Raw genomic sequence first — 40,586 nt, 5'->3', positions numbered from 1 at the left:
GCACGATACTTGCCGCTGCCGACAACCAGCAGCTCACCCTTGCGGCGGGGAACATCCTGACCCTTGAGGACGGTGGTACCGTTGACCTGACCCCGTTCTTGGACAACACTGACAACCAGACCCTGACTACAGACAGTAACCCTGGAAATATTGGAATTACAAATGGGAACACACTTACTATCAATGTAGACGATGCGGACGCCGATCCCAACAACGAGATTCAGACCTTGGGAATCGCCGGGGACCAGTTGAGCATTACCGGCGGCAACACGGTCACCATTCCCACTGCAGACGGTAGGGAGACCGTCGTGAACCCAGGAACGAACATCAGTGTTACGGGCGACGGTTCCGCGGCAACCCCCTATGTGATTTCCAACACTTTTACCGAGGTCGATGGTAGTGTTTCCAACGAGACGATTACCAACGCTACCTTTAGTAACGGTACTTTAACAATAGCCGAAGCAGGGTCCGATACCACAGTCGACTTGTCAAGCTTAAATGACAATATCTACAATGCCGACGGCACCCTAACAGGAAACCGAACGGTAAATATGGGCGGGAACGACCTAGATTTTGATACGGTGCAGTTTTTAGACCTGTCAACCAGAAGTGTGGGTGTTGGAGCGTATGCAGATGGTAATGTAACTTCTTCCACAGCGCAAGGAGCTAGCGATCAAGCTAATAACGGTGCAGTGGAAACCCCTTGGATATACGCCCAAGCAATTGAAGCGATTGACGAGAAGGGAGCTGCCGGAACAGGTATTATCCTAGGAAACGATGGCAACTTCAATTCGGGAGGTGATGAAATTACCTTCTTTACCGATGGTCAGGCCTATATGCGTATTAGCCCGCAGACAGAGACCCAAGGTATGGTACGTTTTGATCGGTACGGAAATGGTACGCTGACCAGTGGAGCGCTCACCAACTTACTGGGTGTCGATGTTGATGGAGATATGATCGAGGTCGACCCGACCACCATAGGAACCGATGACCAATTTGACGACGAAGTGGATTTAAGAACCAATATCGATGTGGATGATGCTGGAAAAAGTGTGGCACAGGGATACGTGGAAGAAACGAATGTACAAGAGGTGATACAGGCGATTGCACCGATTACGTCCAAAGCCGCCCGAATTTTCTATCCACCTTCCATTGCAGTGGATGCATCTACCAACGGTACTGGTCGGACGTTGGATCTATACGCACAATACACTGCCCAGTTTGCCACCCCTATGGTAGCAAGTAATTTGGCACCTGCTGCGATTCCAACCTATGCCAATACAGAACTGTATTACTACGTGACCTACTATGATACTTCGGTATTTGCCAATGTATCGGTAGACGAGTTTGGAGAAATGACCTATGATGTTATCGCCCAACCTGCAGATTACAACTCTTTGATCAATGTAGTCTTCGTAGTAAAATAATCCATAGCGCAAAACTGTATTTAAGATTTGAAGCCTATCTATACATATAAAACCTTAATCCTCGGCCTTGTTTTTACATTGTTGGGGATTGTGGCGTCCAATGCGCAGTATCTGTTGCAGGCACCCAATGGCGGTGATGAAACCAATTATAGATGGTATGAAGCTTCGGACACGACTACAGTCCTAGGAACTGATTTCTTTTACGAGGTGACAACAGCCGGTGTTTATTTTGCAACCTACGACGGGACTCTATGCGGGTCGAATGCTACGGGGTATTTCATTGTGACTAGATGCAGTACGCCTAACAACGAGGTGACCTTGGATATTACGGCCAATATTGATCTTAGCTCCGGGGCAACTTTAAGTTGGAGTCCGGCCGTTACGGGGGATCAGACCCAACCAACCGTTATTGCAACCCAAACGGTGACGCGCTATACGGCTACCATTACCAAAGCGGGGAACAGCAGTAGCCTCCCTAATTTCACAGTAGTATGCATTGACGAATCAGCCATACTGATCGACGATTTGGTAACAACGGATGAAGACGTTCCGGTAGTAGTGGATATCTATGCAAACGATTCCGATTTACCGACTAATGGAACCTTAACGACGACCAATCCAACGAATGGTACGGTAACGGTTGACGACAACGGAACACCGAACGATCCTACGGATGATGTGGTCACCTATATTCCAAATACAGACTATAACGGACCTGATTCATTCGACTACACGGTCTGTAATACTTTTGGCGATTGTAGCACGGCGACGGTAACCATCGGCGTACTTCCGATCGTGGATGCCATCGACGATTCGATCGCTACAAACGAGGATACTTCAGTGGATATAGACATTTTAGCAAATGACAATGATCTGCCTACTATCGGAACGTTGACGACGACCAATCCGACAAATGGTACAGTCGTCATTAACGATAATGGAACCCCAGGAAATCCTTCCGATGATACGGTTACCTATACCCCGGCCCCCGGGTTTATCGGAACGGACACATTCGACTACACCATATGTGATAATTCAGGTAACTGCAGTACGGCAACTGTGACCGTGGTAGTGACCGATGTGACCGATTTGGATAGTGATGATGATGGCATTGTCGATAGCTTCGAAGACCTGAACCTTGATGGCGACAATGATCCATCGACCAATCCTACTGACTCCGATGGGGATGGCTATCCCGATTATTTGGATATCGATAGCGATGACGACGGTATTCCCGACAACGTGGAAGCACAGGCTACATCTACCTATGTTCCGCCTAGCGGGCAGGATGCCAATACCAACGGCCTCGATGATATTTATGAGAATGGCGGTACCCTTGGACTATTCCCGGTGGATACCGATGGCGATAGTTTGCCAGATTATTTGGATAACGACAGTGATAACGACAATGTGCCGGACAATATAGAAGCGCATGATGCCAATCAAGATGGTATTCCAGATGTGGTTTGGATAGGTTCGGATAAAGATGATGACGGACTTGACGACGGTTATGAAGGGGCGACCAGCATTGATGTCGATGTTAACGACGAAATAGATGATCCTTTCAACGACCTACCAAACACCGATGGGGATAACGAATCGGATTATAGGGATATTGATGATGATGATGATGGAATTATGACCATTGATGAGGATGTAAACAGAGATGGCAACTACGCCAATGACGATAGCGATAGTGATGGAATCCCGGAGTATTTGGAGCCAAATGCCATGGAACAGGAGATTGAAGTGTTCAATATTATTACCCCGAACGGTGATGGTGTTCACGACGTGCTGACCATTTCCGGATTGGAAAATTTCCCCGACAACACGGTCAAAATTTACAACCGATGGGGTGTGTTGGTCTATATGACGAAAGCATATAATACCCAGGGAAATATATTCGACGGTACTTCCGAAGGGCGTGCTACGGTCGATGCCGATAGAAAACTACCAGTTGGTACTTATTTCTACATTTTGGATTATGTAGATGATACCGGAAATACGAAGTCAATGTCGGGATATTTATATATAAACAGATAAAGAAAGAGAATGACCCCAAATGAGCCTACTAACCGTTACAACAATTTAGTTGTCTTTTTAGTCTTCACCATGCTGATGGCAGTTCAAGGCTTATTCGCACAACAAGATGCCCAGTACACCCAATATATGTATAATACGGTCAGCGTAAATCCGGGTTATGCCGGTTCCAGGGGTCATTTGAGCATTGCTGCGCTGCATCGTTCCCAATGGGTCGGACTCGATGGCGCTCCGGTGACCCAAACGGTGAACGTACATTCCCCGATCGGATATCGTGGTGTAGGTTTGGGACTTTCCGTGATCAACGACAAAATAGGGCCTACATCGGAGACGAATTTTGATATTGATTTTTCATATACCATCTATACCTCGACCGAGGGAAGATTAAGTTTTGGAATAAAGGCAGGTGGTAATCTTTTGGATGTTCGGTTTTCTGAATTAAACCAGTTTGCTCCCGATCAAACCTTGGCACAGGACATCGACAATCGGTTTTCCCCTAATTTTGGTGCAGGCGTCTATTATCATACACAACATTTTTATGCCGGCTTATCGGTGCCTCGGTTCTTGGAGACCTCCCATTTTGACGAGGCCTCCCTGTCGACGGCCAAGGAACGTATGAACTTCTATTTCATCACAGGCTACGTATGGGACTTGAACCCATTCCTAAAGTTCAAACCTGCGTTACTGACCAAAGCGGTTACAGGGGCACCACTCCAAGTAGATGTGTCGGCCAACTTCATGTTAAACGAAAAGTTCATTCTTGGGGCGGCGTACCGATGGGATGCTGCATTTAGTGGTATGGCCGGATTTAATATCTCTAATGGCTTTCTGATCGGCATGGCGTATGACAGGGAAACTACCGATTTGGGAAATGCCTCATTCAATGATGGATCTTTTGAAGTAATACTTCGATATGATTTCATTAAAACCAAAGGAAATCTTAAGTCACCAAGATTCTTCTGATTTAATATCATACCAAAGGGGCGATACCCAAACCGCCTTCCCGGCCTTCTTTACCTTACCATCTTGTTTTGGTCTTGCCGGCGTTAGAATTATAGATAGTTCTTATTGGATTCATTTCACAAAGCTACTATCGATTCGGTCTTTCTTCATACCAATCCCAATCCCAAATTTCGCTCTTTGCAAAAAAAAACAAGGTTTCTTCCTTCTACATTGCATGCTTCTACCCCTTGTCAATAGCTAAAAATACGCTATCGATCGACGGATACCATTGGTCGATCGGTTAGGTAATACTTTGAACGTATTGGTCGAGCTTTTCTTCAAAATTATGCCATCTAATCGAGGAAATGGATAGGAACACCGTGAAATTTTCGACCCGGTAGGTTGTCGAGGTAATTTTGTACCTGAGCATCGACCCAAATCTGTTCACAAAAGAATTTTTATAAAAATTCGAGTTTTAAACTTGGCCTATGACGAAGACCTACTCTTCAATCCGCTCTTTCTTGAAAGCTACCGTCTTTTGCATCCTATTTTTTTGTGTTGCAATAGCTGTCAATGGGCAGGCTAATTCCATTAGGACGGGAGTCACTTTTAATTGGGCCGATACGCAAAGTACCCTTAATGACCCGGCGACCTTACAGTCTATCGACATTAATGGAGTAGACTATAACACTTTTGTGGTTCCTTCTTCCTATGAGATGACCCGCTTGGGGCCCGGTGGTCATGGCGGAAACAATATTCGTCTAAATGGTACGTTGGCCTTAGCCGGAAGTGACGACCCTGATTGGGTAACCCAGGCCGAGGCCGCCTATCAATCATTGAATCTGAATCATTATTTCGAATCCCAAAATAACGGGGACAATTTCTGTAATGATTATTCGGCCGTTTCCACAACCAATGCCCAGATTCAGACCATACGATACAATCCTGCCATACCGTCAAATCCTGACGGTGTAATCGCCATCACCGAGCGGGGGGGCAATAATTGTATGTATATCGAGCTTTACGGAATCCCTGTTGGCGGGGGCCCCGAGCAGCTACTAGGCCGTACGTTTATAAGAAACCAAGGAAATTTAACCGGCGTTCGTCCCCAGGCCCCACCCTCGGCTTCCAGCGACTATTGGAGCAGTGGTCGTAACAACGAGAACAATCAGATTATCGGGATTGCGCTCTACCATCTATCTGAACTGGCCCCGGTAGGCTCGTTGATCACATCGATTCGATATATGGGGGCAAGTAACGATCATGGTGATGGGAAGTTCTTTCTAATGCAGACCTATGCCGAGGACGATAGCATCCGTATTAAGTTAGATCGCGAAGGAAACGGCAACATAGCCGTCAACGACAATGTACCTACAGGAAGTACCTATACCTTGACTTCCAATGTCTCCAACGGAACGTTGACCTTTAATCCCGACGGAACTTTCAACTATATTCCCAATCCCGGGTTTACAGGAAACGACACCTTCCAGTACGAAGTATGCCTACCGGCCCCAAACACCTCGGTATGTGATTCCGGTACTGCGGTCATCGTTATTAGGCTCGAAGCCTTTTTCGATCATCTGAATTTGGAACAAGATGCTGCCAATACTACAATCAACGTTCTTGACAATGATAATTTTGGTAGTCTCGGACCACAATCGAACGGAGCGATTACCAATTTCACCCTACCCGTGAACGGTACTATCATCTTGAACGACAACGGAACCACGGATTCCTATGACGATTATTTTGCATATACGCCCAATAGCGGCTATATAGGAACCGATTTTTTTACCTATGAAATAACCGATGCGGCCGGTAGTACCGATGTGGCTTCGGTGTATCTGACGGTGGCGCCCGACTCCGATAACGACAATATAGACGATAAAACCGATTTAGACGATGACAATGACGGTATACTGGATGCCGACGAGAGCGAGGCGTGTATTGAAGATGATTACTTTGCCTGGACATTTAACTCGCCGGTGGGTACAAGATCCAACGATTTTGTTCAAAACCCGGCAATCACGAGCTGGCTCATTAGATCTACCGACGACATAACCACCGGTAGTGGTTTAACAGGGATGTCACCGTCTACCGAACTGCAGTTGACCGATATCGATGCAACCAGCTATCAAGAGGCAATTGCCCAAAATGAATACGTTCAGGTGAGCTTTACCACAGCTACTGGTTTAGTCAACCCGATGGTTGGACAAATAGGAATCAATTGGTACCAAAACTCTGGCGGAGCGATCAGGGGCAACTCCTACATGGTTGCCATGGAAATATCCAAGGACAATTTTGCAAATTCGTTGGTGCTATATTCCGATATTCAGATTCACTATCCCGCGAATGGGATGTCGGAATTCTTTAGTCTTACGCCACCGGGAGCGCTGTTCAACCTGGAGGAAAACACCACCTATACCATCCGCATTTATGCGTACAACCAGCAAAATGATGGGAATGTTCCCTATTCGGTCTTTGACGATCTTACCGTACGGGTTTCTGCATGCCAAGAACAAAACACCGATGGAGATGGCCAACCAGATCATTTGGATTACGATAGCGATGAAGATGGCTGTAACGATGCCGATGAAGCCTACGGCGATGCCAATGCCGACGCCGACAACAATGGCATGTATGGCTCGGGAGCGCCTACGGTCAATTCCGATGGTACCGTCATCAGTGCTGCCTATACCACCCCTGTCGATTCGGACACTAGTGGTGCCTCTGACTTTTTAGAAGTAGGAGGGCTTCCGGTGATTACAACGCAACCTATCGATGCCACTATTTGTGAAGGTTCGAATGCCCAGTTTATTGTGGCGGCTACTGGCGCCGATACCTATCAATGGCAGTGGTTCGATGGTACAAATTGGACCGATCTGTCCGATGGAGGAATCCATTCGGGAACCGATACCGCTACCTTGGCTATCGTGAATGCCCAAATTGCCGACTCCAACAGCTATCGGGTCGTTCTATCGAACGCATCCTACGTTTGTGGCACTGCCATTTCCGATGAAACATTTCTTACCGTAATGTCGATTCCCGACATTGCGATAGGGGATGCCACGGTCATCGAAGGAGGCAGTATGCTTTTTCCGGTAACCTTAAGCAGCCCTAGTTGCAGCAATGAAGACATTGTATTGACATTCGGTTTTACCGATGGTACTGCCGACAGTACCGACTACTTGAATACCGATATACAGATTGCGATTCCTGCCGGGACTACTACAGCCGAGGTGAATGTACCCACGACCATCGATGCTATTGATGAGGATGACGAAAACTTTGTTATCGCCATTGCCAGCGTTGATATGGGCACTGTCGGTGACAGCAGTGATACGGCAACCGGAACTATATTGGATGACGATATCACTGATTTGGACAGTGATGATGACGGCATCGCTGACAGTGTGGAAGATGCCAATACGGATGGAGATAGCGATCCGGCTACCGACGCGACCGATACCGATGGGGATGGCTACCCCGATTATCTGGATATCGACAGCGATGACGACGGTATACCCGACAATGTGGAAGCTCAGCCTACGACCACCTATATTCCTCCCTCGCTTCAGGATAACAACATGAACGGTTTGGATGATGCCTATGAAATCAATGGAAACCTTGGTCTTACACCCGTTAATACGGATGGAACCGACCTTCCTGACTATCGGGACGAGGATAGCGATAATGATAATGTACCGGACAACATTGAGGGGCATGATCATGACCATAATGGCGTGCCCGATATAGTCTTCATAGGATCTGACAAAGACGATGATGGACTAGACGACGGGTACGAGGGTATCGAACAAATTGATGCCGACGTGAACGATGAAGTTGATAATCCCGGTACAGATTTGCCCGATACCGATGCCGATAACGAGGCCGATTACCGTGATGCCGATGACGATAACGACGAGCTTCCGACAACTGATGAAGATGCGAACGGGGATGGTAATTATGCCAACGATGATATCGACGGAGACGGCACACCGAATTATCTGGAACCCAATGATCCCGATGTGGAAGTCTTCAATGTTGTTACCCCGAATGGCGATGGTGTACATGATATCCTAACGATTACCGGGTTGGAAAATCGCCCCAACAACAGTCTGCAAGTATTCAATCGATGGGGAATCTTGGTCTATTCCACCCAGTCATATAATAGCAACGGCAACTATTTCGACGGAACTTCGCAGGCTAGAGCTACCATGGCACAAGATGACAACCTGCCTGTAGGAACCTATTTCTACATTTTGGAGTACGAAGACACCAACGGCGGGAACCAACAGCTATCGGGCTATTTATACTTGAATTGATTGATGGTATCCTGAGATTACAGCAAGGGCCCTATTGTGTGCTGCATCGGGTTTTTAATGAACGGTACCGATAAAAAATGCCACAGTAGTGTGCAATGGATGCTATGGCCCAATAGGTATATTTTATAAACTTCTACGCCCTAAACTATTTGAAAGATGTTATTTTTGTAAAGGAAGGGTTATAATAGCCCATCTTGCTATGAAAAAAATATAATTTGAACGAAGAACAGGTAATATTGGTCAACGAGCGCGATGAGGAAATCGGCACTATGGCCAAGATGGAGGCCCATGAAAAGGCCGTTTTGCATAGGGCATTTTCGGTTTTTGTAATGAATGAAAAGGGAGAGACGATGTTACAGCAACGCGCCGCACATAAGTACCATTCCCCCCTTTTATGGACGAATACCTGCTGTAGTCATCAGCGGGTAGGTGAAAACAATATAGAGGCCGGCAAAAGAAGGCTACAGGAAGAAATGGGCTTTGTGACCGAGCTCAAGGAACTCTTTTCCTTTATTTACAAGGCTCCTTTTGATAACGGACTCACTGAACATGAATTAGATCACGTGATGATGGGGAGGTATGATGGTGAACCGTTCATCAACCCCGAAGAGGTCGCCTCTTGGAAATGGATGAGCCCGGAAGCCATTAAAAATGATATAGCGGAACATCCGGAACACTATACGGCCTGGTTCAAGATTATTTTTGAAAAGTTCTACGACCACCTCATCGAAAACAATGCCATAATATGAAAGTGAAAGTCAGTAGAAAAGCCCATTTCAATGCGGCCCATCGCCTATATCGTCCGGACTGGAGTTTTGAAAAGAACGATGCCGTATTCGGCAAATGCAATAACCCCAACTTTCATGGACATAATTACGAGCTAATTGTAAGTGCCACCGGGGAAATCGATCCCGAAACAGGATTTGTTATCGATGTCAAAGTTTTGAAAGACCTTATTAAGAAAGAGGTAGAGGATGCCTTGGACCATAGGAATTTGAACGAGGAGGTACCCGAGTTCAAGGAATTGAACCCAACGGCCGAGAATATCGCGGTCGTGATATGGAACAAATTGCGTCCACACATCGATGCGGACAAAGAATTGGAAGTGGTGCTCTACGAAACACCGAGAAACTTCGTTACTTACTCCGGCTGATTATGGGACTAAAAATTGGAAGCTCCGTTCCCGAATTTTCTTTAAAAGACCAGCACGGCAATACCTTTCATAGCAAGGACTTCATAGGTAAGAAAGCGATGGTCATTTACTTTTATCCAAAAGACAATACTCCTGGATGTACCAAGGAGGCTTGTCAGTTCAGGGACAGTTATGAGGATTTCACCGATCTAGGGGCGGAAGTCGTCGGAATCAGCTCCGATTCCGAAAAATCACATCGTAGCTTTGCCAAGAAATATGAGTTGCCATTTGTGCTGTTGGCCGACCCTGACAAGAAAGTGAGAAGATTGTTCAAAGTGGAGAATAGCCTCTTGGTGTTACCCGGACGGGAGACCTATGTCGTCGACAAAACAGGAAAAATCATCATGGTTTTCAACAGTATCAATGCTTCCGAGCATATGCGAAGGGCGTTGAAGGCCCTTAAATCGCAAAGTGAATGAATCTTTACCCGTTAAAATTCAAACCAATCCTAAAGGAACGCCTCTGGGGTGGTACCAAACTTAGGGAGGTGTTGGATAAACCTATAGAAAGTGACACCACCGGCGAAAGTTGGGAGCTTTCAGCAGTAAAGGGCGATGTTTCGATAGTGGCCAACGGCCCACTTTCGGGGAGGACCCTTCAGGACTTGATCGATGAAGATGCCGAAGCGCTTTTGGGTACGAGTGTTGTGGAACGTTTTGGGAACGACTTCCCGATTTTAATCAAATTCATTGACGCCAGGCAAGACCTATCGATACAGTTGCATCCAGACGATGCGCTGGCAAAAGAACGACACGATTCGTTTGGAAAGACCGAAATGTGGTATATCATGGATGCCGATCCGGGAGCGAACTTAATTGTTGGGTTCAATAGGGATGTCACCAAAAGGGAATATACCCAAAGCCTAGCCGAAAACAAGTTGCTCGATTTAATGAATTATGAGGAGGTAGAGGAGGGAGACACCTTCTTTATCAATACAGGCAAGATTCATGCGATTGGTGCCGGGGTACTGCTGGCAGAGATACAACAGACCTCGGATATCACCTACCGGGTATTTGATTTCAATCGCAAGGACAAAAATGGCAACCTCAGGGAGTTACACACCGATTTGGCACTCGACGCGATCGACTATGAAAAGAAAGACGATTTCAAGATACCTTATGGCAGTCAAAAGGATATGGTGAATAATATGGTCGAATGTCCCTACTTCAACACCAAATATCTAGACCTCACCCACGATTTTAAGCAAGATGTTTCCAATAGGGATTCCTTCACGATTTACCTATGTGTCTCAGGGGAGGTTACCATTGAGAACGAATACGGTTCGGCCCCGGTTCACAAAGGGGAGACCGTTTTGGTGGCGGCCTGTACAGATGCTATTACCCTGAAAACGAAAGGTGCCAAGCTTCTGGAGGTCACGATATAAAATATCATTTTCACTTCGGTAAAGAATTGAATGCATCGGTTTCTATGCGAATCCATAAGAAAAATACAAATCCCTTGAAGAAGGAAATCGAAAAGACTATTTTTGCCCAAAATAAATCGAAATGGCAAGTATAAGAGACTTAAAAAAAGATGTCAATAACGTTTTGGGCGATATTATCGAGGCGGTCTATATCGTAGAGGCGGCCAATGGCAAACAAGATTCCAAAGAAGGGTCCAAGATTATCGATAGCGCCATCGAAACCTTCGACGATTTGATAGCGAAGATTAACGACAGGGAAGTGCAGAATCGAAAGAAACACCTACAGGCCGTCCGCGCTGAATTGGAGACAAAGGCAAAGGACCTGGTAGAAGAAATCAATAAGTTAGGCTAATTCATTATTGCGCTCTTTAAAAAGACCCCGATGAAAATCAGGGTCTTTTTTTATCGATTTATTGTTTCAAAAGCTCTTTCAGCTCCCGACCATATTTTGAATCGGCCACCTCCGGTGTCAGGGCATTACTGATAGAATCCAAATATTTCGGATTGGCATCCGCTACCTCATGCACCGCAATATAGGGGGCCACGTAAGAATCTTTATTGTTCAAGGCAAAGTTAATGGCATAGGCATAGCCACGTTTTGCATTTTTGTCGCTAATGCGTTGTAGGGAGTCCAATTGTAATGTATCCAATGGGCTTTCCTGGTTCATGGAACTTTGGAGAATCTCCAGGTTTCTTTTGTTGAACTGGGACATGATTTTGCGGTATTCCTCCCATTTTTTATGTGATTCGGAACCTTCCACGACGGCACCGGTATCGAAGGTATTCCATTTGGTGTTGATGGTAATGGCGCCCGGTTCACCGAAAAAGCTAATCCGATCGTTGATATCGTTATTGTCCTTTTTGCTGAGGTAGAGGTAAAAGATTTCCGGACTTTCCAATTCGGTCTGGAAGGAAAAATGACCATCGCCCTCAATCTGCAATGAATCGACCACGACCAGGCTGGAATCCGGGATATGTTGTAGGTACAGGGTCCCTTTTTTAAGCCCTTTTACCTGTCCGGAAACAATCATGGTATTTTCGGTAATGCCATCGCCACAGGCGAAAAATAATAGGGCTGTCGCGATTGAAAAAAGAATACGTTTCATTGTTGTTTTTTGGTGGGGCAAAGATGCGGAAATTATTTGTTTTGTACCAAGCTTGTTTACGGTTTTGCATAGGTTCGTTGTCAGTACCCTCCATATGTAAATCCCCATCGAAGGTATTTGCTAAAAGTAGTTAGCCTCCCAAACTATGGGATACGGAGCTAGATTTATCAAAGGAAAAAAGTGACCTAATACAAAAGAATGTACTCGATTTCGTTCACACTGGTAGCCGGGCTTTTAAAAGCGGTTTTCGTCAACCATAGGCTAAAAATTTGACGCCACCTCCATTAGATAGGCGCAGAGCAGTGCCCCGCCGGTTCCTACCACATAGCCCAATACGGCCAACAGCACTCCCACGGAGGCCAGGGAAGGGTGAAACTCCGCTGCCACTACCGGTGCGGAGGCAGCCCCACCGACATTCGCCTGGCTCCCCACCGCTAAGAAAAAGAAAGGCGCTTTGATCAATTTGGCGACCAAAATAAGCAACCCGGCATGGATGGCGATCCAGATGAGTCCCACTGCCAATAGCCCAGGATTTTCGAGAATTTTTGTCAAATCGATTTGCATGCCGATGGTTGCTACTAGCACATAGATGAACATACCCCCGATCTTGCTAGCTCCGGCCCCTTCATAATTCTTAGCCTTAGTAAACGATATCATGATACCAATGAGTGTAGCGATGACGACCATCCAAAAGAAGGCGGACCCCACAAACGACAAAAAGCTCTTCGGATTCGCCACGGCCTCAAAGGTGACCACTAGGTAGCTACTCAAATAGTTCCCAAAGAAGTGGGCGATTCCCACCGCCGTAAAGGCCAGAAAAAGCATGATCATATAGTCCTGTAAGGTGGGGACACGCGTAATCTTTTCGGCAAATCGGGTGACAGTAATCTTGAGGCTTTCAATGGCCGAAGTATCTGCCTTTAGCCAACGGTCGATCCGCTGGGTTCTTCCGACGCCCAGAAGTAAAATGGCCATCCAGATGTTGGCCCCGATTACATCGACCAACACCATCTGACCGAACTTATCGGGATTGTACTGAAAAATCTCGAACATGGCAGCCTGATTGGCCCCACCCCCGATCCAACTGCCGGCAATGGTCGAAAGTCCACGCCAAACGGCATCGAAATCATTGCCGCCAACCGTTTCCGGGGAGAAGATGGAAACTATTAAAATTGCAATGGGTCCCCCGATAATGATACCGGCCGTACCGGTCAAAAACATGACCAATGCCTTGGAACCCAAATTGATAACCGCCTTTAGGTCGATACTCAACGTCATTAACACCAGTGCCGCAGGGAGTAAATACCTACTGGCCACATAATATAGGTTTGATTTGTGCTCGATGATTTCGCCCGTGTCACTGAGTGTTTTCCATTCCGGGGCGATCAAGCCGATAGAGGTGAGAATTCCCGGTAAAAGATAACATATCAGGATTCCGGGCACGACCGAATAGAATTTCTGCCAAAATCCCTTTTTGATGGAGGAGGTGTAAAAAACAAAGCCCAAACAAAGGGCCAACAAACCAAAAACAACGGTATCATCGGTAATTAAAGGAGCGGTCAGGTTTTCTTCCATGAAAAGTGAGGTTGTGTACTTTTCAAATATAGGTAAACCTGTGGTATCCTTAGAGGTGGGTTTTGATAAAGTGGGCTACACCATCCTCGGTGTTCCTGGCGGTAAGGCGTTGTGCAACCTGTTTCACCTCCTCCCGCGCATTTTCGACGGCGACCCCACAACCGACCGCTTGAAGCATTTCGATGTCATTGTAATTGTCTCCAAAGGCAATGACCTCAGACAGCGATTCGTCGCTCCGCAGCAAGAATTCAATGGCCGAGCGTTTGGAGACCGATCGGGGAACGATTTCTATCAGGGTATCATTAGATCGGTACAAATGTAGATGGTCTCCTAACGACGCCTCCAATTGTGTAAAGATGGTGTCGGAACTGTCTTTGGTACCCATCAGCATCACTTTGTGGGCTCCTATGTCCCGTCGTGACCAATCGGACAGGGTAGCTTGGATATTTTTGAAAACTGGGGCCGATTTCGTATACCGTATCTCTTTTTGAACCCGTTCCGAATTTTTGGGTACGTACCATTCGTCTTTGTGATATAACCCCATATCAATTTTCAGGGTATAAGCCAGTTCATCAATTTTTAGGAGGTGTTCCAATCCAATTTCCACCGAGGCCAGCTCCCTGGTTTGATGGAGGATGTAGGCACCGTTGTAGCAAATCAATGGTTCCTTTGTGATGCCCAAATCCTGTTGGATGTAGCGCATTGCCTTAGGCATTCGGGCGGAAACTAGGATAATCCGCATCCGGCCCTTGATACGCCGAATCTCCGAAATGGCGAAGGCAGATACGTCGCTTTTGGTAGCAAGTAGCGTACCATCCAGATCGGAACAGAGAATTTTATATCGCAAGGGAAGAGGTATTGTTTCTTTGTATTTAGGTTTGTTCAAATATTCAACCAATAGGTAAGCTTTAAATTGATCGATCGGAATCGCGGGGCGAATTGATTCACGGAATAGTTGTCGTTGTATACGATAAAAAGATCCGACAGCGGCGCAAAACGCCATTGCAAACGCGAATTGATGCCTAAATTGTCCCGTTGGTTGCTGTATTGGAACAAAGTGGTCCAGAAAACCGATTTACTGAAGGTGAGTTCTACCCGTGGACTTATCAACCAGAGATCGGCACTTGAAAAAGGGTCGGGCAATGCTATTCTGTCGTAGTTCAATTGCATTGATATCAGTGCCTTGGGTTGAATGCGAAGCGCCATCTGTGCCTCTACCGAAAAACGGTTCCCGTTAAAAAAGCGACCAATCGTCGACTCGGCACTGTATGAGAACACCTGGGCCCGATTCGATTGGTAAGCAGCACTGACCGTGTTGTAATGATAGCCCTGAAGGTTGGGCAAGGGTGGGGCATCATCATCACCCGTAGGATTGAAATCATCGTCTTCTTCGGCCAGGTAGGTAAAGGTATTCGAAAAGCCTATCCCAAATTCCGATTGATCTTGCATTTCGATGGATGCCGATACTTGGATGTCATGGTCGGTCTTGAGATAGTCAAGGGTAGGCCGCCAGGTGATGATCGGGAAAAGCTGCAGTGCAATATTGTTGATGCGCTTACTTTTGGGCCAAATGACACCTTCTAGCGAGGTAGCGGCCTTTATGATGTCGGTACGTCGAATGAATCCCAGGTCGGATCGGTAGTCATCGTCGATATAGACCCAATCGGTAAAAAAGTTGAGATAGCGCGAATTTCGACCGATAAACGCCCCGGTAGAAAAGTTACCCTCATTGTCATCGGGCTGGATCGATTTATGGGTGTAAAACTTGCCTAACCAACGGTTATCGGCGGACGCCAAATTATAATCGACCCCCACGACCCGATTGTACTCATCTTCCCGTTCGATAAAATCGTAGTCTTTGAACGATTGCCTGTTGATGAAGAACATACTGATATTCGAACGGGCAAATACCTTTTTTTGAATGGCCAACATCGTATTGTTGTTCGAGGCGATGTCGTTATCCAGATCCTCATCGGTCTGAATGCTCAAAAACCCCAAACGCCAATTTTCATTCAATTTTCCACTCAAACGTACCCCTCCTAAAATTCGATTTTCGATGGAATTCCCTGCAGTATCCTGAGCGATACCGATACGTCTTGAGAAAAAGGGGTTCGCATCACGACTCCCCCCAAAACTTCCGAAAAGGTCACTGTTGTCGATAAAGAATTGTCTTCTTTCGGGAAGTCCGATTTCGAATCGGGTGAGGTTGGTAATAATATCATCGACTTCCACATTGGAAAAATCCGGATTGATGGTCACGTCCAAATTCATTCCGTTTCCGATGGCAACCTTGGCGTCGCCCCCTACCTTTAAATTCGTATTACCCACATCGGTCTCAAAATCGTTCTCGGTAATGGCATTGATATAGGGAATCAGTGCCAAAGGGGTCCTAGATCGGCCCAAGGGCTTTTCGAAAACCATATCGCCCATAAAGGCCAAACTGAAGATGAGTTGGTTTTGGGGCACCTTGAACCAGACACTTCGTTCATTGGTCTGCTGGTCAAAACGATAACTTTGAAAACGCCATTTGGTTTCTCCCTCCTTGAACTTGAAGGAGGTTAGGGGAATAGCCAGCTCCGCCGTATAGTAGCCATCGAAGATTTGCGCCTCTCCTTTCCATTTCACGTCCCATGAGGTGGTAAAACCCCGTAGGTCCTGTCCGCCATTTGAAATGAGTGCCTCACGCCGTACCCCGTAGGGATTGATACCGAATAAAAAGGCGTTGGTACCATCGTTGAAGGTGTCGAACAATAGACTGATGTTGTCGCTGCTGCCTGCCCTGAAATCACGTTGCAGGGAGGAGATGACCCAGTCGTTCCCTACTGATTTTACGGTGATTCCGATATAGAGGGTGGTACTGTTATAGACCATCTTGATATCCGTGGGTTGTTCTGCCAAGATAGAGTCCGAAGGAAAGTATTGTTGAAAATCCCTCGCACTGTCGGCGGTTTCCCAAGCCGGGTCGTCCAAGAGTCCGTCTACCTTAAGGATATCGGTCACGTACTTTACCTGAAAAGACTTTGTCGGGGTTTGGCTAAAAACGGCAAGGGATACGAAAATCGAAAGAACGCAAAGCGTTTTGGTCATTGGTTTGGAATTAGCTAAGCCACAAATTTAAGTTTTTTAAGCGTTAAGGAAATCCCAATTTTGGTTAATCCCCCGACTTCTTTTTAGGTGCTCGCTTGGCATCCTTCAGACTTTTCATCAACATATATTCTATTTGGCCGTTGGTGCTTCGAAATTCGTCCGCAGCCCACTTTTCAATCGCTTTCAACATATCTTCGTTCAACCGCAATGCGAATGCCTTTTTCTTGGCCATGATCAGGATTTAATAAATTCTTCAAGGGTCTCAACAAGCAAAACGGATAAAGGAAACTTTTCATCCGAATACGATTCCATATTCCCTGAAATTGTGTTGACCTTTTTCAATACGTGGTTCATTTTGGGGATGATCTGTAATCGGGAACCTGGCGCGGCCGCATGCAGCTTCTCGGCATCGGTGACCTCCACTTGCATATCGGCATCTCCATTAACGATGAGTATGGGGATGGTGACTTTGGCAATTTCCTCCGTCGGGTCGATCATCATCCAATGTTTAAGGAATTTTTGGTTCCTCGGGGCAAAAATAACCTGCAAAAACGGATTCACCTCCAAAATGGTGTCGGTTTGTCGTAATTCGTCGAAGTACCGGCGGGCCGTTTTTCCCATGTCCTCTTGTTGCCGGCCCAGCTGCTCCACGAGGATGTGGTCAATGCTTTGACCGGCTCCCGCTAGGGAAACGTATTTTGAGACGGACCCATCAATTGCCAACATGGCGACCAGGGATCCCTGGCTATGTCCAATGAGCGTGATGGACGAAAATCGGGCGTCGTTCTTAAAATGATTGATGGCGATTCTTACATCGGCCACCAAATCATCGATTGTATCGTCGGCCATTTTTTCCAAATTTGAAACGGTGGCGCTTCTTTTATCATAACGGTAGAAAGCAATGCCCCTGACGTTCAAACTGTCGGCCAAGGTTCTCAGATAGTTGGCATTTCCGGGAAAGTTGGGCGCGTTACCGTCCCGATCGATTGTTCCCGAACCGTGTACAAAGATTGCCAAGGGTTGTTTTTCCGGGGAGTCGATATAGGAGAGCGTTCCGGGAATGGCAATATCCCCATTTTTCAAATCCAGTTTCTCGGTCACCGCTTGCTGCGCCAATACGGCAATCGGTAGGAATACGAAAAGTAATAGGCGTTTGTTCAAAACATTAGTTTTTCGTACGCTCGAGGATGACTTTCATCGCAGTGCTATGCGAGGGCATGACCGCACTGGTCACCTGCCAGCCTAGTCGCGCGTAGTCGTTCAATTCTTTTTCAAAAGTGGCGTCGTTGTCCCCGAACACCTTTGTTTTTTGCTTGATGATTTTATATTCTTTCATACTGTTTATGATATCGGTTAATGACTATTTGGGCTTCTTTTTCCCTCTGGGTGCCCATCAAGAGTTTGTTCCCGTGATTCAATTCCAATTGAATGCCCTTGTTTCCCTGTACCTATAGGTAAGGTTTATTTGTTAAAAACCTAGCGGATGCCATCAATGGTTTAAGGTTCCAGCGTTTACGATTGGGGCAGCGTCTTTATCGGAACAGAGCACCACCATCAAATTACTGACCATGGCCGCCTTTCGTTCCTCATCAAGATGTACGATTTCGTTCTTGCCCAGCTCGTCCAGCGCCATCTCGACCATACTGACCGCCCCTTCGACAATTTTATGACGGGCCGCGACAATAGCCGTTGCCTGTTGTCGTTTGAGCATGGCATTGGCAATTTCCTGGGCGTATGCCAAGTATCCGATACGTGCCTCCAATACCTCGATTCCCGCCATGGCCAAACGTTCCTGGATTTCTTTTTCCAAGGCCTCGCTTACCTCATTGACACTCGAGCGTAGCGTGATGTCCTCGTCGAGCCCCTCGTCGGCAAAGTTGTCATAGGGATACATGCTGGCCAATTTTCGAACGGCGGCATCGGTCTGCACCCGAACGAAGTTTTGATAATCGTCGACATCAAAAGTCGCCTTGTAGGTGTCCGTAACGCGCCATACCAAGATGGTACTGATCATCACGGGGTTGCCCAATTTGTCGTTTACCTTGAGGCGTTCACTGTCGAAATTACTGGCCCGTAGCGATATTTTCTTTTTGGTATAAAACGGATTCACCCAAAAAAGACCATTTTTCTTGATGGTACCCACATATTTTCCGAATAGCAGCAGTACCCGGGAGCTATTCGGGTTGACCAACACGAAGCCCGGTAACATCAAGATGCCTACGAACAAGGCCAAGCCCCAAAGAAGTTCTTGGGTCCTGATAAGAAAAACGGTGCCTCCGATAAGTAGTATCAGGCAAAACAGCAACATCAAATAGCCGTTTAGCGGATGGGTAGTTTTTTCGTGTGTCATAATAGCTGGATTTAATGATATTAAAATGATATCATAAAGATATTAAAATAAATTGGGTTTGGACAAATTTTTTTTTGGAATAGGATAGGCTCCTTTATTATCGGGTGTTAAAACGCTTGCGTCTTTTTTTATTCGGATTCTTAAAGAGCCTCTTAAAAAATCCGTCGCGTTTTACCGGAGGACAGTTCAGTTCATCCAGTACTGTTTTGGAAGGTCGTTTGAATCGGGCCTTGGTGATCGAATTGAATTCCTTGGCCCTGTTCAGTTCTTTGTACCATAGTGCAAAAAGGGGTAGGGCAGCATTGGCACCCTGGCCCAGGCTGGTGCTTCGAAAACCGATTTCGTGATTGTCGAGGCCCACCCAGGTCACGTGCACCAGTTTTGGGGTCAGGGCCACGAACCATGCATCCTTGTTGTTTTGGGTAGTCCCTGTTTTCCCCGCGATATCGTTGTTGAGCCCGTAGGTGGTTCGAATGCGTTTTGCGGTACCCTTATCGACGGTGGCCTTCATCATCTGAATCATGAGTTCGCGGGTGGTGCTCGAGAAAGCGCGTTCCCGGGCCCTTTTGGGTTCAAACCGGGTGAGCACCGAGTCTTTTTGGTCGGTAATGGTCTCGATGAGGTATGGAAGCACCGCCCGCCCGTCATTGACATAGCTTGCGTACACCCCTGCCAATTCGTTCACATAGATTTCGCCCGTGCCCAATGCGAGGGAGGGCTGCTCTGGAAGGCTGGAAAATACCCCCATGTTCTTGGCCTGGATCAATACATTTTCGATACCGGTTGCTTCCAGGACTTTCACCGCTACCGTATTCACCGAGTTACTCAGCGCTTCCTCCATGGAGTAATTAAGGTAGGTTTCGTCCTTCTCGCCCGAATTGCTAGGCGACCAACCCTTCAGATTCTTGTATTCCACCTCACTGGCCGAAAAATAGGTACAGGCGGGGATACCCACCTCCAGGGCGGCGGTGTAAACGATGGGTTTAAAGGTGGAACCTACTTGCCGTTTGCTTTGGGCCACATGGTCGAACTTGAAGTTTTTGAAATCAACGCCTCCTATCCAGGTCTTCACGGCCCCTGTTTGGGCATCGATGGCCAAGGATCCCGTATTCAGGAATTTCATATAGTGTTTGATACTATCGATAGGGCTTGCTTGCACCGTTTTTTCGCCGGACCAATCGGCGAGGGTCATCGTCCGTTTTTGACGAAGGGAGTCCATCGCCTGTTGTGGATCTAGGCCGTTCTGGATGAGTTTTTTATAATGGGGGGAATTGCGGACCGCCTTTTCGATGATTTTTTTGTCCGTTTGCCAGGGGGCGTTTTTGGCGTAACTGCGTTCAAAGCTTTTTTGAAGGGAAGCCATATGGGTCTTCATCACCTTTTCGGCCAACTGCTGCATCTTATAATCGAGGGTCGTGTAGATTTTTAAACCGGAGGTGTAAATATTGTACGCGTTGCCCTTCTCCTTTTCGGTGTTGCTCCATTTCAACAATTGCTTCCGGACTTCCTCCCGAAAATAAGGGGCGAGTCCGTCGGTATAATTGAATTTGCGGTAGTTGAGTTTAATGGGTACGTTGCTCAGACTGTCTTTTTGCCCTTCCTCCAAAAACTTATTGTTGACCATGGATTGCAGCACGAGGTTGCGTCGCCTCAAACTGTTTTCGGGAAATACCCTGGGATTGTACCCGTAGGTCGCCTTGAGCATTCCTACCAACACTGCCGCTTCCTCAATGGTGAGTTCGAGCGTGCGCTTGTTGAAAAATCGCAACGAGGCACTTTCGATGCCGTAGGTGTTGTCCCCAAACGAAACCGTGTTGAGATAGTGGGTCAGGATTTCCTTTTTGGAATATAGGTCTTCCAAACGGGAGGCGATGATCATTTCCTTGATCTTGTTTATCGCCAGGTTCGCCTTGGCCCGGTCTTTTCGGGGATACAGGTTTTTGGCCAATTGCTGGGTCAGCGTACTTCCCCCTCCCGAGGACTCGTCCTGCATCAAAATGGTTTTGAAGGCTACCCGGAACAGGCTGGGGTAATCGACCCCCGAATGTTCATAAAACCGTTCGTCCTCAATGGCGATCAACGCATCCAAGAGATGGGGCGGAAAATTTTCATAGGGGATGGGCTGGCGATCGAAAAGGTAGTACTTCCCGATGAGCACGCTATCGGCCGTATAGACCTCCGAGGCCCGCTGATATTCGAAATTGGAGAGTTCCTTCTTGGAGGGCAGCTTGCCCCACGCCCCGAAATAGATACTCAGGAAAAAAAGGATTCCCACCAAAAAAAGGGATACCACCGCCAGTAGGCCGTAGCGTAGGAATGGATTTGGTATCTTGTTTAAAAGTGCCCGAAACCGGTTCATCGTTGCAATATCAATTTAAAAAATAGAATGGAACAGTTATTTAACCATTCCTTAATAGGAGTTTCTCTATTTTTGAAAGCATATACGTTCAAGAATATGAAAAAAATCGTTTTTCTTCTTTTTTTTCTTTCCCAGATCGGCTTTGCCAATGATGGGGTATGGTCCAAGACCGGTCATCGGACCATTGGTGAAATCGCACAACAACATTTAAGTCGAAAGGCGCGAAAGGCGATCGGGAAATTGTTGGAGGGACAAAGTCTAGCTTCGGTATCGAACTTTGCGGATGAAATAAAGGCCGATAGTACCTACCGCAAGTTCAGTGCCTGGCATTACGTAAATTATCCGGCGGACAAGAAATACGGGGAGGAAACCCCAAGCCCCTACGGGGATTTGATGATCGGGATAGAAAAATGCATCGCCATCGTAAAGGATGAAAATAGTTCAAAGGAAGACAAGGCCTTCTATCTCAAAATGCTGGTCCATTTGATCGGGGACCTCCATCAGCCCATGCATGTGGGACGTTTGGAGGACAAAGGCGGAAACGACATTCAGTTGCAATGGTTCGGAAACGGAAGCAATCTGCACCGGGTCTGGGACGCAAATATGATCAATGACTACGGTATGAGCTACACCGAGTTGGCCGCCTCGCTTCCCAAATGGAGCAAAAACCAACAAAAAGCGATCCAACAGGGTACCATCTACGATTGGGTCGAAGAATCGCAGGACATTGCCAACGAACTGTACGAATCGGTCGAGGTAGGGGAGAAACTCGCCTACCGTTATGCCTATGTGTGGTGGGATACGGTGGAAACCCAGCTGCAAAAGGGCGGACTGCGACTGGCGAAGGTGTTGAATGAACTTTTTCAAAAAAAGTAGGGGAACCGCCTACTATTTGGCATGAACTTTGATTTTCAAAAAATGAAGTTCGGTGCGAGGATGTTATGACGGCTTACCACCTGAGTAAGGACAGTGCTTGGCTTTTCGAAATAGGTATAAAAAAATCGACTCATCCAGTCGATTTTTTTGTTGACCTTGGTTTTGGATCAACGATTAAGGAGGATGGACCAAAGACCATAGCTGTTCGGAAGTCAAAAGACCGGAGATCGAAAATTGAGGGTAGGGGTCTGTGGTCGTCGTTCTGCTGTCAGCACTGGTAAGTGCTGGCGGCCGTAAGCATCAGCACGTTTTATTTGACGGCCATCAGCCGTTCCTTTACAAGACCGTATGTTTCCAGTAGGTCGGTTTCCTTGATGACCACATCGGTCATTGAAACGGAAAGAAATCGGGCGATTCCACGGCGGTCTTCGGCACGATCTGAAAAGTCCTTTGCCAGAAGCCCTGACATCAGTAGGTTTCCAAAATCGTTGTAGTCGTTTTGTAGCGTGTAGAGCTGATTGATCGCCTGAATGTCATCGATGGGCAACTCATTGATGATGCCCGTTTGTATGCCCGTCTCATAGGCACTATTGGCCAAGGTGAGCACCTGGGTACCCTGGAAGAAATGAGCGTTTTGTATATCGCTCTGCGGTTGGGAGTAGTAACGACTGCTGTCCTGCAGCATTTTATGGTAGTCGATGACTTTTTCGAGTTTTGATTGGTTCGAATTTATTTCCGACAGCAGGTTTTGGGCAAGGGTGTAGGCCTGGGCCCTGCGTTGATTGTCGTCCGACCAGTTGGAGACCACAAAACCGAGATATACCCCGATCATCACCGGAATAATCTGGAAGAACAGTTCGCCTATTTTTTTCTTCATATTTGCTATTGGTTCAAATTACAATGGGTACAATGAACTCCCTAAAGATAGAAAATTGGAGCGTTTCCCGAACTGAAAAAAAGGAGGCAAGGAGGTCGGTTACCCTAAGACCATCGGTTTTAGAAGTTTTTTTGGAAAATGTGCCCCCTAAACCCCGTCCCATTCGGTACACATTCATTAAATTACGGCCACCAAAGGAAACACATGGCTGTAAGGCCCTTCCAATGTAATCGCTCAAAACCGACCTTATGTATAAACACACCTTTTCGACCTTTTTAGCCCTTATCACTTTTTCTTTATTCCCGATAACAGCCCAGGCACAGGACATCGATTCCAAAGCGATGGCAGCGGCGGTCTCGGGGCTCGAATTGCGGGGTATCGGTCCGGCCATGATGGGCGGCCGTATCGCCGATATCGCCGTAAGCCCTACCGATCGCAGTATTTGGTATGTCGCCGTGGGATCGGGCGGTCTTTGGAAAACCACCAATAGGGGCATCACCTGGACACCCGTTTTCGACGGGCAACCATCCTACTCGATTGGTACCGTGGCCCTCGATCCCAACAATCCCGATATCGTTTGGGTGGGCACCGGTGAAAACGTGAGTGGGCGTCATGTCGCCTGGGGCGATGGGGTCTATCGCAGTGCCGATGGTGGCGCCACCTGGCAGCAAATGGGGCTGGCAACCTCCGAACACATCGGCAGGATTCTGATCGACCCCCGCGATAGCAATACTGTCTTTGTGGCGGCAGAAGGCCCCCTTTGGTCCTCGGGCGGGGAGCGCGGTGTTTTTAAGACCACCGATGGTGGAAAAACCTGGAAACAGGTCCTTCAGATCGATGAACATACGGGCGTGACCGATTTGGAGTTCGACCCTTCGAACCCCGATATCCTATATGCCGCGGCCTATCAACGGCGTCGGCAAACCTGGGCCTTGTTGGCGGGCGGACCAAAATCGGGGATTTACAAATCCGTTGATGGTGGCGAAAGCTGGGAGCGCAAAAAAACGGGGCTCCCCAAAGGCCATATGGGTAAAATAGGCTTGGCGGTTACTCCGGCCAACCCGGAAGTTGTCTTTGCCACCATCGAGGCCACCGAAAGCGAAAAGGGCTTTTATCGCTCGTTGGACAAGGGCGAAAGCTGGGAAAAACGCAGTAGCTATACCTCCGGGGGAACGGGACCCCATTACTATCAGGAGCTGGAGGCTTCGCCCACCGACCCCGATCTCGTGTACCAGATGGATGTATTTCTACATGTAAGCCGTGATGGGGGCAAAACCTTTGATTATTTGGGTACGGGCCGCGAGAAGCACAGCGATAACCATGCCCTTTGGATCGATCCCGACGACGGCGAACATTTGATCGCGGGTACCGATGGGGGGCTTTATGAGACCTTTGACGAGGGCAGCACATGGCGGCATTTTCCGAACCTCCCCATTTCGCAGTTCTATAAACTGGGGCTCGACAATGCCGAGCCTTTTTACAATATTGTCGGGGGCGCCCAGGACCTTGGCACCCTGATCGGGCCCTCCCGAACGAAGAATACCGAAGGGATACGCAACCAGGATTGGTATGTGCCGCTGGGAGCCGATGGCTATGAATCGGTCTTTGATCCCAAGGATCCCAACATCGCCTATATGGAAATACAACAGGGGCTCCTGTACCGACTGGATCGCCGTAGCGAGGAGGTCTTGAACATCCAGCCCCAAGCCGCACCGAACGATCCGCCCGAACGTTGGAACTGGGACAGCCCGTTGCTGATCAGTCCGCACAACTCGAACCGACTCTATTTTGGGTCGCAACGTTTATGGCGCAGCAACGACCAGGGGAATTCATGGACTCCCATCAGTGGGGACCTGACCACCAACACCAACCGCTACGAACTGGAAACGATCGGGCGGGTATGGAGTACCGATGCCCTGTACGATACGGGCGCGATGTCGAAATACGCGACGCTCACGGCCATCTCCGAATCCCCCAAAGTCGAGGGATTGCTCTACACGGGGTCCGATGACGGACTCGTACAGGTCAGCGAGGATGGGGGCCGGAATTGGCGTAAGAGTGGCGCCCTTCCCAAGGTGCCGCCCCGTTCGTTTATCAACGATGTGGAGGCTTCCGGTCACGATGCCAATACCGTTTTTGTGGTGGCCGATGCGCATAAGTTCGGGAATTATGCCCCTTATCTGTTTATGAGCACCGACCGGGGCCGTAGCTGGCGGTCGATTGCCGGGGATTTACCGATGGGAACCATCGTTTGGGTAGTAAAACAGGACCATCAGGATGAAAACCTGCTGTTTATCGGTACCGAGTACGGCCTCTATTTTTCGCCGAACAAGGGTTCGAACTGGATCAAACTGGATGCCGGCGTCCCGACCATCGCGTTCCGGGACCTGGAATTGCACCCAAGGGACAACGACCTGGTAGGGGCCACTTTTGGTCGAGGGTTTTATGTGTTCGATGATTATACGGCTTTACGGGCGCTTGCCACTGCCATTGGGGCGAAGACGAATACGCTCTTTTCGGTACGGGATGCCTGGTGGTACGTGCCCAACGAACCCTTGCAGGCCAAAGGGATGCCCAGTCAAGGGTCGACCAGTTTTGCCGCCGAAAACCCGCCTTTTGGGGCGGTGTTCACCTATTATCTCGCGGAACTGCCCCAGACCGCCAAAGCACAGCGGCAGGACACCGAAAAAGCCTTACGGAACCAAAACGCCAGTATTCCCTTTCCCGGGTGGGATGCCTTGCGTGACGAACTCACCGAGCCCGAGCCACAGGTGCTGCTCTTGGTGCGGAACGAAAACGGGGATCCGGTGCGCTGGATCAAGGGAACCGCCAAAGAAGGGCTGCACCGTTCGAATTGGGATTTGAAACTGCCGGCACCCGACCCGGTCGATTTATCGGTACCCGCCTTTCAACCGCCCTGGGCGGGGGACCCGGAGGGACCTTTGGCCGCCCTCGGTCGCTATACGGTGGAGCTCTTTATCGCCCATGACGGCCAGCTCACCTCCCAAGGTACGCCTGAATCCTTTATGGTGAAACCGGTACCCACCGCAGCGGCCGATACCGACTTTGAGGCGGTGGCCGCCTTTCAGGAAAAGACGAACACCTTGGCACGACAGATCTCGAGTGCCTCGGAAAAGCTGGGCGAGGCCAGGGACCGGATCAAACATATGAAGGCCGCCTTGTTGGAGACGCCCAAGGCAAGCCCGGAGTTGTTTGCCCGATTGAAGACCCTCGAGGATGGGCTGGCCGCTTTGCGGTTGCGCTTATCGGGGGACCCGATCCGCCAGAAATTCAATGAAGCCACGGCGCCCTCGATCAGTGGTCGAGTGGGGCAAGTAGCCTATGGTCATTGGGGCACCCGCCAACCCCCGACGGCGACTCTGGAACGGAATATCGCATTGGCCGAAACCGATTTCGAAAACTTTAAGGGAGATCTTAAAGCGTATTGGAATAGCCTGGAAGGCTATGAAGCCGCCTTGGAAACGGCCGGCGCACCCTATACACCAGGGAGGAAGTTTTAACGGTTTGCTATAAGCCTACCCACTGGAAACACCGCAGTACAAGCAGTTTTGCGGCAATGAACCCTGCTTTTGACATAGATGCCCGCGAAAATTCTAGGGGAATTTTAAATGGGTTGTCCAGTGGCGCGGGCACTCATTTTCTATGTACATTTGGGATTTATAGCTCATCAGTTGAACACATACCCCAACAACCAGTAGAGAATGATAAAAAGAATGATGCCCCCGATGCAACCGCATTTTCCACCGCCTAATTTTTTGGTGCCCCATGCGGCCAAAATGGCTCTTATAATCTTGTTCATGACAAACGGTTTGTACGTGTTAAAGGTAAAGATTCTTCATTGAGCTCCGGTCTCGATAATGATAAAAAGGACCTTGGAGAAAAGTAACTAGCAGGGTAATGGCAGGGGCGGTGGCATACAAGAGCTACCGAGAATTTAGCCAAAGAAAAGGAGATAGATAAGATAAAAGAGGATTCCGACTCCGAAAAACGAAATGGCATAGAAAAATAGTTCGTTGCGTGCATTCGTTCGGGCTTCTTTTCGAATTTCTTTTTTGAGTCGGGCCAAGTCCTTTGCATCCACTTTTTTAAATTCCAATTCGGTCTTTCCCGACTTTTCACGAAGCACATCCTTGAGTTCACGGATGCTTCTCTTTTTTAGTAACGCACGATTTTGCTTTAAACTTAATATCGCACTGGCCATACTTCCTTCGCCGCCCATGGTGCTGTAGGGTAATTTTATTTATAGGTCTTTAATGGCAACGGTTTGTTACAGGCCCCCGATTTAGGATTTTTGAATGGGTACAGGCTCCCTTACTTATGAGGGCACCAATGATATACGGGTGCTAGCCTGGGAAATTGTAAGAAGTTTTATTTGTCTTTAGCTCAGTTCTTTATTATTGCACGTTTAATTATAAATTCACTTCACGGTAGATTGCAATAGGACTAACTGAAATTTTAGGATATGTAGGTACAAAGAAGAATTTCTCAAATCCCTCAAATGATGAGAATACGCTTCTAAAAGCTTTTTCAAAAACATCAGAATCTTCCAGTTCACCATCCTCCAAGCCTAAATATTCATCACTTAAATTCACTCTAACATCTTTTTTCTGTGGACATGAGGTAACAATGCCAAAAACGGAAAGTTTTATATTAGGTCTACTGCCATATGTGTAAATTACATTTTCAAAGTCTCCATTTACCAGGTATTCACTTTTTAGATTAGATAGTAGTTGAAAATTATTGAAAACATCAAATGGAGCTAGTCGAAAATTTAAACGGTTAGGTGAAAACGTATTAAGAAATAGTTCTAGTCTTAATTTGAATGTTTCGTCTAGAAAAACTGCCCCTGACTCTTCTTCCATTATTTTATCGAAGTTTTTTTGAACTGCTCTTAGTTTGGATAATTCTTTGTGATTATTATTAGATTTAAGCCTTTTGGTTAAATCATTGACTTGTTCTTTTAATTTAATGATTTCAGGATTATTTTCTAGAACTGATGTAAAAATAAGTCTCTGAATGTCGTTAAAGTTGTGCATAATTCTTTTGAACCTCTCAAAGTCTTCAAATGCACTCCAACCAGTTGCTTTAACGTAAGTCAGATCTGGAACTTTTTCCAAAAATTTATTAAAGGTTTTTGTATTAGTGCCGAAATCTGAATTTAAATAAGTTAGAATTTTTTTTTCAAATAAAGCTTTTTCTAATTCATTCAATAGTTCATGATAGATTTCAATTTTTTCAGTCCGAATTTGTTTTTCCCTTCCAGTAGCACCAACGGAACCTTTTAAAATCTTAATGTCAAATCCAAGCTCGGATGATATTCCTCCTTCATCTTCAATCGCTCTTGTTAATTCACTAACAAGACCACCACTCAGCTGACTATTTAAAGATTTAGCTTTATCATAATCGAAGTATATGAGGTCTTTAATTGATTCCATAGACTTTATTCTCTTATGTGGTAAGGGTTTGCCTAAGCTGTTTTAGTGCAGTTTAGGCTTTGTTGTACCCAGTATTTTTTTGTCAATATTCAGGTATTCCAGGAGAATTCGGCTTCTTTCCCTTATAGAACTAGCGTCATTTGTACCTTGTAAAGACATTCTATCAAACTCAATGAGTGAGTAATCAGCCTTAGAAATGTCATCTTCTGCCATTGTTTTGTTTAATGATATATCCTCCTTAAATTTCAATAGATTTGGTCTAGATATTTTACTTTCATCATTAGTATTCAAAGCACTACGAACAGCTAAATAGTAAATCGGGATTATACTTTGAGTTCTTAGGAGAGCATCATTGTTCGCAAAAATATTGACCAACTTATCTAGAATGGTCGATACTGCTTTTTCGATATTCTTTGCGTCTAAACTCTTTTCCTTCTTGTATTTTTTTACTAACGAGTCCAAAAAGGTCTTTTTCGTGTCGTACACCTTGTTTTCTTTTGAAAGATAATGTTCAATAAATAACAGTCTTACAGCAACTTCAAGATGCTGATATCTCCTGTTAGAAAACTTTACTTTTTTCTGGAAAAAACTATGTTTACCTAATTTCTTTATTGATTGAACTAATGGTCCCCCAATGGCATTTCGCTTTTCGGCGGCGTTCAATGGAACAGCCTCATTTAGTCGAAGAAACATATCATCAATTAGTTCTAAATCATCTGTTTCAACACAAATTATCGGCATTTCGAATGACTCAAAAACCATCTTGAGTTTTGGGTAATGTTCTGCAATATCTTTATAGTACAGACCCTTTGCATCTAGCTTTGGTTCAGACAAAAAGATAAAGTCCTGACTTAATGGAAAGTCGCCATTAATAAATTTGAAAATTGTTTCAATACGCTGTCTTCCATCAATTACGGCATATTCAAATCCAGTTTTTTTCTTTTCTTCTAATGTCAGTACGTGAAAATATAGTTTTGGTATATCATAATCATTTAAAATTGAATCAATCAATAGTTGTCTTTTTTCCAAAGGCCATATTTCACCATTTCGTTGATATTCTGGACTAAGGTTTACTGAGTCTTTTTCATATACCAACCTTAATATGTTACTGTTTTTCTTTGGGAATGTTGATATATAATTCATTAGATTTCTTTCTTTAAGGTTTCACCAATACTTGCCAGCTCTGGAAACATTTGAAACTTGTCAATACCACAAATTTTCAATTCATCAAGAATTTCTTTCTTATTTAAAGATGGTATGATATATCTCCAAACATGGTTTTTGTCACCAATTTCTTCAATTGCAGTAGTTTTTTTATGAAAAATGGTAAACGTACCTTGTTGCGCTTGCATTCGACTAGTATTCCTAGAAGTGATTGCCGCTGCTGGGCCCATGGTATTTGTTCGATCTGCATGGTAGCTTATAGGATTATGATTGCCGAGATCCCCTATACCTGGTATGTCAAATGTTTCTTCTGGTTCAATCCCCGAATGTTTATTTAATTCTGTTGGTAAAAGCACCCAAAGTGCCGCGTCTGACCCTAAATTATCACAACAAGCAAAATATAGTGCAATTAGTGAACTTTCAGTCCAGTCCAAAAGCCTAGTTGGAACCCCATGGTGTTGCATGATAAACAACCAATCAAAGTCGTTACTTGAATGGTGGTTCATCAACAAAGTGGCGTTTTGTTTGAATTTTTTTATTAGTGTCATTTCAGAAGTGCTAGTTGCTTTTCGATAAAATGATGGAATAAGCTTATAATCCTTTTTGGATTGTCCTCTGTACCAAATAGGTCCAGCATAAAATGCAGAATCGTCTTTAAGTTTCTTTATTAGTTCAGAAACACTTTTTATTTTCTTATCCCGATATTTCATTACTCTTTTTTAAATTAGGCACAATTAGTTTTACAGCGGTAAATATATCGCCATACCCCACAACGGAGTTTTAGCAACACTTTTTATCCTAAAGTCAATAGGAGGTAAATGTGGGGAAAAGAAAGAGGCATTGCAAGATAATCAAATTTTGGAAACCTATTCTTACGGGTTTCCGCAGTGGTTTAGAGAGATAAGAAGTAAGATTCAAGAGACAAGACGAACTGCCAGTGATGAGTTTGGAGTTCTGAGGTAGGAGTGATCAGTAAGCAGTAATCAGTACTCAAAGGTAAGTAATCAGTTCGAAGTTGGAGGGGGTTTTAGAATTTGGTACCTGGATTTTGGGATTTTATAATTTCGGATTTATTGAAAAAGTTGCGAAAACAAAAACACGATCAATATCCCCGAAACGCCCAATACCAAGGTGCCTAGGGTAAGCGTTTTGTTGCCGTCCTTGACATCCATGCCGGTCAATTGGGTCAAAACCCAAAAGAAACTGTCGTTGGCGTGGGAGACGACCACCGATCCCGCACCAATGGCCAAAACGGTCATCGTTTTTAAAAAGGGTTCGTCCAACCCCAAGGCGGGCAAGATGGGGGCCACGATGGAGGCCGTCGTGATGAGGGCTACCGTCGAGGAACCCTGGGTGGTCTTTAAACAGGCGGCCAATAAAAAGGGGAAAAACAGCCCGATATTCAAGTCCGAAAAGCTGCCCGTAATCAAATCGGCAATGCCCGAATTCTGCAACATACTGCCAAAAATACCCCCGGCCCCCGTAATCAGGATAATGGGTGCGGCCGTTTTGAGAGCTTCCCCGAACCAGCCGTTGGCGGAGAATACGGTATGGTCCAATTCCTTGGGCAATAACAAGGAGAGCGCCACCCCGATCAAAAGGGCGATCACCGGCGTGCCCAAAAAGGAGATGACGGGATAGAGTGCATGTGTTTGCAAGGCAAAATCGGGATAGTCAAAAAAGGATTTTAGAATGATTAAGACTATGGGCACCGTAATGGCCAACAACGACGTCCATAACTGGGGTTGGTGTATGGCAGTGGCGGCTTTTTCCATTACAATAGGGAGCTTCACTTTAGAGGCTATTTTGGTGGCAAAAAAATAACTCGGCACCAAGGACAACAAACTCACGATGATACCCCAGAAAATCACATTGCCCAGGTCCACCTCTAAAATCCCCGCCGCGGCGATGGGTCCGGGGGTAGGGGGTACCATCACGTGGGTGGCCATCAGTCCCAGGGCCAGGGCCACCGATGTCCCCGCAAAGGAGACTGCCGCTTTGTGCGACAAGGCTTTGTTCAAGGGGTTCATCATGATAAAGGCACTGTCGGCAAACACGGGAATCGATAGCAGATAGCCCGTGAGCATCATCGCGAGATGCACCGACTTTTCCCCGATCAGTTTCAGCATGCGGGCGGCGATGACCATGGCCCCGCCCGATTTTTCGAGTACGGTACCGATGACCACCCCAAAGAAAATGATGAGCCCGATTTTGCCCATAATGCTCCCAAAACCGTCATTCACGGAGGAGATAATGGCGGGGACGGACATGCCCGTAACAAAGCCATAGCCGATAGCGGCCACCAGTAACACAAAAAAAGGATGGATTTTCCATCGGACGATGCCGAGGATGATAAAGGCGAGGGCCGCAATAAGGGCAAAGACGTAGATCATGGTGTTGTTGGTTGGTTCTAAAATAGACAATATATTTTGAAATAGCGAGGGACCACCCCGGCTGTCGCCACCCCTCCTTAATTTAAGAAGGGGGCCCTACTTTCGATTTTCTGTTTTTATTAATCTTTGAAACAATGATCTGGTATTGAAGGCAAATCACGGAGTCCTCCCCTCACCGAGGGGAGGTGCCGACAGGCGGAGGGGTTTCATTGGAACACAAAGATTCCATACCCCCCTTTAGCTGTTTAATCAGTATCTTTAAACATGGCCCGTTCACTGCATAACAGGAAGTACCTCAAGGGTTTCCGAAAAGAGCTGCGCAACAATCCCACCAAGGCGGAGTCGATGTTGTGGAAAGCCCTGCAACGACGACAATTGAAAGGACGAAAGTTCAGGAGGCAGCACAGCATTCAAAACTATATCGTTGATTTTTACTGTTCGGAAGAGCAGTTGATTGTAGAGCTAGACGGAGCAGTTCATCATAATATGGTCAACGAGCAATACGATCTCAAACGAGCCCAAGAACTACGAAGACTCGGTTTTAAACTATTGCGATTTGAAAACGATACGGTGTTTGAACAGCTTGATATGGTACTGGAGGCGATAAGTGCAGCGTTTGGGAAGAGGGAGGATGCGAGGTAGCGAACCACCCCGGCTGTCGCCACCCCTCCTTTGAAAGGAGGGGACCCTACTTTCGACTTTCTGTTTTTATAGATCTTTGAAACAATGATCTGGTATTTAAGGAAAATCACAGGGTCCTGCCCTCGGTGAGGGGAGGTGCCGACAGGCGGAGGGGTCCGACTTGGATGATGAAAGCTGTAGTAGTTGTAGTGTCTTTGAAAAACTGAAGGATTTAATTTAAGCTTGGGGAGTTCCAAATCCAACCACCCCGGCTGTCGCCACCCCTCCTTAATTTAAGGAGGGGACCCAATTGACGACCTATTTAATTTATGGTTGTTTTTAGCCGATTGAGTTGTACCCAAGACAAATCACGGGGTCCTCCCCTCGCCGAGGGGAGGTGCCGACAGGCGGAGGGGTCCGATTTGCAAGGTTTCGGCACCAAGTATCGGCCGTTAAATGCAATTAGTTCCAGCTACCGCATAAAAAAAGCACCGCTTTCACGGTGCTTCCTTCTTTTTCATAGCGTAGGTGTCGGATTATTTGGGCATTACCACGTCCTCGATGACGTGAATAACTCCGTTTGTGGCCTCTACATCGGTTTTGGCGATTTTACTATAATTTCCGTTGGCGTCCATCAAAAAGATGCCTCCATCCTTACTAACGGCGGTCAAGGTGGCACCATTGACGGTGGTCAATTCCGCTTTTCCGTTTCCGGCTTCCAACGCTGCGGCAACATCGGCTGCAGCCAATTTTCCAGCTACTACGTGATAGGTCAAAATAGCCGATAATTTTTCCTTATTGGCGGGCTCCATCAAGGAGTTCAAGGCATTGGCGTCGATTTTGGCGAATCCGGAGTTGACCGGTGCGAATACGGTAAACGGTCCGTCACTTTTCAAGGTGCTGACCAAATCGGCAGCTTTTACAGCGGATACCAAGGTTGAGAAGTCATCTACGGAAGCGGCTACATCAACGATGTCCTGCGCTTGTGTTCTCTGCGTGAATACTAATAAAGTAACAGCGGCGATACTTAGCATAATTTTTTTCATAATGATGTTTTTAGATTTTTAAATATGAGCGAACAATTATTGCTTGCTTTCATTTACATATACACAGGCTTCCCGGCGATGGATGAGCAAATTCCTTTTTTATCATATCTTTAACGTTTCAATGGCAACACCTTTAAACGATACTCCGCTCATCACACAACTCCGGCAAGGGGATAAGCAAGCCTTGTTCGGTCTCTACGACAAGTATTCGGGAGCGCTCTACGGGGTGATCATCCGTATTTGCAAGCGGGAAGACATGGCCAAGGATGTGCTACAGGAAAGTTTTCTAAAAATCTGGCGTAAAATCGACCAATACGATGCTTCGAAGGGAAAATTTTATACCTGGGCGTACCGCATCGCAAAAAATACGGCCCTAAATGCGGTAAGAAATCCGGATCCGCTCATCCAAACCGATGATTTGAGTGTATATGATGATAGGAGGACGGAGGTTCCTAAGGATTATACCGAACTGAACGGCATGCTGAAGCAATTGGAACCCCACCATCAACGAGCGATCGAACTGGTTTATTTTGAGGGATTCACCCACCGGGAGGCCCATAAGGAAATGAAGGTGCCCCTGGGGACTTTTAAATCCTACGTGCGCCAGGCGTTGCTCAAATTAAGGGAGCAGTATCCTGAAGAACTGATGTTGCTATTGCTATATGTTGAATTGATCGGACATGGATAGGAAGAAAATCTTACAAGATGGATTATTGGAGGAATACCTCTTGGGCGAGCTTGCCGTGGAGCAGGAAACCGCCGTGTCCCGCGTGCTTCAAAGCGATGCCGAGCTGATGGCGCAATTCCGTGCGATGGAAGCCGATTTTGAGCGGATGGCCTTTGAAAATGCCATAACGCCCCCTAGTGAAGTACGAAAATCCTTGGAGGCCGCCATGCTGCAAGATGAGGTGGGAAGCTCGAAAGTACGTTCGCTCGACGTTCCCCAACGGAAGAACTCCGCACTCCTAATGCGGTTGATGGTCGCGGCCAGTCTGGCGGCCATTTTCGCCTTGAGCTCCTTTTGGCTCTATACCAAATGGCAGGATTCCGAGAAGAATCTACAGGTACTCCAGCAGCAAACAACTGGCCTACAGAACCGTTTGGCCGATATCGAAAAAAACTACCGGGAGACCAATAGCCGCTACCAGAGCATCAACAACCCCAATGTGGTGCCGCTACTGCTCGTGGGCAATGCGAAGTCCCCCGATTCCCGTGCAATTGCCTATGTGAACCATCAGACGAAGGAAGTCGTCGTAAATGCAAAAGGCTTGGCCCCCTTGGATGCCGATCATACCTACCAGATGTGGGCCGATGTGGAAGGCGAGATGATCAGTATGGGCTTGGTATCAAGCAATCAGGAATACGTCGCGCTGGCCTACATCGACAAGGCCGAATCGCTCAACATCACCATCGAGCCCGCCGGCGGCAACGACCACCCGACGGTCGAGCGATTGATTTCGAATGTGTCTTTGTAGGCTATGACCCTTCTCTAAAGTAAGACCTTTATTTCATCTGTGGTTCCGAACGTAGTGGGGAATCCCCACGTCGGTTAAATCCATCAAAGAATGGAAATGGGAGTGTAAAGATGGAATTGACCGGAAGCTTCATAAATCTTTTCCTACATAGAGGGGAGGCCTCAAATTCCCATTAAATTCATATTTTGTCAGCGCATGCACTCTCACGGCCACCATACCTATCATGTTTACATCATCACTAATAAGACGAAATCGGTGTTGTATACCGGGGTGACCAACTATTTGGCTAAAAGGTTGTATCAACATGGGGAAAATATCAAAAAGGATAAAAAGACTTTTGCATCAAGATACAAATGCCGGTATCTGCTTTACTATGAGAAGTTCGCCTGGATACAGGAAGCTATTGCGAGGGAAAAGGAGCTAAAAGGATGGAGAAGGCAGAAGAAGCTAGATTTGATTAGGACGATTAATCCACATATGAACTTTTTGGAATACTTGTTCCCGTACCCCTAGGAACGGTTGAATGGGAGGAAGATGGTAATTTCTGTTTTAGGGCATTGAAAAGCGGTATACCGAGGAGATCTGTAGTATGCGTAGTTGCCCTTTATGAAGGACTTCCGTTGGGGTTGTGAAGACCAAAATCGTTAAAAATGAAACATCCGAGGAGATGCTTCGCTTCGCTCAGCATGACAAAATAGGTCTATTCTTTTTTTACTTCCATTCTTAATTCACGAAGCAAGAAACTACTTAAAGGTTATTTTGCTTCGCTAAGTATAACAAAATTGACTCGTTCCTTTATTAAAATACGAAACAACACCCTACCAAAACCACAATTCGCTTTGCCCAGTAGGACAAATTTGGTTTCAAATTATTAAACAGGCTCTCCATACAAATCGAAGTCCGCGGCGTCGGTAATCTTGAGTTCTACAAATTCCCCTTGTTTTAGGTAGTGCTGGTTGGCATCGATGAGGACTTCGTTATCGACATCGGGGGAATCGAATTCGGTACGGCCCACAAAGTAATTGCCTTCCTTGCGGTCGATGATGCAGCGGAAGGTCTTACCGATTTTTTCCTGGTTCAATTCCCAGGAAATCTGGGACTGGATTTCCATGATCTCATTGGCACGCGCCTGTTTAACGTCTTCGGGCACATTATCCTCCAGTTGAAAGGCATGCGTATTTTCCTCATGGCTATAGGTAAAACACCCCAAACGTTCAAAGCGCATCTGCTCTACCCATTGTTTCAAGGTCTGGAAGTCCTCCTCGGTCTCCCCGGGGTAGCCCACAATCAAAGTGGTGCGGATGGCCATGTTTGGCACGGCCGCCCGGAAGTCCTGCAACAGTCGTGTCGTCTTGGCCTTGGTGGTGCCCCGTCGCATACTTTTAAGGATGCTATCCGAAATATGCTGTAACGGAATATCGAGGTAGTTGCAGATCTTGGGTTCCCGTTTCATGACTTCCAGGACGTCCATCGGAAATCCGGTCGGGAAGGCATAGTGCAACCGGATCCACTCGATACCGTCTACTTGTACCAGTGCTTGCAGCAGTTCGGCGAGATTTCGTTTTTTGTAAAGGTCCAGACCGTAATAGGTGAGGTCCTGTGCGATCAATATCAATTCCTTTACCCCTTTGGCCGCCAGTTTTTCGGCTTCGGTAACCAGACCCTTAATGGGTGTGCTGCGGTGCTTGCCGCGCATTAGGGGAATGGCGCAGAACGAACAGGGTCGGTCGCAACCTTCGGCAATTTTTAGATAGGCATAGTTCTTCGGGGTCGTCGTGAGGCGTTCCCCGATCAATTCGTGCTTGTAATCGGCTCCGAGGGCCTTCAAAAGATTCGGCAGCTCGCTCGTACCGAAGTACTCATCTACATTCGGGATTTCCTGTTGGAGGTCGGGTTTGTAGCGTTCGCTCAGACAGCCCGTTACGAATACCTTGTCGACGGCCCCGGCTTCCTTCTTTTCCACATATTCGAGAATGGTATTTACACTCTCCTCCTTGGCATTGGCAATAAAGCCACAGGTATTGATGACCACGATGTTGCCTTCCTCCTCATGTACCACTTCCTTATTATTGGCGCGCAATTGTCCCATCAACACCTCGGAGTCGTACACATTTTTGGAACAGCCCAGGGTGACCACATTGATCCTATTCTTTTTAAGGGATTTCGTCCGCATAATCGATTTTTGAAGTGCAAAAGTACGATTTGCAAAGGGAAGTAGGGGGATTGAGGTGCAAAGTTTCAGGTTTCGAGTGTCAAGTTCAAACACAAAGACAAAGATCTATTGGAAATTCATCAAATAGCAGGAGGAGGTAGCAGATCGAAACATGAATCAAAAAACCACGCACTACCAACTGTTGAATGAACACTGCTCAAGGCACCATAAATTCCCCTTCCCAATGGTTGTTTTCCTTGGAATAGCGGACGCGTAGGTGATTGGGGCGCTTCAATTTGAGGTATTCGATCTTAAAGGGAACGATTTCGAGCATGCAAAAATGGGCATCCTCGTCGAGATATTCTACCTCGTCCGGGTTTTTAATACTGCTTCCGGGGGCTAGGGAGGTGGTATAGTCCTTTCTGCTCGATGGCTGTACCCCGCTCCAATATTTTTGCAGTATTTTCTCGTCCTTGATGATTTTGGCGAGTCCCTCGACCTTGACCTGCATCAATTTTTTGGGATGGTAGAAGAGCACGCTTACTTTGGGGTTTTCCTTAATGTGGATGATTTTCTTGGAACGCCGGTCGGTATAGAAGACCAAATGAAGGTCGTCGATTACCTTTCGAAGCACCACGGTTCGGAGACGGGCGATCCGATCAAGACCCACCGTCGCCATGGTACAGTACCGGAACGGATGTCCCTTTTTAACGGCACCCTGTTGCAAATCGGTTCGGAGTTCGTCAAAAAAAACATCGGTCATGATTCCTATCATTTGGCTATTTAAAGATACGAATAATCCGCTATGGAATAGGGTTGTTCCCCTCTAAATTTGGATAGCGCTATTTGAAATAAAACGCTTGGTTCGAAAAAAATTATTCTTTGTGAACCTCGATATCTCGGGCAGTTGTAAGATAATTCGATGAAAATTTAAAAATAGTGGTAGGGTAATCGGGCAATGGATTGTTCTATATACAAATTGCTATTAAAAAGGAAAGCGATTTCAAAAGAGAGATTTAGTTTAGTTCAATAATAGTTCATGTGTTTAGGTTGGTTTTTTGATTTTGATTAAAAAGCCTCGACGTAGGGTCGAGGCTTTTTTATTTGGGCTCATTCAAATTGATTTAATTAACGACCCATGGGCCTTCAAAAACATCTCCAGGTCCAGCTACTGAGAACCACTGCATTATTTCATCGCCTTCTTCATTGACAAATAGGTACCTGGTACTACCTCCTCCAAGGGCAAATTTAGTAGCAGCGCCTACCTTTTCGAATAAGGTGATCACATCTTCGGGAACGGCCGTTCTGCTGAACCATGCTTCAGAGGGGAATAAAGTACTGTTCCAGCCGACATTGGGATCTTGGCTTCTATACCGCTGATAAGCGGTACCGTTTCTTTCAAAGTATGCCATTGTTGGGTAAGCGGTGTTCACAGCAGCCCCTATACCGTTACTTAATTTAAAAGTACCCAAATCACCAAAAATCTTGTTCACCAAAAATATTTTAGAACCATCATCATTATTCGTAGCGTAAGTCACAAGAGTTTCTGTTGGCAAACCATTGGTAGGAATTTTGTTTGGATCAACTGTAGCTATTTGGCATCTTGAGCCATCGCCACTGAAAATGTAAACCACATTGGATGAAAAATCCACAGCAGCACCGACATCGTCAATATCAAGATTTCCAAGCGGTGCATTTTGGTCATTTATATTGAAAATCATTGGGTCGTCACCATTTCCGAATACGGCTTGGGCGTCACCATTATACCAAGCATACGAATCTCCGGACTTGTTAAAGACAATGACATTACTCCCAGATATGTTCAAAAGGGCACCGATGCCATCTTCAAACAGGTCTACTAACCCAGCATATAATCCAGGAGGTAATACCCCTTTCAATTCACACGTTTTTACGGTGTATTTTGTAGCTAAATTGGTGCTGACCACTTGACTTGGGTCTTCCAAACTATTGACCACGTACGATAGTGGTAAGCCACCTGCAATATCACTTGATTCGGCAAGTCGCCCTACAATATCCTGCAGGTTGTCAACCGCGTCTTCGCCACCAAAAGTTGCCCCAACCGCATTCAACGTACCTTGGGAATCTCCCCCGTAAGCAATCACTTTTACGGTCAGATTATTGTACTCACGAAGTGACTCGATATCTACACTGCCGCTTACCTTACCGGCTACGGCGTTGTACGATCCTCGAAGCGAGGCCTCCATGTCTTGGGCCGATGCAGTGGATTCATAGAGCATATAAAAAATTCTACCATAGGTCACGGAAGATATAAACGTGCCCGGATTATCGGGTTGAATGAATTGGGAAAGTTGTTGTGCGGTAACACTGGGATCGAAGACCTCATCAAGACCGGTAGGCTTTACATAGCTCATAGTATAGTATTGCTGGGTCAATTTTACCAACACACTGCTAACATCGCTACTTGTATTCAACGAAAAGTTACTGCTTACCTTAGTCGTCAACGTGGATGCCTTTAGTCCCATTTCCAATGCCAATTCCTCCGATGAATTAATAGCGACGACATCAAGCGTGAAGTTTGCAGGTGTAATATCACCATTTTGGGCGATTACATCATTCATGGCCTGTTGCACGGTTCCTTGGTCTACCACTGCTACTTCTGCTGTCGCTTTCGGATTGCCCGTCACCAGATTATAGGTGATTTTTCCTCCTGCCCTTTTA

At 46.5% G+C, this 40,586-nt stretch carries 35 protein-coding genes (1 of these 35 only partly in view); 15 read left to right on the top strand and 20 right to left on the bottom strand.

All coding sequences use genetic code 11. The annotated features are described in order from the left end of the window. The 9 genes from FK220_RS20150 to FK220_RS18550 all read left to right on the top strand — a co-directional run. The coding region (locus tag FK220_RS20150; protein ID WP_238719111.1) for a hypothetical protein at positions 1-1,427 on the top strand (1,427 nt) is incomplete at its 5' end. 27 nt (positions 1,428-1,454) lie between these two features. Further along, the gene (locus FK220_RS18585) at positions 1,455-3,470 is read left to right on the top strand and encodes an Ig-like domain-containing protein (RefSeq protein WP_238719110.1); all 2,016 of its coding nucleotides are present in this window, start codon (positions 1,455-1,457) and stop codon (positions 3,468-3,470) included. Between the two features lie 9 nt (positions 3,471-3,479). Then, entirely contained in the window at positions 3,480-4,430 is a 951-nt protein-coding gene (locus FK220_RS18580) for a PorP/SprF family type IX secretion system membrane protein (protein ID WP_152575866.1), read from the top strand. Between the two features lie 467 nt (positions 4,431-4,897). Beyond that, entirely contained in the window at positions 4,898-8,734 is a 3,837-nt protein-coding gene (locus FK220_RS20265; protein ID WP_152575865.1) for a T9SS type B sorting domain-containing protein, read from the top strand. A 215-nt stretch (positions 8,735-8,949) separates the two neighbouring features. Further along, on the top strand, positions 8,950-9,483 hold the full coding sequence (idi, locus tag FK220_RS18570; protein WP_152575864.1) for an isopentenyl-diphosphate Delta-isomerase: 534 nt from the start codon (positions 8,950-8,952) through the stop codon (positions 9,481-9,483). Further along, complete coding sequence (locus FK220_RS18565) at positions 9,480-9,887, top strand: 6-pyruvoyl trahydropterin synthase family protein (protein WP_152575863.1); 408 nt, start codon at positions 9,480-9,482, stop codon at positions 9,885-9,887. Before idi ends, FK220_RS18565 begins: the two co-directional genes overlap by 4 nt. A gap of 2 nt (positions 9,888-9,889) precedes the next feature. After that, entirely contained in the window at positions 9,890-10,345 is a 456-nt protein-coding gene (locus tag FK220_RS18560; protein WP_152575862.1) for a peroxiredoxin, read from the top strand. Beyond that, positions 10,342-11,310, top strand: a complete 969-nt coding sequence (locus FK220_RS18555; protein WP_152575861.1) for a type I phosphomannose isomerase catalytic subunit — start codon at positions 10,342-10,344, stop codon at positions 11,308-11,310. Before FK220_RS18560 ends, FK220_RS18555 begins: the two co-directional genes overlap by 4 nt. 121 nt (positions 11,311-11,431) lie before the next feature. After that, positions 11,432-11,701, top strand: a complete 270-nt coding sequence (locus FK220_RS18550) for a hypothetical protein (RefSeq protein ID WP_152575860.1) — start codon at positions 11,432-11,434, stop codon at positions 11,699-11,701. Positions 11,702-11,759: 58 nt separating this feature from the next. Here FK220_RS18550 and FK220_RS18545 read toward each other — a convergent pair whose 3' ends face one another. The 9 genes from FK220_RS18545 to FK220_RS18505 all read right to left on the bottom strand — a co-directional run bounded on the left by FK220_RS18545 (position 11,760) and on the right by FK220_RS18505 (position 21,826). Next, the gene (locus FK220_RS18545) at positions 11,760-12,455 is read right to left on the bottom strand and encodes a DUF4369 domain-containing protein (protein ID WP_152575859.1); all 696 of its coding nucleotides are present in this window, start codon (positions 12,453-12,455) and stop codon (positions 11,760-11,762) included. A 261-nt stretch (positions 12,456-12,716) separates the two neighbouring features. After that, the gene (locus FK220_RS18540; RefSeq protein ID WP_152575858.1) at positions 12,717-14,030 is read right to left on the bottom strand and encodes a DUF819 family protein; all 1,314 of its coding nucleotides are present in this window, start codon (positions 14,028-14,030) and stop codon (positions 12,717-12,719) included. Positions 14,031-14,079: 49 nt separating this feature from the next. After that, on the bottom strand, positions 14,080-14,877 hold the full coding sequence (locus tag FK220_RS18535; protein WP_152575857.1) for a Cof-type HAD-IIB family hydrolase: 798 nt from the start codon (positions 14,875-14,877) through the stop codon (positions 14,080-14,082). A 35-nt stretch (positions 14,878-14,912) separates the two neighbouring features. Continuing rightward, positions 14,913-17,117 carry a DUF5916 domain-containing protein gene (locus FK220_RS18530; RefSeq protein ID WP_152575856.1) on the bottom strand — a complete coding sequence of 735 codons (2,205 nt, stop codon included), beginning with the start codon at positions 17,115-17,117 and terminating at the stop codon, positions 14,913-14,915. A 64-nt stretch (positions 17,118-17,181) separates the two neighbouring features. Then, entirely contained in the window at positions 17,182-17,349 is a 168-nt protein-coding gene (locus FK220_RS18525; RefSeq protein WP_152575855.1) for an Arc family DNA-binding protein, read from the bottom strand. 2 nt (positions 17,350-17,351) lie between these two features. Continuing rightward, positions 17,352-18,278: an alpha/beta hydrolase gene (locus FK220_RS18520; protein WP_152575854.1), complete on the bottom strand. Its 927-nt coding sequence runs from the start codon at positions 18,276-18,278 to the stop codon at positions 17,352-17,354. A 4-nt stretch (positions 18,279-18,282) separates the two neighbouring features. After that, a complete protein-coding gene (locus FK220_RS18515; protein ID WP_152575853.1) occupies positions 18,283-18,453 on the bottom strand; it encodes a DUF4177 domain-containing protein in 171 nt (56 codons plus the stop codon). A gap of 153 nt (positions 18,454-18,606) precedes the next feature. Continuing rightward, the gene (locus tag FK220_RS18510; protein ID WP_152575852.1) at positions 18,607-19,467 is read right to left on the bottom strand and encodes an SPFH domain-containing protein; all 861 of its coding nucleotides are present in this window, start codon (positions 19,465-19,467) and stop codon (positions 18,607-18,609) included. Between the two features lie 97 nt (positions 19,468-19,564). Further along, entirely contained in the window at positions 19,565-21,826 is a 2,262-nt protein-coding gene (locus FK220_RS18505) for a transglycosylase domain-containing protein (protein WP_152575851.1), read from the bottom strand. Positions 21,827-21,922: 96 nt separating this feature from the next. Between FK220_RS18505 and FK220_RS18500 the strand changes: the two genes are divergently transcribed. Beyond that, complete coding sequence (locus tag FK220_RS18500; RefSeq protein WP_152575850.1) at positions 21,923-22,702, top strand: S1/P1 nuclease; 780 nt, start codon at positions 21,923-21,925, stop codon at positions 22,700-22,702. A 310-nt stretch (positions 22,703-23,012) separates the two neighbouring features. Here the strand turns inward: FK220_RS18500 and FK220_RS18495 are convergent, their stop codons facing one another. Continuing rightward, a complete protein-coding gene (locus tag FK220_RS18495) occupies positions 23,013-23,579 on the bottom strand; it encodes a hypothetical protein (RefSeq protein ID WP_152575849.1) in 567 nt (188 codons plus the stop codon). A gap of 248 nt (positions 23,580-23,827) precedes the next feature. Here FK220_RS18495 and FK220_RS18490 point away from each other — a divergent pair, with 248 nt between their 5' ends. After that, positions 23,828-27,100 (top strand): WD40/YVTN/BNR-like repeat-containing protein, encoded by a 3,273-nt coding sequence (locus FK220_RS18490; RefSeq protein WP_152575848.1) that lies wholly within the window; start codon positions 23,828-23,830, stop codon positions 27,098-27,100. 167 nt (positions 27,101-27,267) lie between these two features. Here FK220_RS18490 and FK220_RS20220 read toward each other — a convergent pair whose 3' ends face one another. From FK220_RS20220 to FK220_RS18465, 6 genes are all read right to left on the bottom strand, one after another. Then, the gene (locus tag FK220_RS20220) at positions 27,268-27,399 is read right to left on the bottom strand and encodes a hypothetical protein (RefSeq protein ID WP_262887914.1); all 132 of its coding nucleotides are present in this window, start codon (positions 27,397-27,399) and stop codon (positions 27,268-27,270) included. 135 nt (positions 27,400-27,534) lie between these two features. After that, positions 27,535-27,819 carry a hypothetical protein gene (locus FK220_RS18485; protein WP_152575847.1) on the bottom strand — a complete coding sequence of 95 codons (285 nt, stop codon included), beginning with the start codon at positions 27,817-27,819 and terminating at the stop codon, positions 27,535-27,537. Between the two features lie 190 nt (positions 27,820-28,009). Next, positions 28,010-29,035 (bottom strand): DUF6414 family protein, encoded by a 1,026-nt coding sequence (locus tag FK220_RS18480; protein ID WP_152575846.1) that lies wholly within the window; start codon positions 29,033-29,035, stop codon positions 28,010-28,012. Positions 29,036-29,077: 42 nt separating this feature from the next. After that, positions 29,078-30,178, bottom strand: a complete 1,101-nt coding sequence (locus FK220_RS18475) for a DUF262 domain-containing protein (RefSeq protein WP_152575845.1) — start codon at positions 30,176-30,178, stop codon at positions 29,078-29,080. Continuing rightward, complete coding sequence (locus FK220_RS18470; protein ID WP_152575844.1) at positions 30,178-30,909, bottom strand: FRG domain-containing protein; 732 nt, start codon at positions 30,907-30,909, stop codon at positions 30,178-30,180. The genes FK220_RS18475 and FK220_RS18470 overlap by 1 nt, the downstream gene beginning before the upstream one ends. A 360-nt stretch (positions 30,910-31,269) precedes the next feature. Continuing rightward, positions 31,270-32,592: a GntP family permease gene (locus FK220_RS18465; RefSeq protein WP_152575843.1), complete on the bottom strand. Its 1,323-nt coding sequence runs from the start codon at positions 32,590-32,592 to the stop codon at positions 31,270-31,272. A 264-nt stretch (positions 32,593-32,856) separates the two neighbouring features. Between FK220_RS18465 and FK220_RS18460 the strand changes: the two genes are divergently transcribed. After that, positions 32,857-33,234, top strand: coding sequence for an endonuclease domain-containing protein (locus FK220_RS18460; RefSeq protein WP_152575842.1), 378 nt, complete (start codon positions 32,857-32,859; stop codon positions 33,232-33,234). A 515-nt stretch (positions 33,235-33,749) separates the two neighbouring features. Here the strand turns inward: FK220_RS18460 and FK220_RS18455 are convergent. Next, the gene (locus FK220_RS18455) at positions 33,750-34,259 is read right to left on the bottom strand and encodes a fasciclin domain-containing protein (protein ID WP_152575841.1); all 510 of its coding nucleotides are present in this window, start codon (positions 34,257-34,259) and stop codon (positions 33,750-33,752) included. Positions 34,260-34,380: 121 nt separating this feature from the next. Between FK220_RS18455 and FK220_RS18450 the strand changes: the two genes are divergently transcribed. The 3 genes from FK220_RS18450 to FK220_RS18440 all read left to right on the top strand — a co-directional run bounded on the left by FK220_RS18450 (position 34,381) and on the right by FK220_RS18440 (position 36,247). Next, positions 34,381-34,947 carry an RNA polymerase sigma factor gene (locus FK220_RS18450; protein ID WP_152575840.1) on the top strand — a complete coding sequence of 189 codons (567 nt, stop codon included), beginning with the start codon at positions 34,381-34,383 and terminating at the stop codon, positions 34,945-34,947. Then, on the top strand, positions 34,940-35,734 hold the full coding sequence (locus FK220_RS18445) for an anti-sigma factor (RefSeq protein WP_152575839.1): 795 nt from the start codon (positions 34,940-34,942) through the stop codon (positions 35,732-35,734). The genes FK220_RS18450 and FK220_RS18445 overlap by 8 nt, the downstream gene beginning before the upstream one ends. Positions 35,735-35,929: 195 nt before the next feature. Beyond that, positions 35,930-36,247: a GIY-YIG nuclease family protein gene (locus tag FK220_RS18440; protein WP_152575838.1), complete on the top strand. Its 318-nt coding sequence runs from the start codon at positions 35,930-35,932 to the stop codon at positions 36,245-36,247. A gap of 358 nt (positions 36,248-36,605) precedes the next feature. Here FK220_RS18440 and rimO read toward each other — a convergent pair whose 3' ends face one another. From rimO to FK220_RS18425, 3 genes are all read right to left on the bottom strand, one after another. Beyond that, a complete protein-coding gene (gene rimO, locus FK220_RS18435; RefSeq protein ID WP_152575837.1) occupies positions 36,606-37,907 on the bottom strand; it encodes a 30S ribosomal protein S12 methylthiotransferase RimO in 1,302 nt (433 codons plus the stop codon). 196 nt (positions 37,908-38,103) lie between these two features. Further along, complete coding sequence (locus tag FK220_RS18430) at positions 38,104-38,649, bottom strand: pyridoxamine 5'-phosphate oxidase family protein (protein ID WP_152575836.1); 546 nt, start codon at positions 38,647-38,649, stop codon at positions 38,104-38,106. 361 nt (positions 38,650-39,010) lie between these two features. Beyond that, on the bottom strand, positions 39,011-40,586 hold the 3' portion of the coding sequence (locus FK220_RS18425) for a thiol-activated cytolysin family protein (protein ID WP_152575835.1). Its footprint extends 497 nt past the window's final position; only the last 1,576 of its 2,073 coding nucleotides appear in the window; its start codon lies beyond the right edge, outside the window; its stop codon occupies positions 39,011-39,013.

The organism is Pelagihabitans pacificus, assembly GCF_009371985.2.
Taxonomy (GTDB): domain Bacteria; phylum Bacteroidota; class Bacteroidia; order Flavobacteriales; family Flavobacteriaceae; genus Pelagihabitans; species Pelagihabitans pacificus.
Note: the sequence above shows the minus strand (reverse complement) of the source record. Positions and strands in the feature narration are given on the sequence as shown.

What these genes read in the sequence shown, in the direction of transcription:
- FK220_RS18530 (WP_152575856.1), bottom strand. Translation starts at nt 17,117, where the DNA reads ATGACCAAAACGCTTTGCGTTCTTTCGATTTTCGTATCCCTTGCCGTT.
- FK220_RS18500 (WP_152575850.1), top strand. Translation starts at nt 21,923, where the DNA reads ATGAAAAAAATCGTTTTTCTTCTTTTTTTTCTTTCCCAGATCGGCTTT.
- FK220_RS18440 (WP_152575838.1), top strand. Translation starts at nt 35,930, where the DNA reads ATGCACTCTCACGGCCACCATACCTATCATGTTTACATCATCACTAAT.
- rimO (WP_152575837.1), bottom strand. Translation starts at nt 37,907, where the DNA reads ATGCGGACGAAATCCCTTAAAAAGAATAGGATCAATGTGGTCACCCTG.
- FK220_RS18450 (WP_152575840.1), top strand. Translation starts at nt 34,381, where the DNA reads ATGGCAACACCTTTAAACGATACTCCGCTCATCACACAACTCCGGCAA.
- FK220_RS18495 (WP_152575849.1), bottom strand. Translation starts at nt 23,579, where the DNA reads ATGAAGAAAAAAATAGGCGAACTGTTCTTCCAGATTATTCCGGTGATG.
- FK220_RS18460 (WP_152575842.1), top strand. Translation starts at nt 32,857, where the DNA reads ATGGCCCGTTCACTGCATAACAGGAAGTACCTCAAGGGTTTCCGAAAA.
- FK220_RS18445 (WP_152575839.1), top strand. Translation starts at nt 34,940, where the DNA reads ATGGATAGGAAGAAAATCTTACAAGATGGATTATTGGAGGAATACCTC.
- FK220_RS18550 (WP_152575860.1), top strand. Translation starts at nt 11,432, where the DNA reads ATGGCAAGTATAAGAGACTTAAAAAAAGATGTCAATAACGTTTTGGGC.
- FK220_RS18490 (WP_152575848.1), top strand. Translation starts at nt 23,828, where the DNA reads ATGTATAAACACACCTTTTCGACCTTTTTAGCCCTTATCACTTTTTCT.
- FK220_RS18480 (WP_152575846.1), bottom strand. Translation starts at nt 29,035, where the DNA reads ATGGAATCAATTAAAGACCTCATATACTTCGATTATGATAAAGCTAAA.
- FK220_RS18485 (WP_152575847.1), bottom strand. Translation starts at nt 27,819, where the DNA reads ATGGGCGGCGAAGGAAGTATGGCCAGTGCGATATTAAGTTTAAAGCAA.
- FK220_RS18545 (WP_152575859.1), bottom strand. Translation starts at nt 12,455, where the DNA reads ATGAAACGTATTCTTTTTTCAATCGCGACAGCCCTATTATTTTTCGCC.
- FK220_RS18555 (WP_152575861.1), top strand. Translation starts at nt 10,342, where the DNA reads ATGAATCTTTACCCGTTAAAATTCAAACCAATCCTAAAGGAACGCCTC.
- FK220_RS18505 (WP_152575851.1), bottom strand. Translation starts at nt 21,826, where the DNA reads ATGAACCGGTTTCGGGCACTTTTAAACAAGATACCAAATCCATTCCTA.
- FK220_RS18465 (WP_152575843.1), bottom strand. Translation starts at nt 32,592, where the DNA reads ATGATCTACGTCTTTGCCCTTATTGCGGCCCTCGCCTTTATCATCCTC.
- FK220_RS18430 (WP_152575836.1), bottom strand. Translation starts at nt 38,649, where the DNA reads ATGACCGATGTTTTTTTTGACGAACTCCGAACCGATTTGCAACAGGGT.
- FK220_RS18540 (WP_152575858.1), bottom strand. Translation starts at nt 14,030, where the DNA reads ATGGAAGAAAACCTGACCGCTCCTTTAATTACCGATGATACCGTTGTT.
- FK220_RS18470 (WP_152575844.1), bottom strand. Translation starts at nt 30,909, where the DNA reads ATGAAATATCGGGATAAGAAAATAAAAAGTGTTTCTGAACTAATAAAG.
- FK220_RS18455 (WP_152575841.1), bottom strand. Translation starts at nt 34,259, where the DNA reads ATGAAAAAAATTATGCTAAGTATCGCCGCTGTTACTTTATTAGTATTC.
- FK220_RS20265 (WP_152575865.1), top strand. Translation starts at nt 4,898, where the DNA reads ATGACGAAGACCTACTCTTCAATCCGCTCTTTCTTGAAAGCTACCGTC.
- FK220_RS18525 (WP_152575855.1), bottom strand. Translation starts at nt 17,349, where the DNA reads ATGGCCAAGAAAAAGGCATTCGCATTGCGGTTGAACGAAGATATGTTG.
- FK220_RS20220 (WP_262887914.1), bottom strand. Translation starts at nt 27,399, where the DNA reads ATGAACAAGATTATAAGAGCCATTTTGGCCGCATGGGGCACCAAAAAA.
- FK220_RS18475 (WP_152575845.1), bottom strand. Translation starts at nt 30,178, where the DNA reads ATGAATTATATATCAACATTCCCAAAGAAAAACAGTAACATATTAAGG.
- FK220_RS18560 (WP_152575862.1), top strand. Translation starts at nt 9,890, where the DNA reads ATGGGACTAAAAATTGGAAGCTCCGTTCCCGAATTTTCTTTAAAAGAC.
- FK220_RS18510 (WP_152575852.1), bottom strand. Translation starts at nt 19,467, where the DNA reads ATGACACACGAAAAAACTACCCATCCGCTAAACGGCTATTTGATGTTG.
- FK220_RS18580 (WP_152575866.1), top strand. Translation starts at nt 3,480, where the DNA reads ATGACCCCAAATGAGCCTACTAACCGTTACAACAATTTAGTTGTCTTT.
- FK220_RS18565 (WP_152575863.1), top strand. Translation starts at nt 9,480, where the DNA reads ATGAAAGTGAAAGTCAGTAGAAAAGCCCATTTCAATGCGGCCCATCGC.
- FK220_RS18515 (WP_152575853.1), bottom strand. Translation starts at nt 18,453, where the DNA reads ATGAAAGAATATAAAATCATCAAGCAAAAAACAAAGGTGTTCGGGGAC.